This window comes from Enterococcus durans (assembly GCF_002277935.1).
GTDB lineage: Bacteria > Bacillota > Bacilli > Lactobacillales > Enterococcaceae > Enterococcus_B > Enterococcus_B durans.
On sequence record NZ_CP022930.1, the window covers coordinates 1003014 to 1060684 of the forward strand.

53 protein-coding genes, 1 pseudogene and 1 other annotated feature (2 of these 55 cut by a window edge) are annotated in these 57671 nt (G+C 38.7%); of the genes and pseudogenes, 32 read left to right on the forward strand and 22 right to left on the reverse strand.

Translation table 11 applies throughout. The annotated features are described in order from the left end of the window. The 3 genes from CJZ72_RS04840 to serS all read left to right on the forward strand — a co-directional run. Positions 1-582, forward strand: the 3' portion of a protein-coding gene (locus CJZ72_RS04840; RefSeq protein ID WP_005875751.1) for a response regulator transcription factor. Its footprint begins 108 nt before the window's first position; only the last 582 of its 690 coding nucleotides appear in the window; the start codon falls outside the window, past its left edge; the stop codon is at positions 580-582. Then, the gene (locus tag CJZ72_RS04845) at positions 572-1756 is read left to right on the forward strand and encodes a sensor histidine kinase (protein WP_005875753.1); all 1185 of its coding nucleotides are present in this window, start codon (positions 572-574) and stop codon (positions 1754-1756) included. Before CJZ72_RS04840 ends, CJZ72_RS04845 begins: the two co-directional genes overlap by 11 nt. Positions 1757-1813: 57 nt before the next feature. After that, positions 1814-2026 (forward strand) — a binding site (T-box leader). 50 nt (positions 2027-2076) lie between these two features. Next, positions 2077-3348, forward strand: coding sequence for a serine--tRNA ligase (serS, locus tag CJZ72_RS04850; protein ID WP_081133658.1), 1272 nt, complete (start codon positions 2077-2079; stop codon positions 3346-3348). 304 nt (positions 3349-3652) lie between these two features. Here the strand turns inward: serS and guaB are convergent, their stop codons facing one another. From guaB to CJZ72_RS04900, 10 genes are all read right to left on the reverse strand, one after another. Next, positions 3653-5137, reverse strand: coding sequence for an IMP dehydrogenase (gene guaB / locus CJZ72_RS04855; protein ID WP_095443663.1), 1485 nt, complete (start codon positions 5135-5137; stop codon positions 3653-3655). A 232-nt stretch (positions 5138-5369) separates the two neighbouring features. Further along, positions 5370-6065: a DUF1129 domain-containing protein gene (locus CJZ72_RS04860; protein ID WP_005875764.1), complete on the reverse strand. Its 696-nt coding sequence runs from the start codon at positions 6063-6065 to the stop codon at positions 5370-5372. Between the two features lie 85 nt (positions 6066-6150). Further along, positions 6151-7251 (reverse strand): redox-regulated ATPase YchF, encoded by a 1101-nt coding sequence (ychF, locus tag CJZ72_RS04865; protein WP_081133659.1) that lies wholly within the window; start codon positions 7249-7251, stop codon positions 6151-6153. A gap of 8 nt (positions 7252-7259) precedes the next feature. Continuing rightward, a complete protein-coding gene (locus tag CJZ72_RS04870; RefSeq protein ID WP_005875769.1) occupies positions 7260-7451 on the reverse strand; it encodes a DUF951 domain-containing protein in 192 nt (63 codons plus the stop codon). Between the two features lie 120 nt (positions 7452-7571). Continuing rightward, positions 7572-8459 carry a ParB/RepB/Spo0J family partition protein gene (locus CJZ72_RS04875; protein WP_005875770.1) on the reverse strand — a complete coding sequence of 296 codons (888 nt, stop codon included), beginning with the start codon at positions 8457-8459 and terminating at the stop codon, positions 7572-7574. Beyond that, on the reverse strand, positions 8446-9213 hold the full coding sequence (locus tag CJZ72_RS04880; RefSeq protein ID WP_005875771.1) for a ParA family protein: 768 nt from the start codon (positions 9211-9213) through the stop codon (positions 8446-8448). The genes CJZ72_RS04875 and CJZ72_RS04880 overlap by 14 nt, the downstream gene beginning before the upstream one ends. Before the next feature lie 11 nt (positions 9214-9224). Continuing rightward, on the reverse strand, positions 9225-9938 hold the full coding sequence (gene rsmG, locus CJZ72_RS04885; protein ID WP_005875772.1) for a 16S rRNA (guanine(527)-N(7))-methyltransferase RsmG: 714 nt from the start codon (positions 9936-9938) through the stop codon (positions 9225-9227). 354 nt (positions 9939-10292) lie between these two features. After that, on the reverse strand, positions 10293-12197 hold the full coding sequence (gene mnmG / locus CJZ72_RS04890) for a tRNA uridine-5-carboxymethylaminomethyl(34) synthesis enzyme MnmG (protein WP_081133660.1): 1905 nt from the start codon (positions 12195-12197) through the stop codon (positions 10293-10295). Positions 12198-12210: 13 nt separating this feature from the next. Next, positions 12211-13608 (reverse strand): tRNA uridine-5-carboxymethylaminomethyl(34) synthesis GTPase MnmE, encoded by a 1398-nt coding sequence (gene mnmE, locus CJZ72_RS04895; protein WP_081133661.1) that lies wholly within the window; start codon positions 13606-13608, stop codon positions 12211-12213. Positions 13609-13888: 280 nt separating this feature from the next. Further along, positions 13889-14893 (reverse strand): hypothetical protein, encoded by a 1005-nt coding sequence (locus CJZ72_RS04900; protein ID WP_232509784.1) that lies wholly within the window; start codon positions 14891-14893, stop codon positions 13889-13891. 568 nt (positions 14894-15461) lie between these two features. Between CJZ72_RS04900 and CJZ72_RS04905 the strand changes: the two genes are divergently transcribed. Continuing rightward, the gene (locus CJZ72_RS04905) at positions 15462-15800 is read left to right on the forward strand and encodes a heavy metal-binding domain-containing protein (RefSeq protein ID WP_005875781.1); all 339 of its coding nucleotides are present in this window, start codon (positions 15462-15464) and stop codon (positions 15798-15800) included. 187 nt (positions 15801-15987) lie between these two features. Here the strand turns inward: CJZ72_RS04905 and jag are convergent, their stop codons facing one another. From jag to rpmH, 4 genes are all read right to left on the reverse strand, one after another. Continuing rightward, entirely contained in the window at positions 15988-16746 is a 759-nt protein-coding gene (gene jag / locus CJZ72_RS04910; protein ID WP_005875783.1) for an RNA-binding cell elongation regulator Jag/EloR, read from the reverse strand. 14 nt (positions 16747-16760) lie between these two features. Further along, positions 16761-17582: a YidC/Oxa1 family membrane protein insertase gene (locus CJZ72_RS04915; RefSeq protein WP_005875785.1), complete on the reverse strand. Its 822-nt coding sequence runs from the start codon at positions 17580-17582 to the stop codon at positions 16761-16763. After that, positions 17579-17935, reverse strand: a complete 357-nt coding sequence (gene rnpA, locus CJZ72_RS04920) for a ribonuclease P protein component (protein ID WP_005875793.1) — start codon at positions 17933-17935, stop codon at positions 17579-17581. The genes CJZ72_RS04915 and rnpA overlap by 4 nt, the downstream gene beginning before the upstream one ends. 117 nt (positions 17936-18052) lie before the next feature. Beyond that, positions 18053-18187 carry a 50S ribosomal protein L34 gene (gene rpmH / locus CJZ72_RS04925; RefSeq protein ID WP_002293121.1) on the reverse strand — a complete coding sequence of 45 codons (135 nt, stop codon included), beginning with the start codon at positions 18185-18187 and terminating at the stop codon, positions 18053-18055. Between the two features lie 532 nt (positions 18188-18719). On the opposite strand from rpmH, the gene dnaA reads away from it, so the two are divergent. The 14 genes from dnaA to CJZ72_RS05005 all read left to right on the forward strand — a co-directional run bounded on the left by dnaA (position 18720) and on the right by CJZ72_RS05005 (position 36619). After that, a complete protein-coding gene (dnaA, locus tag CJZ72_RS04930) occupies positions 18720-20054 on the forward strand; it encodes a chromosomal replication initiator protein DnaA (RefSeq protein ID WP_005875795.1) in 1335 nt (444 codons plus the stop codon). Between the two features lie 188 nt (positions 20055-20242). Further along, the gene (dnaN, locus tag CJZ72_RS04935; RefSeq protein WP_081133663.1) at positions 20243-21373 is read left to right on the forward strand and encodes a DNA polymerase III subunit beta; all 1131 of its coding nucleotides are present in this window, start codon (positions 20243-20245) and stop codon (positions 21371-21373) included. Positions 21374-21589: 216 nt separating this feature from the next. Next, positions 21590-21832 carry a S4 domain-containing protein YaaA gene (gene yaaA / locus CJZ72_RS04940; protein WP_095443664.1) on the forward strand — a complete coding sequence of 81 codons (243 nt, stop codon included), beginning with the start codon at positions 21590-21592 and terminating at the stop codon, positions 21830-21832. Further along, the gene (recF, locus tag CJZ72_RS04945) at positions 21819-22940 is read left to right on the forward strand and encodes a DNA replication/repair protein RecF (RefSeq protein ID WP_005875801.1); all 1122 of its coding nucleotides are present in this window, start codon (positions 21819-21821) and stop codon (positions 22938-22940) included. Before yaaA ends, recF begins: the two co-directional genes overlap by 14 nt. Further along, positions 22941-24887, forward strand: a complete 1947-nt coding sequence (gene gyrB, locus CJZ72_RS04950) for a DNA topoisomerase (ATP-hydrolyzing) subunit B (RefSeq protein WP_005875803.1) — start codon at positions 22941-22943, stop codon at positions 24885-24887. Positions 24888-24906: 19 nt separating this feature from the next. Then, a complete protein-coding gene (gene gyrA / locus CJZ72_RS04955) occupies positions 24907-27408 on the forward strand; it encodes a DNA gyrase subunit A (protein ID WP_095443665.1) in 2502 nt (833 codons plus the stop codon). 320 nt (positions 27409-27728) lie between these two features. Beyond that, the gene (gene rpsF / locus CJZ72_RS04960) at positions 27729-28028 is read left to right on the forward strand and encodes a 30S ribosomal protein S6 (RefSeq protein WP_005875806.1); all 300 of its coding nucleotides are present in this window, start codon (positions 27729-27731) and stop codon (positions 28026-28028) included. Between the two features lie 49 nt (positions 28029-28077). Further along, positions 28078-28590: a single-stranded DNA-binding protein gene (ssb, locus tag CJZ72_RS04965; protein ID WP_005875808.1), complete on the forward strand. Its 513-nt coding sequence runs from the start codon at positions 28078-28080 to the stop codon at positions 28588-28590. A gap of 25 nt (positions 28591-28615) precedes the next feature. Then, on the forward strand, positions 28616-28852 hold the full coding sequence (rpsR, locus tag CJZ72_RS04970) for a 30S ribosomal protein S18 (protein ID WP_005875810.1): 237 nt from the start codon (positions 28616-28618) through the stop codon (positions 28850-28852). A 248-nt stretch (positions 28853-29100) separates the two neighbouring features. Further along, positions 29101-31074 (forward strand): DHH family phosphoesterase, encoded by a 1974-nt coding sequence (locus CJZ72_RS04975; RefSeq protein ID WP_081133665.1) that lies wholly within the window; start codon positions 29101-29103, stop codon positions 31072-31074. A 5-nt stretch (positions 31075-31079) separates the two neighbouring features. Continuing rightward, positions 31080-31532: a 50S ribosomal protein L9 gene (gene rplI, locus CJZ72_RS04980; RefSeq protein ID WP_005875813.1), complete on the forward strand. Its 453-nt coding sequence runs from the start codon at positions 31080-31082 to the stop codon at positions 31530-31532. 626 nt (positions 31533-32158) lie between these two features. Further along, the gene (dnaB, locus tag CJZ72_RS04995; RefSeq protein ID WP_005875816.1) at positions 32159-33526 is read left to right on the forward strand and encodes a replicative DNA helicase; all 1368 of its coding nucleotides are present in this window, start codon (positions 32159-32161) and stop codon (positions 33524-33526) included. A gap of 653 nt (positions 33527-34179) precedes the next feature. Next, on the forward strand, positions 34180-35472 hold the full coding sequence (locus CJZ72_RS05000; RefSeq protein WP_081133666.1) for an adenylosuccinate synthase: 1293 nt from the start codon (positions 34180-34182) through the stop codon (positions 35470-35472). A gap of 283 nt (positions 35473-35755) precedes the next feature. Beyond that, entirely contained in the window at positions 35756-36619 is an 864-nt protein-coding gene (locus tag CJZ72_RS05005) for a DegV family protein (RefSeq protein ID WP_005877537.1), read from the forward strand. 360 nt (positions 36620-36979) lie between these two features. Here CJZ72_RS05005 and CJZ72_RS05010 read toward each other — a convergent pair whose 3' ends face one another. After that, complete coding sequence (locus tag CJZ72_RS05010; RefSeq protein WP_081133667.1) at positions 36980-38602, reverse strand: ABC-F family ATP-binding cassette domain-containing protein; 1623 nt, start codon at positions 38600-38602, stop codon at positions 36980-36982. A 383-nt stretch (positions 38603-38985) separates the two neighbouring features. On the opposite strand from CJZ72_RS05010, the gene CJZ72_RS05015 reads away from it, so the two are divergent. Continuing rightward, on the forward strand, positions 38986-39507 hold the full coding sequence (locus tag CJZ72_RS05015; protein ID WP_081133668.1) for an HdeD family acid-resistance protein: 522 nt from the start codon (positions 38986-38988) through the stop codon (positions 39505-39507). A 103-nt stretch (positions 39508-39610) separates the two neighbouring features. Here the strand turns inward: CJZ72_RS05015 and spxB are convergent, their stop codons facing one another. Next, entirely contained in the window at positions 39611-41341 is a 1731-nt protein-coding gene (gene spxB, locus CJZ72_RS05020; RefSeq protein ID WP_081133669.1) for a pyruvate oxidase, read from the reverse strand. A 149-nt stretch (positions 41342-41490) separates the two neighbouring features. On the opposite strand from spxB, the gene CJZ72_RS05025 reads away from it, so the two are divergent. Continuing rightward, on the forward strand, positions 41491-42309 hold the full coding sequence (locus CJZ72_RS05025) for a ZIP family metal transporter (protein WP_081133670.1): 819 nt from the start codon (positions 41491-41493) through the stop codon (positions 42307-42309). A 354-nt stretch (positions 42310-42663) separates the two neighbouring features. Here the strand turns inward: CJZ72_RS05025 and CJZ72_RS05030 are convergent, their stop codons facing one another. Next, positions 42664-42861: a hypothetical protein gene (locus CJZ72_RS05030; protein WP_005877528.1), complete on the reverse strand. Its 198-nt coding sequence runs from the start codon at positions 42859-42861 to the stop codon at positions 42664-42666. Positions 42862-43106: 245 nt separating this feature from the next. Between CJZ72_RS05030 and CJZ72_RS05035 the strand changes: the two are divergent. Further along, positions 43107-43693 (forward strand): annotated as a pseudogene (locus CJZ72_RS05035) (TMEM175 family protein). Positions 43694-43784: 91 nt separating this feature from the next. After that, the gene (locus CJZ72_RS14475) at positions 43785-43946 is read left to right on the forward strand and encodes a hypothetical protein (RefSeq protein WP_005877524.1); all 162 of its coding nucleotides are present in this window, start codon (positions 43785-43787) and stop codon (positions 43944-43946) included. A gap of 705 nt (positions 43947-44651) precedes the next feature. On the opposite strand, the gene CJZ72_RS14480 is transcribed toward CJZ72_RS14475, so the two are convergent. Together CJZ72_RS14480 and CJZ72_RS05045 are read right to left on the reverse strand one after the other, a co-directional pair. Beyond that, a complete protein-coding gene (locus tag CJZ72_RS14480) occupies positions 44652-45065 on the reverse strand; it encodes a hypothetical protein (RefSeq protein ID WP_179135123.1) in 414 nt (137 codons plus the stop codon). Positions 45066-45454: 389 nt separating this feature from the next. Further along, complete coding sequence (locus CJZ72_RS05045; protein ID WP_081133671.1) at positions 45455-47236, reverse strand: sensor histidine kinase; 1782 nt, start codon at positions 47234-47236, stop codon at positions 45455-45457. A 57-nt stretch (positions 47237-47293) separates the two neighbouring features. Here CJZ72_RS05045 and CJZ72_RS05050 point away from each other — a divergent pair, with 57 nt between their 5' ends. Beyond that, positions 47294-48028 carry a response regulator transcription factor gene (locus CJZ72_RS05050; protein ID WP_016177146.1) on the forward strand — a complete coding sequence of 245 codons (735 nt, stop codon included), beginning with the start codon at positions 47294-47296 and terminating at the stop codon, positions 48026-48028. On the opposite strand, the gene citG is transcribed toward CJZ72_RS05050, so the two are convergent. The 3 genes from citG to CJZ72_RS05065 form a co-directional block, all read right to left on the reverse strand. Then, positions 47977-48855: a triphosphoribosyl-dephospho-CoA synthase CitG gene (citG, locus tag CJZ72_RS05055; protein WP_081133672.1), complete on the reverse strand. Its 879-nt coding sequence runs from the start codon at positions 48853-48855 to the stop codon at positions 47977-47979. The genes CJZ72_RS05050 and citG overlap by 52 nt on opposite strands. After that, positions 48848-49543: a GntR family transcriptional regulator gene (locus tag CJZ72_RS05060; RefSeq protein ID WP_016177148.1), complete on the reverse strand. Its 696-nt coding sequence runs from the start codon at positions 49541-49543 to the stop codon at positions 48848-48850. Before CJZ72_RS05060 ends, citG begins: the two co-directional genes overlap by 8 nt. Positions 49544-49765: 222 nt before the next feature. Then, positions 49766-51112 (reverse strand): CitMHS family transporter, encoded by a 1347-nt coding sequence (locus CJZ72_RS05065; RefSeq protein WP_081133673.1) that lies wholly within the window; start codon positions 51110-51112, stop codon positions 49766-49768. 412 nt (positions 51113-51524) lie between these two features. On the opposite strand from CJZ72_RS05065, the gene CJZ72_RS05070 reads away from it, so the two are divergent. The 9 genes in view from CJZ72_RS05070 to citX are tightly spaced (at most 26 nt apart) and all read left to right on the forward strand, a layout consistent with a single transcriptional unit that may run on beyond the window. Then, a complete protein-coding gene (locus CJZ72_RS05070) occupies positions 51525-51857 on the forward strand; it encodes a hypothetical protein (RefSeq protein ID WP_081133674.1) in 333 nt (110 codons plus the stop codon). A 13-nt stretch (positions 51858-51870) separates the two neighbouring features. Then, complete coding sequence (locus CJZ72_RS05075) at positions 51871-52263, forward strand: acetyl-CoA carboxylase biotin carboxyl carrier protein subunit (protein ID WP_095443666.1); 393 nt, start codon at positions 51871-51873, stop codon at positions 52261-52263. A gap of 26 nt (positions 52264-52289) precedes the next feature. Further along, the gene (locus CJZ72_RS05080) at positions 52290-53405 is read left to right on the forward strand and encodes a sodium ion-translocating decarboxylase subunit beta (RefSeq protein WP_081133676.1); all 1116 of its coding nucleotides are present in this window, start codon (positions 52290-52292) and stop codon (positions 53403-53405) included. 15 nt (positions 53406-53420) lie between these two features. After that, positions 53421-53546 (forward strand): OadG-related small transporter subunit, encoded by a 126-nt coding sequence (locus CJZ72_RS14920; protein WP_016177153.1) that lies wholly within the window; start codon positions 53421-53423, stop codon positions 53544-53546. Positions 53547-53558: 12 nt separating this feature from the next. Beyond that, positions 53559-54563 carry a [citrate (pro-3S)-lyase] ligase gene (gene citC, locus CJZ72_RS05090; RefSeq protein WP_081133677.1) on the forward strand — a complete coding sequence of 335 codons (1005 nt, stop codon included), beginning with the start codon at positions 53559-53561 and terminating at the stop codon, positions 54561-54563. 5 nt (positions 54564-54568) lie between these two features. After that, positions 54569-54877 (forward strand): citrate lyase acyl carrier protein, encoded by a 309-nt coding sequence (citD, locus tag CJZ72_RS05095; protein WP_081133678.1) that lies wholly within the window; start codon positions 54569-54571, stop codon positions 54875-54877. Further along, the gene (citE, locus tag CJZ72_RS05100) at positions 54865-55752 is read left to right on the forward strand and encodes a citrate (pro-3S)-lyase subunit beta (RefSeq protein WP_095443667.1); all 888 of its coding nucleotides are present in this window, start codon (positions 54865-54867) and stop codon (positions 55750-55752) included. Before citD ends, citE begins: the two co-directional genes overlap by 13 nt. Positions 55753-55754: 2 nt before the next feature. After that, complete coding sequence (gene citF, locus CJZ72_RS05105; RefSeq protein WP_081133680.1) at positions 55755-57287, forward strand: citrate lyase subunit alpha; 1533 nt, start codon at positions 55755-55757, stop codon at positions 57285-57287. After that, positions 57280-57671 carry the 5' portion of a citrate lyase holo-[acyl-carrier protein] synthase gene (citX, locus tag CJZ72_RS05110; RefSeq protein WP_214280501.1) on the forward strand. It continues 187 nt past the right edge of the window, so 392 of the gene's 579 nt are visible here — the first part of the coding sequence; its start codon is at positions 57280-57282; its stop codon lies off the right edge, out of view. Before citF ends, citX begins: the two co-directional genes overlap by 8 nt.

Genomic DNA, 57671 nt, shown 5'->3' on the forward strand with positions numbered 1-57671 from the left:
TTATCAAAAATCCGTACCATTCCCGATATCGAACTGCTTATCTTGGATATCATGATGCCTGAAATGGATGGAATGCAAGTAGTAAAAGAATTGCGTAAAGAATCACAGATCCCGATCATCATGCTTACAGCTAAAACTACAGATATGGATAAAATCAAAGGTCTGGTAGCAGGTGCTGATGATTATGTAACTAAACCATTCAATCCTTTGGAAGTAATGGCTCGTGTAAAATCATTACTTCGTCGGACAAAAATGCAAGTTACCCCTGACCAACCCGATATATTAGAAGTAAATTCTTTGATCATCAATAAAGATTCACATGAAGTAAAAACGATTGATGGTACAGAGATCCAATTAACAGCACTAGAATTTGGGATCCTCTATTTATTAGCAAGTCACCCAAACCGCGTATTCAGCGCAGATGAGATTTTTGAACGTGTGTGGAAACAGGAAAGTATTGTTTCTGCTAAAACAGTCATGGTACACGTAAGTCACTTAAGAGATAAAATTGAAGAAGCAACTGGTGGAGAAAAAGTCATTCAAACCGTTTGGGGAGTGGGCTATAAAATTGATGCACGATAAAACAAGAGGTACAGAAAAGCGTCGGCGGATCAACTTGACTTCTAAAGAAATCAGCGAATTATTAGCAGAAGGAATCATTACAGTTATCTTACTTCTTCTATTGAATGTCGCAATATTGGTTGTTCTTAGTTCAGTAATCAGTAGTTCCCCTTCATTGACAAATGCCATTTGGGATTCAAAAAACATTTTTGCTGAACGTTTGAATAGCGATTTATTTTGGAATGGCCGAAACTTTATCTTTCCTCTCTTCTTTCTTTTAGATATTGGTGTCTTATATTGGCGACTGATTCGTCGGTATCGTCAAATGCAGCTGCGACACATCATCAGTGAACTGCATTATATCGCAAATGGTAACTATGACCACCGAATTCCTTTTGAACTGAGCGGTGACCTTAGTCGGGTAGTCACTAGTATCAATGGTTTAGTAGACAGTACTGTCGCAGCCATTGAGGATGAACGCAAGATCGAAAAATCAAAAGATGAATTGATCACCAACGTCAGTCACGATATACGCACTCCTCTAACATCGATTATTGGTTATCTTGGTCTGATCGAAGACGGGCAATATCAAACAGAAGAAGATATTTTAAAATATACACACACAGCTTACATCAAAGCGAAACAAATGAAATCACTGGTAGACGACCTCTTTGAGTACACAAAGGTTCGGCAACCAGCCGTCCCTATTAATTTTTCTGCTTTTGATTTGATCCAACTAATCGAGCAATTAGCAGCTGATTTTGAATTAGAGGCTTCCAAAAAACATATTCAAATCGTTGTGACAAGCCAAGTGGATTCTCTGATCATGGATGGAGATACTGAAAAATTAGTCCGCGTCTTCAATAATTTACTGACGAACGCTTTAAAATACGGAAAAGGTGCAACAAAAATCGTGATCGAGGTTGAAAAAATCGGTTCAGAAGTAGTTGCAACTGTAAAAAACAATGGGGCGATGATTCCTCAACAAGCGATCGATAACCTTTTTGACCGCTTTTACCGTGTTGAAGAATCACGTTCGCAAGAAACTGGTGGAACAGGATTAGGTCTTGCGATCGCCCAGAGCATCGTTGCTCTACATGGTGGGTACATCTATGCCAAATCAGATGAACATTGGACCTCTTTTATCATGCACTTGCCACTAAGAAAAAATGAAAAGTTACCCATTGAAAGCTAGGAAACCATTGACGAACGCTAAAATATCCGATATTCTTATTACAATCATGGATAATCGATGAAACACAGAACCCAGTACATTTTATTTTTTTCAAGAGAGCTGATGGCTGCTGAAAATCAGTAAAAAATAATTTGGAAGTTCCAGTTCTATGACGTGTACCTTTCGAAATAAGAAAGGTCGGCAAACAGCCGTTATCTGTTAGCAAGAGCAACACTGATCATGTGTTGAACTCGGGTGGTACCGCGAATGTTAGACTGATTCGTCCCAAGAATACATTGGGATGGATCGGTCTTTTTTATTTATACTAAGGAGGAATAGGAATGTTAGATGTAAAAATGATGCGCCAAAATTTTGACTATGTACAAGAAAAACTAATGACTCGTGGCGTGAAAAAAGAAACGTTAGCTGAATTTATGGAACTTGACGAAAATCGTAGAAAATTACTTGTCAAAAGTGAAGAGCTGAAGAAATACCGTAATGATGTTTCTGGTGAAATTGCACAACTAAAAAGAAATAAAGAAGATGCTACCGCTAAAATCAATGAAATGAAAGAAGTTGGGGGAAATATCAAAGCCCTTGACGAAGAAGTCGCACAAGTAGATGAAAAATTAAAAGAAATTGCAACTACTTTGCCAAACTTACCAAATGATTCTGTCCCTATCGGAAAAGATGAAGACGACAACGTCGAAGTGCGTCGTTGGAATGAACCGCGTAACTTTTCTTTTGAACCTAAACCTCATTGGGAAATCGCTGAAAATCTTGGCATCTTAGATTTTGAACGTGGAGCAAAAGTATCAGGTAGCCGTTTTGTTTATTACAAGGGATTGGGCGCTCGTTTAGAACGTGCCGTCTATAACTTTATGCTAGATCAACATATTTATGAACATGGTTATACTGAAATGATCACTCCTTACATGGTAAACAGTCGTGCAATGTTTGGTACAGGACAATTCCCTAAATTCAAAGAGGATGTTTTCCAATTAGAGGATACAGATTTGACACTGATCCCGACTGCAGAAGTTCCGTTAACAAACTATTACAATGACGAAATTTTAGACGGTCAAGACCTACCGATCTATTTCACTGCCCTTAGTCCAGCTTTTCGTTCTGAAGCAGGAAGTGCTGGTCGAGATACTCGTGGATTGATTCGCCTACACCAATTCAATAAAGTTGAAATGGTCAAATTCTCTGATGCAGAACATTCATATGAAGAACTTGAAAAAATGACAGCTGATGCAGAAGATATTCTTAAAAAATTGCATTTACCTTATCGTGTGGTTGCTTTATCAACTGGAGATATGGGCTTCTCAGCTGCCAAAACTTATGACTTAGAAGTTTGGATCCCAGCCCAAGATACGTATCGTGAAATCAGCTCATGTTCAAACTGCGAAGATTTCCAAGCACGTCGCGCAATGATCCGTTACCGTGATGAAGATGGAAAAATCCATTACGCACACACACTAAACGGTTCTGGTTTAGCTGTTGGCCGAACAGTGGCAGCTATTCTTGAAAATTACCAAAATGAAGATGGTTCTGTCACAGTTCCTGAAGCACTTGTTCCTTACATGGGGAATTTGAAAATCATCAAATAAAATTAGCCTTTAAGACAACTATTCAAGCTTGCACGTTCGTGTGCTACGCAAAAACTGATACACACTACGTGATCTCGAAACTACAGACAAAAAACGCCCCGCAAAAATCTAACTTTTGCGGGGCGTTTTAAATTATTTTCGAATGACGCACTTTTTTATTCAATTTAAGCAGTCGAACTGACTCAAGATAACGGTCTCCTACAAGTAGCTTCTCTGAAAACGAAGTCGAGATTTCACAGAAATTCAAGAGCAACGTCTGGGAAATCCTTTCTTATGTCTTGTAGCCAATCTGTTCTGTTACGACTTAAGATTCAACTGAATAGTTCGGTGCTTCTTTTGTGATCTGTACGTCATGTGGATGTGATTCTTTCAATCCGCTACCACTCATTTGGATAAATTGTGCTTCATCACGTAATTGTTTCAAATTACCTGCTCCTACATAACCCATACCAGATTTTAATCCACCGATCATTTGGAAAATGATGTCTGCAACGCTTCCTTTATAAGCTACGCGCCCTTCGATTCCTTCTGGAACCAATTTATTGGCTTCGTTGACACTTCCTTGGAAGTAACGATCTTTCGAACCTTTTTCCATTGCGCCTAATGAACCCATACCACGATAAGTCTTGAAACGACGTCCTTGGAAAATTTCAAATTCACCTGGTGACTCATCTGTACCAGCCAACATGCTTCCTAACATCACCGCATGTCCGCCAGCAGCCAATGCTTTGACGATATCTCCAGAATATTTGATACCACCATCTGCAATAATTGCTTTTCCGTATTGACGAGCCACAGAAGCAGCATCATAAATCGCTGTTAATTGTGGTACACCCACACCAGCTACGACACGTGTCGTACAAATCGAACCAGGTCCGATCCCTACTTTTACAACATCCACACCAGCATCATACAATGCCTTTGTTGCTTCGGCTGTTGCCACATTCCCTGCAATTAGCGTTGCGTCTTTGAAGGTTGAACGGATTTCTTGGATTTTACGAATGACACCAGCACTATGTCCATGTGCTGTATCAATAACGATCGCATCTACACCAGCTTCTAACAATGCGCCGGCACGTTCGAAAGTATCACTTGTGACACCTACAGCAGCAGCAACTAATAAACGTCCATGTTCATCTTTCGCTGCGTTAGGAAATTCAATCACTTTTTCAATATCTTTGATGGTGATCAAACCACTCAAGCGACCTTCGTCGTCAACGATCGGTAATTTTTCGATTTTATGTTTTTGCAGAATTTTTTCTGCATCTTTTAGAGAAGTACCTACTGGGGCTGTTACTAAGTTTTCTTTTGTCATCACATCATTGATTGCTATATGATAGTCAGTCACAAAGCGCATATCACGGTTCGTAATAATACCAACCAATTTTCTGTTTTCTAAAGTTTCAACGATTGGCACTCCGCTAATACGGTATTTGCTCATTACTTCTTCTGCATCTGCTACTAGATGTTGTGGCGTTAAGAAGAAAGGATCAATGATCACACCACTTTCAGAACGTTTTACTTTACGTACTTCATCGGCTTGCTGACTGATCGTCATATTTTTGTGAATAACACCTAATCCGCCTTGTCTTGCCATGGCAATTGCCATTTTACTATCAGTAACAGTATCCATACTTGCACTGATGATCGGAATATTCAACTTAATATTTTTTGTTAATTGTACGCTCATATCCACTTCGTTTGGTAACACGTGACTTTCTGCTGGTATCAATAAGACATCGTCGAAAGTAAACCCTTTTTTCGTGAACTTTGTTTCCCAGTTGGACATTTTTAGTACCACTCCTCTGTTTTAGTTTATCTACTAAAATAATCGATTTTCTTTATTAAGTCAACAGTCTATCCGTAATCCCTAACTTTTCTAAGAAGATATTCATTATAAGCGTTTGCATACCGATAGTTTATTGCTTATCTCTCAGCAGTCGGCTCTAAAAAAAACAGTCAGAATTTTCTATCCTCCCAAAAGAGGATTCAAAAATTCTGACTGATGGAATATTTTTTGTTTATCTTCTAGGTGCTGATAAACTGCCAATAATACCGTATTTCTTCTTCAAGTAGTAACGTAACGCAAGAGCGACCCCACCGATGATCACGATAACTACTGGATCTAGTAGTGGGTTCAGTACTGGTGGAAGCAACGTTGTAGCGGAAAAGGCGATAACCCAGATCAGCGTTGTTCCTCCTAAAATAAGCAATGTTTTACCCATACCTGGTTTTTTACTGCGATCTGCTCCAGGATATTCATACTGATAAATGTATTTATACATCAGATAAAATACCCAACCACCGACTGCAGAACCTAAAATAAGAGTTGAAATGCCATAAGCCGGCGTTGTTCCACGTGAAAACAATCCAGTGATCGCAACCATGATACTCAACAGACCGAGTAGTAATAATGCGTTATCTAGCCACATCAAGACTGGTTTAGCATTTACTTTTACTTCAGCTGGTTTATTGATGATTGCTTCTGTTCGTTCAGAAACAGTACCGAATAGTTGTCTCGCTGTTCTTCCGCCTTTTTGCTCAGAAACTAAAGTCGGAAGGATGTCATGAAGGGCTGTGACTTTTTCCTCTTCGGATAAGTTAGCCGCTTCTAAAGATTTTTTCAAATCAAAAATATATTGTTGGTTTCTTTTCGTCAACTTTTCTTCTAAACTATTGTTTTCTTTTACGATCTCACGTAATTGTTCTGGTTCCATGATCTAATAGTCCTCCTTAGCCGTTACTCTAACGGTTGTCACAAAAGACATTCTAACATACTATACGTACAGTTTGATAGCCCTTTTATACATTAAAACGGAATAACATAACGTCGCCATCTTGGACTACATAATCTTTACCTTCTAGACGAACGCGACCTGCTTCTTTTGCGGCATGCATGTTGCCATAATGATCCAAATCTTCAAAAGAGACTGTTTCTGCACGGATGAAGCCTCGTTCAAAATCTGAGTGGATGATTCCAGCTGCTTGGGGAGCTTTGATTCCTTTTTTGAACGTCCAAGCTCGGACTTCTTGTTCTCCAGCAGTAAAGTAAGTAGCTAATCCCAATAAATCATAGGCTGCACGGATCAATTGATCTAATCCAGATTCTTCGATTCCCAATGCTTCTAAGAATTCAGCCTTATCTTCATCATCTAACTCGGCGATTTCTTCCTCTGCACGCGCGCTAACAACGATGACTTCTGCTTTTTCTTCTGCCGCAAAGTTACGTACTTCTTGAACGTAGTGATTGGATTCTGCTTCTGCTACTTCGTCTTCCGCAACATTTGCTACATATAGGATCGGTTTTGTTGTTAATAAGAACAATGATTTAACGATCTTTTGTTCTTCTTCTGTAAACTCGATCGAACGGGCGGAACGGCCGTCTTCTAAAACAGGTTTGATTTTATCTAGTACTGCTAATTCTGCTACAGCATCTTTATCCTTTGTTTTAGCAACTTTTGCCACTCGTGTATAACGTTTAGTAATTGAGTCAAGGTCAGCTAACACAAGCTCCAAATTGATCGTATCAATATCAGCTAAAGGATCAACTCGTCCTTCCACGTGAGTGATGTTGTCGTCATCAAAACAACGGACGACATGACAGATTGCATCTACTTGGCGGATATGACTCAAAAATTGGTTACCTAAGCCCTCACCTTTACTTGCACCTTTTACGATACCAGCGATATCTGTAAATTCAAAAGTAGTTGGAACAGTTTTCTTTGGATGGACTAATTCCGTCAACCGTTGTAAACGCCAGTCTGGTACTTCTACCATTCCTACATTTGGATCAATCGTTGCAAAAGGATAGTTTGCTGCTTCTGCTCCAGCTTTAGTAATTGCATTAAATAAAGTCGATTTTCCGACATTGGGTAAACCTACGATTCCAGCAGTTAATGCCATAAATTTATTCACTCTTTCTCTGAATTTTTTTCAAGTATTTTTTTTAGTTTTTTTTCAAATTCTCGACGAGTCATCATAACGATATGTCCACAATTCACACATTTGATTTTGATGTCAGCACCCATTCGAATGATCTCCCAACGGTTCGTCTGACACGCATGAGGTTTTTTCATTTCAACGATATCATGTAAGTCGTACATAAAAGTCCCCTCCTTTTTGAAAAAAATATCTGAACGCTTGCTTTATTAATCGAAGCGCAATGATGGATTCTCTATTATTGAAAGTAATAGGACAAAGCCTAAGATTTTTGTTTCTCAGTTTTATTCGTCAAATTGAATATTAAGAATATCCAGGATTCTTGTCAAATCATTTTGTGACAGATATTCAATTTCGATTTTTCCTTTTCCATCTTTTTCTTGGATAGCGACACTTGTGCCGAACTTATCCATTAAACGATCTTCGCTTTCACGGATATAGTAAGGTTTTTCTTTTGCTAAACGTGGAATTTTTTTCTTTTCTTTTCCATCATTTTCATTTAATTGTGACACAATTTGTTCTAATTGACGAACAGTCAGATTCTCCGTTACTGCTCGATTTGCTAATTTTAGTATCAAGCTTTTATTTTTCAAGCCCAAGAGTGTACGCGCTTGTCCCATCGAAAGGCGTTGATCTTGGACCATTTCTTTGACAAGATCGGGTAACGTCAACAAACGCAAGTAATTCGCAATATAAGGCCGACTCTTGCCTAAGCGGTTTGCCACTTCTGCTTGTGTCAATTTGAGATTTTTCATCAGCATATCATACGCTTCTGCCTCTTCTAGCGGATTTAAATCTTCACGCTGCAGATTCTCTAGAACGGCAACTTGCATCATTGCTTCTTCATCAAAGTCTCTAACGATTGCTGGGATGGTTTCTTTTTTAGCTAATTTAGAAGCTCGAAAACGGCGTTCTCCGGCAATGATCTCATAGCCTTTTACTGATGATCGGCGAACAATTATGGGTTGAAAAACACCTGATTGCTCAATTGAATTCGCTAATTCTTGCAAAGAGACCTCTTCAAAAGTTTTCCGTGGTTGATACGGATTGGGACGTAATTCATTCAATGGCAACTGGATCACGGTCTCATCTGTTACATCTACAGTTTCTAAATTTTCTAAGTCTTGGAACAATGCATCGATTCCTCGACCTAATCCTTTATTTTTCTTCACGATTAACCACTTCCTTTGCCAATGCTTGGTAGACTTCAGCTCCTCTAGAACGTGGATCATAATCGATAATAGGCATTCCATGACTTGGCGCTTCTGAAAGACGGATATTTCTTGGAATAATCGTTTCATACACTTTTTCACGGAAATATTTACGAACTTCTGCCACTACTTCATTCCCTAAGTTTGTACGGGCATCGTACATCGTAAGTAGCACTCCTTCGATCTCTAACTCAGGATTGAAATGCTTTTGGACAAGACGAACAGTATTCAATAATTGGCTTAATCCCTCTAGTGCGTAATACTCACATTGAACAGGGATCAAAATCGAATCACTAGCTGTAAATGAATTGATTGTCAGATGTCCTAAAGAAGGTGGACAATCGATCAAGATATAATCATATAAGTCAGTGACTTCCGCTAATGAACCTTTTAGGCGAGATTCTCTGGCCATCATTGAGGTTAACTCGATCTCAGCTCCTGCTAATTGGAGAGTTGCTGGCACAATACTTAGATTTTCGTGTTCCGTGACAAGTGTTGCGTCAGCGATAGGTAACTCGTTGACTAACACATCATAGATATCTTGTGTCACATCAGGTTTGCGGATACCTACGCCACTTGTCGCATTTCCTTGCGCGTCCATATCTACTAATAGAACTTTTTTCCCAAGACTAGCTAGACATGCGCCTAAATTTACCGTTGTCGTTGTTTTACCGACTCCGCCTTTTTGATTTGCAACAGATATTATTTGTGCCATCTCTTCTCCTCCTACTTGATTGGTTGCTTGTTAGGCAATCCAGGTTTTCTTGGATATTTTTTCGGTGTGACCTTCTTTTTCTGAATCATAAGAATGTGCCGTTTATCCGTTACGTTAGGTAATTCAACCGTGTATTCTTTGATGAATTTACCGCCTAAAAGAGCAATTGCCTGTTTTGCTTCCATTAACTCTTCTTCACTTTTAGCTGCTTTTAACGCATAAAAATAGCCTTCTTGTTTTACTAAGGGTAAACACAATTCAGCTAGGACGTTCAATCGAGCTACTGCACGCGCCGTGACGTAATCGAAAGACGCACGAAATTGCGGATTTTGTCCAAATGTTTCAGCTCGATCATGGTAAAGATTTGCGGTAATACCTAACTCTTTCGTTAATTCCGTTAAAAAAGTAATCCGTTTATTCAAAGAGTCAACAATCGTGATCTGCAATTCTGGAAATACGATTTTTAATGGAATACTTGGAAAGCCGGCGCCAGAGCCAACATCACAAAGTGTACCATCTTTTGAAAAGTCCCCATCAAACGCTAGAGTCAATGAATCATAAAAATGTTTCAAATAAACATCTTTCTTTTCTGTGATTGCTGTTAAATTCATTTTTTCGTTCCACTCAACTAATAGTTGATAATAGCGTTCAAATTGAGTCATTTGTTGATCCGTCAACTGGATACCTTTTTCTGCCAAAATCTGATGAAATTCTTCTGGTGTCATAGTTTGTCCTTTCATTGTGAAACAGTTACATTGTTTCACGAAATCTCTTCTTACTTTAACGCAAAATGTCAGGAGTTGCAATCTTTCCAATAGAAATTTAAACAGAAAAAGGGGTAGGGAAAATGATTTTAACTATTCCAAAGGAAAGTCAAAAAAGGAAGGGTAAGTGATATACCAAAAATCTGGTTCCCTTTCATCTTCGGATTACCCTATTCATTGATAATGTACTTAATGGAACATTCTTTTCTATGGTGCAATAAGAGCGCTCAAAAAAAGAGTAAGATAAATAAGTACCTTACAAGGGATAGACTCGTATTCATTTTCTAGAATCAAAAAAAGAAAAAAGGCTTAGTATCAAGCCTTTTCCTCTGTCACTTTCGCAATCTTCCCTTGTTCGATGTAAACCATCAAAATACTTAAATCAGCTGGGTTTACGCCGCTGATTCGACTTGCTTGAGCAATTGTTTCAGGTTGGATTTTTTGTAATTTTTGTTTTGCTTCGGTTGCCAAGCCGTTAATTGCCGCATAATCAATATTTTCTGGTATTTTTTTGGCTTCCATTCGTTTTAATTTTTCTACTTTTTCAAGTGCCTTTTTTATATATCCTTCATATTTGATCTGGATTTCTGCTTGTTCGATTTCTTTGCGTGTCAATGCTTCATTCGCAGGAATAAATTGCAATAGATCTTGGTAGCTGATCTCTGGACGTCTTAAGAAGTCACTTGCTAAAACACCATCTTTTAATGGGGCTGCATTGATTGTTGCTAAGAAAGCTTGAACTTCTTCTGTTGGTTTGATACGAACGCTCATCAAACGTTTGATTTCTTCTTCAACAGCGGCTTTCTTTTTCAAATATGCATTGTATTGGTCTTCTTTGACCAAACCTACTTGGTGGCCCATTTCAGTAAGACGTAGATCCGCGTTATCATGACGTAAGAGCAAACGGTATTCTGCGCGAGAAGTCAATAAACGGTAAGGTTCGTTTGTTCCTTTTGTGACTAGATCATCGATCATCACACCGATATAACCATCGCTTCGTTTGATGACCAACGGCTCTTTTCCTTGCACCTTCAATGCGGCATTGATCCCAGCGATCAAACCTTGCCCAGCAGCTTCTTCGTAGCCGCTTGTTCCATTTGTTTGTCCAGCAGTATAAAGATTTTCAACAACTTTTGTTTCCAGTGTTGGACGCAATTGGTGTGGTTCAACGACATCATATTCGATCGCATAACCTGTACGCATCATCTCCACTTTTTCCAAACCGGCAATCGAGTGTAAAACATCGACTTGCACATCTTCTGGTAATGAGGTGGATAATCCTTGCACATAGACTTCTTCGGTGTGCAGTCCTTCTGGTTCCAAGAATAGTTGATGACGTGGTTTGTCAGCAAAACGAACGATCTTATCTTCGATTGATGGGCAATAGCGTGCGCCCACACCCTCTACGATCCCAGTAAACATCGGCGCGCGATGTAAGTTGTCACGGATGATTTGGTGGGTCGTTTCTCCAGTATAAGTTAGCCAGCAAGATTCTTGGTCTAAATTATATGCACTGTCGGGTGTACTGAAACTAAAATGATTGGGTTCCTTGTCACCTGGTTGTTCTTCTGTGACTGAATAATCGATCGTGCTTGATTTGACACGTGGCGGTGTTCCTGTTTTGAACCGCTCAATGGCAAAACCAATCTCTTTCAAATTATTCGCTAAGCCAACAGAAGGTTGGGAGTTATTAGGACCAGAAGAATATTTCAATTCTCCGATGATGATTTCGCCACGTAGTGCTGTTCCAGCAGTGATGACAACTGCTTTCGCACGATAACTCGCTCCAGTAGAGGTGATCACACCACAGCAAATACCATCTTCAACGATCAATTCTTCGACAATTCCTTGACGCAAAGTCAAATTTGGTTCTTTTTCGATCGTATGTTTCATTTCTGCGGAATAGGCATGTTTGTCTGCTTGTGCACGTAATGCTCTGACAGCTGGGCCTTTCCCAGTATTCAACATACGCATTTGAATATAGGTCTTATCGATATTTTTACCCATTTCTCCGCCTAATGCGTCGATTTCTCGGACAACGACTCCTTTGGCAGGTCCGCCAACGGACGGATTACATGGCATAAAAGCAACCATATCCAAATTGATGGTTAATAGTAATGTTTTTGAGCCCATTCTTGCTGCGGCTAATGCGGCTTCAGACCCCGCATGTCCGGCACCGACAACGATCACGTCATAGGCATCTGCTTGATAATGATTCAAAAGATTTTCCTCCTTATTTTCCTAAACAAAATTGACTAAATAATTGAGTGATCAGTTCATCTTGTACACTGTCTCCGACCACTTCACCTAAGTAATCCCAACAGCGAGTCATGTCGATTTGCACTAAGTCTACAGGCATACCAGCAGTGATGCCCTCGATGACTTCCTCTAATGAAATAGCTGCTTTTTCAAGCAAAGCGATGTGACGCGTATTTGACACGTATGTCGCATCACGTTCTCCTGTTTGACCACCAAAGAATAAATCTGAAATTGCTGTTTCTAAACGATCCAAACCATCATTTTTAGTCACAGAGACAGCAAAGACTGGTTCATTTTCTACCCATTGTTCAAGTTTTTCTGTTTCTAATTTTGGTGGTAGATCTGTTTTATTTAAAAGAATGATTCGCTTCAAGCCCTTCGTGGCCTCTAGCAATTGTTCATCTTCACTCGTTAAAGGTTCACTTTGGTTCAAAACTAATAAAATCAAATCTGATTCAGCGAGTGCTTTGCGGCTTCGTTCTACGCCGATTCGTTCCACGACATCTTCTGTTTCACGGATTCCTGCTGTATCGATCAATTTCAATGGTACCCCGCGGACATTGACGTATTCTTCGATGACGTCTCGCGTCGTTCCTGCGATGTCAGTGACAATTGCTTTTTCTTCACGTAATAAGTGATTCAAGAGACTTGATTTTCCTACATTGGGGCGTCCAATGATTGCTGTGCTCAAACCTTCTCGAAGAACTTTTCCTTGTTTTGAAGTAGCTAGTAACGCTTGGATTCTTTCTTGGATCATTGTAGCTTTTTCTAATAATAATTTTGTTGTCAATTCTTCTACATCATCATATTCAGGATAATCAATATTGACTTCGACTTGTGCTAATGTTTCTAAAATTTCTTGTCGTAACGAACGGATCAATGCAGATAGATTCCCATCCAACTGGTTCAACGCTAAGCCCATTGCCTTGTCGGTTTTCGCACGAATCAGATCCATCACTGCTTCAGCTTGGGATAGATCTACACGTCCATTTAAGAAGGCCCGTTTTGTAAATTCACCAGGTTCTGCCAACCTTGCACCTTCACGCAATAGTAATTGTAAGATTTGGTTTACTACAACGATTCCGCCATGGCAATTGATTTCTACTACATCTTCACGAGTAAATGTTTTGGGTGCTAACATGACAGAAACCATGACTTCATCAACTAACTGTTCATTTTTAGGATCAACGATATGTCCATAATGGATGGTATGACTTGGGACTTCAAGTAAACTTTTCTTTCCACAACTGTATACTTTATCTGCTAACGCTACTGCTTGATCTCCGCTGAGGCGGACAATACTGATGGCGCCTTCTCCAGGTGGAGTCGAAATTGCAGCAATCGTATCAAATTCTAAAGTAATTTCAGCCATTTTCTCACTTCCTCTTTCATTTTACGCACAAAAAAAGCGCCCACTTCACCCTTTGTAATAAATGGTGAACTTAGCACTTTGACTGCTTGTTCTCGATTAAATTCTGGTCATAGGTTATCACATCTAATAGAAGGAATCAAGGGTTTTTAATCGGAGACTGACTTTATCTTTACTAGGACTTTCATGTTTTTGGGCAGACTTTACCTGATTTATCTTAGCTGATTCTTTTCATTTTTTTCGCAACGTGGAAGTGGGCTATTTCTTGAGTCGTTCTCTTTTATTACCGAGATTGCTTTATCTTTAAATCTTGTGACCTTAGTGTTTTTTGTAGCCACGCATGGTGCGTCTCTTTTCCTTTTTTTAGTTTATAAGAAATTTTTTCTTGCTGAGATACATCGGTACGTTTACCTTTTTCATCTAGGTATGTCACTAGTGCCTGTTGCAGTATTTTTAATGTTTTACTAGAAGCTCCACTGTTTTTCAAATGAACTATCGCTAACTGAGTCAATTCTTTTTTGAAATCTCCATTAGATAAATTAGGAATACTTGATTTATAAAATATTTGATTTTTTATTTTGACCTGTTTCTTGACCCCTAAAATATATTTCATTGCACCATTTAAATTATTGACCATACAATTGTCTTGGACATATTGTGAGGTTGCCAGATCATTGGAATAATATTCTTTCTTTGCACAACGACTGAACAAATGAAGCGGACGATATTCTTCAAATGGTCCTTTTATTAATTCGTTTCGTTCAAACCAATTCAGATGCAGCCGTCCTATACGCAATGCCTGAGTGATTGCCTTGACTTTTTGTGGTGAATTTTTGATTTTATAGATATAAATCGGTGTAATCTGTTTCTTTTGGTCATCTATGTAAACAGCTGCCCTTAATTTTTTTTGAATGGATTGGCTATCGGGACTAATGATGCGTATCTGTGCTTTGTCATAAGTAGCAACTTCAAAATCTCCCCTGACCTTTCTGATAATCACATCCATTCCATGATACCCATCTTCTCCATTTTGCAGTTTCATACAGACATTTATCGGGAGAAGCAAAAAGCTGTCAGGATGATCTTCTTTCAAATCATTTAGATAAAAAGGTAATAATTTTGTCTCAACGGAGCTATACAGGCTTTTTTGAAAGGATTCTTTTAATAGTGGGATGTTTCTATCTGGAAACTTATCTGAGTGGAGATCAAGCATTTGTTGATAGATTGGCATCAATTCAATCACGGCATTAGGTACTTTTTTCATTTTTTCCTGGATCGGATTTCCCATTAGATTTAAATTCTGAATAATTGTGCTGCACATGTTTTTCACGTACTCTTCGCTGTTTAGATACCTTTGACGTTTTCGCATAACTAATCGTACAAGTTTCGCCTGCTTTCTTTCTCTAAATAAATCGTAAATACTCAATGATCATCACCTCGATCCAGTGTTTTAGAGTGTGGGACAAATCTAAAAATCAGCTTTGCTACAAGACCTACGAATAAACAGTGGGAGCAGAAGCAACTCCTTCTTAAATAAGCCGAAATTCACAAAAATTTGAAAAGTAATTTTCGTTCATTTCTTCTTATTTCTCGGAGTTAAACACTTCTGTCCCAACCTCTCTCAAATAAACGGCGTCCAAAAGTCAGGCTTTTCGGAAATCTCAAACCTAAACGACTTTTGTCTCGACCTCTTCTCAAGTGTAGCAGTATTATTTTTAGTTTAAAATCTGTCTTTTCCCTAACTAGAAATAATCGTTGCTCTTTCTTACATACTTCTTTATCTTTCTTTAAAAAAAAGGTACACTAAAATGGTAGCGCTATCTACATACACTTTGTTTTATCGAAAGGAGAAACTTATGGGCCAGTTTAATCCTGTTTCATTTGACGGTGAAGACGACCCGCGCATCAATGATGTCGTGTTGTCTACGGGAAATATCAACCAAAAATATATTGTACGTGATATTGTTTTTGTGGTGGAATGCTTTGAAGCTGATTTGTTTGACCCAAATTTTAATACCGAGGATCTGTTTTTAACAACGAAACGAAAGTTAAAAAAGAAAGTGCTGGAATACGGAGCAAACGCAGTGATCAATTGTCATTTTGACTATCAGCAGCGTTCACGTGGCGAAAAACAGTGCTTGGAATTATTTGCCTACGGAACGGTCATCCAGTTTGTCCAAACTACGATTGGCTGATTACCTGATACAATTAGTACATCTTAATGAAAAAAAAGCACATGAAGCGAGGCTTCATGTGCTTTTTCTATCAAAGTAAGACTACTTGAACATCGTATACTCCGATAAGAATGATTTCTAATAAAATATACTTGGTTTAAAAAAGTTTGTCAACGAGTATTCATTATTTCTAGAAATCATCCTTCTGTTACAAGCGTTTTTTCACTGGCTCAACGACCAAATAACGATAAGGTTCATCACCTTCTGAATGAGTTTGGACAGCTTCATTTTTACTCAATACCGCATGGATCTGCTTTCGTTCAAAAGCAGGCATTGGTTCTAAAAATACCGGTTGTCCCGTACGACTGACTTTATCCGCTGTACGTTCTGCAAGTCGTTGGATGATTTCTTGGCGTTTCTCCCGATAATTGCCTACATTCACTACCACAGAAAGCTTATTTTCAGCTACACGATGAATAAATACTTGGGCTAAATATTGTAAGGCATTCAGCGTTTTTCCATGTTTCCCGATCAATAGCCCTTGTTTTTGAGTATCCAATTGAAAAACGATCATGTTTGCTTCTCGTTTGATTTTTACTACAGCTGGTGCATCCAATTGTTTCGTAATTTCAGTGAGATAAACTGCTAATTCCGTTAAAGCTGCTTCATCACCTAATTCACTTAGTTCTTTTTTAGGCACTTCTGCTTGAGATTCTTCTTCGTAAACAATTTCTGTTATTTCAGGTTTTTCTTCTAAAACTTCTTCCACTGTTTCTTCGATCGTCTCTGAAACAGTTTCACTGATTGAAGGCTTGATCATCAAACGGGCATTCTTTTTTCCTAGACCTAAGAATCCTTTTTTACCTTCATCAAGTATCTCGATCTCTACGTTGTCTTTTGATAGACCCAAATCATCCAGTCCGAGTTGGACCGCTTCATCTATTGTCGCAGCTTCATAAATTGGCATTAGCATTACCTCCCTTATTTTCTACGTTTTTTCTTAGGATTCATTGCTTTCTTCATTGCTCGTTCTTTTTCACGAATACGTTGTGCTTCTTCTTCACGTTCTTTTCTGATTTTAAATGGATTGTTGATCAATAGCGTTTGTAGTACTTGGAACGCATTTGAGACTACCCAGTATAATGAAAGACCACTGGCTAAATTGACACCCATCACTAAAATCATCACAGGCATCACGAAGTTCATGATCTTCATTGACGCATTCGACTCAAGTTGGCTCATACTACTTAAATAAGTACTTGCGAACGTAAAGATAGCCGCTAGAATCGGCAAAATAAATGTTGGATCAGCAGTTCCTAGGTTCAACCATAAAAAGTGTCCTTGTTTTAATTCTGGTACACGTGAAATGGATTGCCACAACGCCATCAATATTGGCATTTGTACTAATAATGGTAAACAACCTGCATATGGGTTCACATTATTCTCTGCATATAGACGTTGTTGCTCTTCACGTAATTTTCTTTGTGTATCTGGATCTTTTGCACTATATTCTTGTTGTAATGCTTTTAGTTTAGGTTGAAGCTCTTGCGTTTTACGCATGCTCTTTGTCTGAAAATGCATCAAAGGCATCAATATCACACGGATGATCAAGGTGAATAAAATGATCCCGATCCCCACGTTACCAAATGACAATGCCTTGATCGCTTCTGCAAAATAATAAACGATGTAGCGATCCCAAATTCCTGTGCTTTGCGCACTCACTTCTCCAGTTCCACAACCGGATAAGACGACGGCAAGACCTACGATACCTGCCATCAAAAGTAAACGTTTGTATTTCTTCACTTACTCTTTTCCTCTCTATCGATTATTTTTGCAAGTTTTAAGACATGGACTAGATTGGAACGAATCTCATCGTAAGTCAACCCTTTGACACTTGGTCTGGCAATCACAATAAAATCCAATTCCGGGTCGATCTCTTCTTTTAAAGAATAAATCGCTGCACGGAGCTTGCGCTTTACATCATTGCGACATACGGCATTACCTACTTTTTTACCTACGGAAAGCCCCACACGAAAATGTGGTTGGTCCTTTTTCTCTAAGCGGTAGATGACAAATTTACGATTAGCAAATGATGCTCCTGTTTGGAACACAGCTTGAAATTCTCGTTCTTTTTTAACACGATACGCTTTTTTCATTCGTTTTCTTTCCTTTTCTATCTCTCACTTACGTCAATAATCATACCATATTTCATGTCACTCTTTTACCCTTTCGCAAAAAAAGGGCATAAAAAAAACCACTGAAACCCCAGTGGCTTAAGCTGAAAGAACTTTTCTTCCTTTACGACGACGGCTTGCTAAAACACGACGACCATTTTTAGTACTCATACGTTTACGGAATCCGTGAACTTTTTGACGTTTACGTTTATTTGGTTGGTATGTTCTTTTCATGTATTCCACCTCCAAAATTTCTTATCTACTGATTAAACACAGACATACTTTGATAGTATAACGACAACTAAGGTATTTTGTCAATATAAAATAGAACGATTCTTGTTAAAATGCGTGATCTATTTTTCCACAGAACTATTTTTTGCAATGTGTTTTATATGTGGGAAAAGTTATGCACACGAATTATCCACAGCATTTTCTATGCCCTTTTTACACAGAATAAACACCTGTAAAAAAAGTAATCCACAGTTAAGGCAAAACTTGTGAATTGATTGCTGAACAAATTGATAAATATAGATTTATTATCCACAGATACTTCTGGAGAATTTCTCCAAAACACCACTTATCCACCTGTTGATTACTCATGTGGATAACTATTTTTCCCACTTGTGTTTTTTTCTTCTCATTCACCTCTTGATTTTGTGGATAAACGTAAAATAAAAATTTTTTCTTTTCTTTCTGTGGAAAACTTCAGCGAAAAATGATAAATTAGTACTAGTTATTCACTTTTTAATGAAGGAGGAGGCCTTATATGGTATCCCTCGATGCTTTATGGAACGAATTAAAAACCACTTACCAAAAAGATTTATCGCCTGCAAGTTATAATACTTGGATCGAAACCGCGCAACCAAGATCGTTGGATCAAAGCCAGCTAGTTGTAGAGGTTCCTAGTAAAATTCATAAAGAATATTGGGAAAAAAACCTAGCGACAAAGATCGTCGAAGTCGGTTATATGCTGACAGGTAAAGAGATCATCCCGCGTTTTGTTACCGGGGAAGAAGCAGAACAAGAAATCATTGAAGAAGTCCAAAGTCCAAAAATACCTGTAGCAAATCCCATAAAAAAAGCGATGTTGAATCCCAAATATACCTTTGACACGTTTGTTATTGGGAAAGGAAACCAAATGGCGCATGCTGCGGCATTAGTCGTTGCAGAAGATCCGGGCTCTATTTACAACCCGTTATTCTTTTATGGAGGCGTTGGTCTTGGTAAGACCCATTTGATGCATGCAATTGGTCATCAGATGCTGTTGAGCCAACCTGATGCGAAGGTCAAATATGTTAGTAGTGAAACATTTGCGAATGATTTCATCAACTCGATCCAGAACAAAACAGCAGAAGAGTTTCGTCAAGAATACCGAAACGTTGATCTTTTATTAGTTGATGACATTCAATTCTTTGCAGAAAAAGAAGCTACACAGGAAGAATTTTTCCATACATTCAATGCACTTTACAATGAAGGAAAGCAGATCGTTCTAACAAGTGATCGCTTGCCAAACGAGATACCAAAACTGCAAGAACGTTTAGTATCACGCTTTGCATGGGGGCTTTCCGTTGACATCACGCCACCTGATCTAGAAACACGAACAGCGATTTTGAGAAAGAAAGCCGCTGCTGAGCGGTTAGAGATCCCCGACGATACGTTAAGTTATATCGCGGGCCAAATCGATTCGAATATCCGTGAATTAGAAGGAGCTTTGGTACGTGTCCAAGCATTTGCTGCGATGAATAGTGAAGATATTTCAACAAGTCTAGCTGCTGATGCACTGAAAACACTGAAATCTGGCAAAGGACACCCGCAACTTTCGATCCTACAGATCCAAGAAGAGGTTGCAAAGTATTACCATATTCAATTAAAGGATCTAAAAGGGAAAAAACGAGTGAAATCGATCGTTGTCCCACGTCAAATCGCAATGTATCTAGCAAGAGAGTTGACTGACAGTTCGTTGCCAAAAATCGGAGCCGAATTTGGCGGAAAAGATCACACCACAGTCATCCATGCGCATGAAAAAATCCAACACTTAGTTGATTCAAGCGTAAGCATGCAGAATGAAGTATCGGAAATCAAAAATTTTCTTTTAAATTAATCAAACCAAAGGAAAAAACGCTTTGTGGATAAAAGTGAAAAAAACAAAAAAGTTATGCACACCTTTTCCACAGCTGTTTTTTCTTTTCTTTCTTGCATTTTTTTAGTTTTCCACAGAATCAACAGTACCTAATACTTTTATTATTTTATATTAACTAATAATAAATACATGTCTAAAGGAGAAACATCATGAAAGTTACCTTAAATCGAGCAAGTTTTATGCAAGAGTTGCAAACTGTTCAACGAGCTATATCAAGTAAAACAACTATTCCCATTTTGACAGGGGTCAAAATCACTCTGACACAAGAAGGATTGACGTTAACTGGTAGCAATGCAGATATTTCAATCGAAACACTTTTATCGGTCGAAAATGAAAAAGCACAAATGCAAATTGAATCTACTGGATCAATTGTTTTACAAGCTCGTTTCTTTAGTGAGATTATTCGCCGTTTACCAGAAGAGACATTCACTTTAGAAGTTTTAGAAAATAAACAAGTGGCGATCACTTCAGGTAAAGCCAACTTTTTAGTGAATGGGCTAGATGCAGACAATTACCCACATCTACCGGTAGTAGAAAGTCATAACCAAATGAAATTACCTGTGCATGTCTTGACGAAACTGATCAACGAAACAGTTTTTGCTGTCTCACAACACGAGAGCCGTCCAATTCTTACTGGAGTCCACTTTGTTTTAAAAGACAATTCTTTACTAGCTGTCGCAACAGACTCACATCGGTTGAGTCAACGAGTGATCCCAGTTGAACAAGCAGTAGATCAATTCGATATTGTCATTCCTGGTAAAAGTTTGACGGAACTTTCTCGTTCACTAACAAATGAAGAGGAAATCGTTGAAATCAGCATCATGGAAAATCAAGTATTGTTCAAAACAGAAAATATGTACTTTTATTCACGCTTGTTAGAAGGGAACTACCCTGATACGAATCGTTTGATCCCTTCAAGTTTCAATACAGAAGTTGAATTTTCAGTGCCTAGTTTCTTAGCAGCAATCGAACGTGCTTCTTTATTGTCACATGAAGGACGTAACAACATCGTTCGTCTATCTATCACTTCAGATTCTGTTGTTCTTTACGGAAATTCTCCTGAAATTGGTAAAGTCGAAGAAAGTTTGAACTATGTGACAAGTAGTGGCGATCCTTTAGAGATCTCTTTCAACCCTGATTACATGAAAGCTGCATTGCGTGCTTTTGGCGATATGAGTATCAAAGTGAAATTTATTTCTTCTATTCGTCCATTTACGTTAGAACCAACAGAAGACGGTGTTCAATTTATCCAATTGATCACACCTGTACGTACAAATTAAGCAAATTTCTTGATAGATTGAAAAATTAGATGAAAAGAAATAGAAAAGAAGCAAAAAGCCCTAAAATCAATTTTAAGGCTTTTTGTTTCTTTTTGTTTAAAACACCTTTTTTTGCTTAAATCGTCTTATATGGAAAAATATATGGATAAATTTGTTTTATTGATTAAAAAAAGGTATAATAGAGTATACATTTATAATGAAAATGAGGGATGAAGAGTGAAACAACAAGTCATATTAAAAACAGAATTTATGACGTTGTGTCAAATGCTAAAAGAAGTCACGGTGATCAGCAGTGGTGGACAAGCAAAATGGTATTTAGCTGAGAACACTGTCTTAGTAGATGGCGAACCTGAGAATCGCCGCGGACGAAAACTTTATCCCGGTATGATGGTTGAAGTTCCAGAAGTAGGAACTTTTTTTATGGTAAAAAAAGGGAAAAAAGATAATGAGGCTGAATAAGCTCTATTTAAAAAATTATCGTAACTATCAGGAATTACAAATAGAGTTTTCGAAAAATCTTGTCATTTTCTTAGGTGAAAATGCGCAAGGAAAGACGAATCTTTTGGAAAGTATTTATGTCTTAGCTATGACTAGAAGTCATCGTACAAGTAGTGAACAAGAATTGATCGGTTGGAATGATGACCAAGCATTGATTCAAGGAGAAATCACGAAAGGTACATCTAAAATCCCTCTAGAAATCTTACTTTCAAAAAAAGGGCGCAAAACAAAAATCAATCATATCGAGCAAAAGAAGTTAAGCAGTTATGTTGGACAATTGAACGTCATCTTATTTGCACCGGAAGACCTTTCTCTAGTCAAAGGTAGTCCTCAGATAAGACGAAAATTTCTTGATATGGAATTAGGCCAAATCAATCCGATCTATCTTTATGATCTGGTTCAATATCAAGGAATCTTAAAACAAAGAAACCAATATTTAAAACAATTGAACGAAAAAAAGCAAACAGATCTACTTTACTTAGATATTTTATCTGAGCAGTTAGCCGAATTTGGCAGTAAAATCTTGAAAGCTCGTGCGCAATTTGTTCAGCGATTAGAGTTTTGGGCAAACACTTTGCATCAACAAATCACCCATCAAAAAGAACAATTAGAGATTGAATACGTAACAGCGATTTCTTCTTTGCATTCACAAACACAAGAAGAGATCCAAACACAGTTTTTGGCATTGCTAGATCAGAATAAAAAGAAAGATTTGTTTCGAGGGACAACAACGATAGGGCCCCATCGTGATGACCTTTCTTTTTTCGTCAATCAAAAAAACGTGCAGAATTATGGGTCTCAAGGACAACAGCGAACCACAGCTTTGAGCGTCAAATTAGCTGAAATCGACTTGATCAAAGAAGAAACAGGGGAATATCCAATTCTCTTGCTTGATGATGTGATGAGTGAATTAGATGATAATCGCCAACTGCACTTGCTAGAAACGATTGAAGGTAAAGTCCAGACTTTCTTGACAACAACCACACTTGATCATGTAAAAAATAAAATGACCGTTGAACCTGAGATTTTTTATGTTCAGCAAGGAAAAATAGAAGGAGAAGAAAGTTAAATGACAGATGAGAGAAGTTTAATTGAACGCGCTAAAGAATATGATGCCAGTCAGATTCAAGTCCTTGAAGGATTAGAAGCCGTTCGAAAACGTCCAGGCATGTACATCGGATCTACTAGCTCTGAAGGATTACATCACTTGGTATGGGAAATCGTCGATAATTCGATCGATGAAGTATTGGCAGGATTTGCTACTAAGATCCAAGTCGTAATTGAAGAAGATAACAGCATCACTGTAGTCGATGATGGCCGTGGGATTCCCGTAGATATCCAAGCAAAAACTGGTCGTCCAGCTGTAGAAACTGTTTTTACCGTGCTTCATGCAGGGGGAAAATTCGGCGGAGGCGGATATAAAGTATCTGGTGGACTGCATGGTGTTGGTTCATCCGTCGTTAATGCGTTATCGTCACAATTAGATGTAAAAGTTTATAAAGACGGCAATGTTTATTACCAACAATATCGTCGCGGTGCTGTCGTTGATGATTTAAAAATCATTGAACAAAGTGACCGCCACGGAACAACTGTCCATTTTATTCCAGATCCAGAAATTTTTACAGAGACAACCGTTTTTGATTTCAATAAATTAGCGACTCGTATTCGTGAATTGGCTTTCTTGAATCGCGGCATGCACATCTCGATCGAGGACAGACGCGAAGAAAAAACAGTAGTAAAAGAATACCATTATGACGGCGGGATCAAGAGCTATGTCGAGTATTTAAATGCAAACAAGGCAGTGCTTTTCCCAGAGCCAGTTTATTTAGAAGGCGAACAGCAAGATATCGCGGTCGAAGTTTCGATGCAATATACTGATGGTTACCATTCAAACATCATGAGTTTTGCGAACAACATCCACACATATGAAGGTGGGACACATGAGTCTGGATTCAAAACAGCATTGACTCGTGTCATCAATGATTATGCGCGTAAACAAAAGCTGATGAAAGAAAACGATGATAATTTGACAGGGGAAGATGTAAGAGAAGGCTTGACAGCAGTTATTTCTATCAAGCATCCCGATCCTCAATTTGAAGGACAAACCAAAACAAAACTGGGAAATTCAGAAGTTCGTACTGTAACTGACCGTTTATTCAGCGAGCACTTCATGAAGTTCTTGTTAGAAAATCCAAGTGTCGGACGCCAAATCATCGAAAAAGGATTATTGGCTTCTAAAGCCCGCTTAGCTGCTAAACGTGCAAGAGAAGTGACAAGACGAAAAGGTGCGTTGGAAATCAGTAATCTACCAGGTAAATTGGCTGATTGCTCAAGTAATGATCCTGAAAAATGTGAATTATTCATCGTCGAAGGAGATTCTGCCGGTGGTTCTGCAAAACAAGGACGAAATCGTGAATTCCAAGCGATTTTACCGATCCGCGGGAAAATCCTAAATGTTGAAAAAGCCAGCATGGACAAAATTTTAGCGAATGAAGAAATCCGTTCTTTATTTACAGCGATGGGTACCGGTTTTGGGGAAGATTTTGATGTTTCTAAAGCCCGTTACCATAAATTAGTTATCATGACGGATGCCGATGTCGATGGCGCACATATTCGGACATTACTGTTGACACTATTTTATCGTTATATGCGACCTATCGTGGAAGCAGGATATGTTTATATTGCGCAACCACCATTGTATGGCGTAAAACAAGGGAAAAAAATCACGTACGTTCAGCCAGGTAAAACTGCTGAAGAAGATTTGAAAGAAGTTGTTGCTTCTTTACCAGCGACACCAAAACCTAGCGTACAGCGTTACAAAGGGTTGGGAGAAATGGACGATCATCAATTATGGGAAACAACGATGGATCCTAGCAATCGGATGATGGCTCGCGTCAGCGTGGATGATGCAATTGCAGCCGATCAGATTTTCGAAATGCTGATGGGTGATCGTGTTGAACCACGCCGTGCATTCATTGAAGAAAATGCCCATTACGTGAAAAACTTAGATATTTAATCATGAAGGAGGAATAAAGATGAGTGAAGAAATCAGAGAGAACATCCATGATGTCAATCTAACTAGCGAAATGAAAGACTCCTTCATCGATTATGCGATGAGTGTTATTGTAGCTCGTGCACTACCGGATGTTCGAGATGGCTTGAAGCCTGTTCACCGCCGTATCTTATACGGAATGAATGAACTAGGTGTGACGCCAGATAAAGCACATAAAAAATCAGCCAGAATCGTTGGGGATGTCATGGGTAAATACCATCCCCACGGTGATAGTGCGATCTATGAATCCATGGTACGTATGGCACAGCCATTTAGTTACCGCTACATGTTGGTAGACGGTCACGGAAACTTTGGTTCAGTCGATGGAGATGGGGCTGCTGCGATGCGTTATACCGAAGCACGTATGAGCAAAATCGCCACAGAGATGCTCCGTGATATCAATAAAAATACAGTCGATTTCCAAAGCAACTATGATGATACAGAAAAAGAACCTGTTGTGTTACCAGCCCGTTTCCCTAACCTTTTAGTGAACGGTACAACTGGTATTGCTGTAGGGATGGCAACAAATATTCCACCTCATAACTTGTCAGAGGTCGTTGCGGCTATTGACCTGTTGATGGAAAATCCAGATGTAACAACGAATGAATTGATGGAAGTACTTCCTGGACCAGATTTCCCAACAGGCGGTTTAGTTATGGGTAAATCAGGGATCCGTCGTGCCTACGAAACAGGTAAAGGATCAATTACAGTTCGTGCGAAAGTGGAAATCACAGAGATGCCAAACGGTAAAGAACGTATCCTCGTGACGGAACTACCATATATGGTCAATAAAGCCAAATTGATCGAACGTATCTCTGAATTACACAGAGATAAACGGATCGAAGGAATCACTGATTTGCGTGATGAATCTTCTCGTGAAGGCATGCGGATCGTCATCGATGTTCGTCGTGATGCAAGTGCATCAGTTATTCTAAATAATTTGTATAAATTGACTTCTTTACAAAATTCATTTGGTTTCAATATGTTAGCCATCGAAAAAGGTGTTCCTAAAGTATTAAGCTTGAAACAAATCCTTGAAAACTATGTTGAACATCAACGTGAAGTGATTACACGTCGTACGATTTTCGAAAAAGAAAAAGCCGAAGCACGTGCCCACATTCTAGAAGGCTTGCGTATTGCTTTAGACCATATTGACGAAATCATTGCGATCATCCGTGGCTCTAAATCAGATGATGAAGCAAAAACGACGATGATCGAACGATTCAAACTTTCAGATCGCCAAGCACAAGCGATTTTAGACATGCGTTTACGTCGCTTGACCGGTTTGGAACGTGAAAAAATCGAAAATGAATACCAAGAATTGTTAAAACTGATTACTGATTTAACAGATATTCTTGCTCGTCCAGAACGAGTAACTGATATCATCAAAACAGAATTGGCAGACTTGAACCAACGTTTTGGTGACAAACGCCGTACGGAATTATTGGTAGGCGAAGTATTGAGTCTGGAAGACGAAGACTTGATCGAAGAAGAAGAAATCGTGATCACACTAACGAATAATGGGTATATCAAACGATTAGCAAATAACGAATTCCGAGCACAACGTCGTGGCGGTCGCGGTGTCCAAGGGATGGGTGTCCACAATGACGACTTCGTCAAGAATCTGGTTTCTTGTTCGACCCATGATACGTTGCTTTTCTTCACAAACAACGGAAAAGTATATCGTGCAAAAGGCTATGAAATCCCAGAATATGGCCGTACAGCCAAAGGGATTCCGATCATCAATCTATTGGGAATCGATTCAAGCGAAAAGATCCAAGCAATCATCGCTGTAACTGGGCAAGCAGAAGAAGGACATTATCTATTCTTTACAACGCGCCAAGGAACGGTAAAACGAACCACTGTGACGGCATTCGCTAATATCAGAAGCAATGGCTTGATTGCGATCGGTTTGAAAGAAGACGATGAATTAGTCAATGTTCTACTAACGGATGGTCGATCCAATATCATCATTGGTACACATAACGGGTATTCTGTCACATTCTCTGAAGAAGCCGTTCGCGATATGGGACGTACAGCTTCAGGTGTGAGAGGGATTCGTTTACGTGAAGAAGATTATGTAGTCGGTGCAGCATTGATGAATGATGATCACGAAGTACTGATCATCACAGAAAAAGGGTACGGCAAACGAACAAAAGTTTCTGAGTATCCAGTAAAAGGCCGTGGTGGTAAAGGAATCAAAACAGCCAATATCACAGAAAAAAATGGTCCACTAGCTGGTCTAGCGACTGTTGTTGGAGATGAAGACATCATGTTGATCACTGATAAAGGGGTCATCATTCGTTTCAACGTAGCAACCGTTTCTCAAACAGGACGTGCAACTTTAGGGGTACGCTTGATCAAGATGGAAGCTGATACGAAAGTAGTAACGATGGCGACTGTCGAACCTGAAAGTCCAGAAGAGGCTACAAGTGAAGAAGTAGATGCATCAATGGAAATAATGGATGATCAATCGGAGGAATAATCACCGAGATGAAAAAGAGGTTGGGACAGAAGTGTTTAACTCCGAGAAATAAGAAGAAATTAACGGAAATTGCTTTTCAAATTTTTGTGAATTTCGGCTTATTTAAGAAGGAGTTGCTTCTGCTCCCACCGTTTATTCGTTTTTAGAGAATGAGACAAAAGTGTTTCTTACTTTTGTCCCACGCTCTTTTTCTTTTTGTCCTCTTGCTTTAACTGTTTATTTCGTGTATAATCAAGGATTGTGAGTAGTCTAATTTATTAGAAAACTCTCCTTGCTCTTGGGAACCTAAGAGCCGAAAGTCCATAGGGAGGTGAATATCAATGGAAAATACGAAATATGAAATCATGTATATTATTCGTCCAAACATTGATGAAGAAGCAAAAACTGCTTTAATCGAACGTTTCGATACAATCTTAAAAGATAACGGAGCTGAAGTTATCGAATCTAAAGATTGGGAAAAACGCCGTTTAGCGTATGAAATGAACGGTTACCGTGAAGGTATCTATCACATCGTTAAAGTAACTTCTCCATCATCAGCAGCTGCTGTCAATGAATTTGACCGTCTTGCTAAAATCAACGACGATATTATTCGTCACATGATTGTTAAAGAAGAAGCTTAATCATTGTTTCATGTGGAACAATGGAAAACGATGAGAGGAGATGACAATTTTGATTAATAATGTTGTACTAGTTGGACGTCTAACGAAAGATCCAGATTTACGATATACATCAAGTGGCACTGCAGTTGCAACGTTCACTTTAGCTGTCAATCGTAATTTTACTAGCCAAAACGGCAATCGTGAGGCTGACTTTATCAACTGTGTGATTTGGCGTAAATCAGCAGAAACATTAGCAAACTATGCTCGCAAAGGTACCCTTTTAGGTGTTACCGGACGTATCCAAACTCGTTCTTATGATAATCAACAAGGACAACGTGTATATGTAACAGAAGTAGTTGCTGAAAATTTCCAATTATTGGAAAGTCGTTCTGCATCTGAAAATCGTCAACAAAGCGGCGGTTCTCAAAGTTCTGGTCAATCGGCAAATAATTTTGGCGGAAGTAATAACTATAATCAAACATCTCAATCATCCAACGGTATGCCTGATTTTGATCGTGACAATTCTGATCCATTTGGCTCAAGTTCAACGATCGACATTTCAGACGATGATTTACCATTCTAAACGAATTTGATAGGAGGGAAATAGAATGGCACAACAAAGAAGAGGCGGACGTAAACGTCGTAAAGTAGACTATATCGCTGCTAACCATATTGAATATATCGATTATAAAGATATTGAATTACTAAAAAGATTTATCTCAGAACGCGGTAAAATTTTGCCACGTCGTGTAACAGGTACTGGCGCTAAGAACCAACGTAAAATTACGATTGCTATCAAACGCGCACGTATCATGGGCTTACTACCTTTCGTAAGCGAAGACTAAGAATAAAAATCAGACGACAGTCGCTAAGACTGTTGTCTTTTTTTACCCCTGAAATTTTAGTAAAGAGCCTCGATTCAACTACAAAGGATCGATTTTCTGTAAAATTTTTTCCCTTAAAGGACAAGGGACATAAAAATCAGATCGTTTAAACATACTAAAATTAGAAAAAAATCCTTACCCATTTGTTTAATCGCTTGAATGACGAAAGTTATGGTAAAATTAAACTAATCAAGTATGGGAGGAAGACGATGGAAAAAGAAAATACAAACTTAACCCCTAGACCTCTCTTCATTATTTTATTTATATTAATCGAAGTACTGGTTATCTTATTTATGCCATTTCGGTTTGTTAGCGCTTTGGTTGTTTTAGTTTTGAATATCTTGTGGCTTCGCTACTGGCTGAAGGTGAAACGCTGGCTGACACTGCGAAATCGTGAAAAGATCCAACAAGCTTCAACGGTTGCCGAAACACACTTAGCTTATGTTTCAGAGATCATGCCAGTCGGGATCATTTCTTACCAGCCGATGACTCAAAAAATCGATTGGATGAATCCTTTTGCATTAGGGATCAAGGATCAAAGTGCGTTATCAGAAGATGAACTACTGGATGCGTTTTTTGCTGCAAAAGAAAAGAAAAAGAATCAGCTGTACTTAGCGGATAAAACATTTCAATTCGATCTAGATACTGTTAAGGGCGTAGTCTATTTTAGTGATGTCACGCAAACACAATTACTGAAACTGCACCAAACCAACAGCCAACCGGTAATCGGCATACTATCGATCGACAACTACGCCGATGCGATCGATAAACTGGACGACAAAGAAATTTCTTACCTGAATTCTTTTGTGACAACGTTGGTTTCAGATTGGATGAATGAGTACCATGTTTTCTTCAAACGAATCAATTCAGAACGTTTTTTCTTTTTCACTCAATTGAATGTGCTAAAGAAAATGATGGATAAGAAATTTGATTTGCTGGATCGCTTACGTGAAGAAGCGGAGAAACAAAATCTGCCGATCACTCTTAGTATGGGGATTGCGTATGGTCAAGATCCACTCGATGAAATTGGTGCAGAAGCACAAAACAATTTGGATGTAGCGCTAGTTAGAGGGGGCGACCAAGTTGTCGTCAAAGAGATGCGTGAAGGAGCGAAACCGGTCTATTACGGTGGAAAATCAGCAAAAACAGTGAAGCGGACACGGGTGAGATCCAGAGCAATGAGTACGGCTTTACGAAGAATTTTTGATGAAACAGGCGATGTATTTATCATGGGTCATAAGTTTCCAGATATGGATGCGATTGGCTCAGCATTTGGCGTAAGTTGTTTAGCACGCTTTAATCAGAAAAAAGCGTATGTGGTCATAGATGAAACAGAGATTATTCCAGACGTTGAACGTTGTTTGGAAGAAATCCATAAACATCCAGATTTGGAAGCACAATTGATCTCGCCTAAACGAGCGATGGAGCTGAAAAAAGACGAGGACTTACTTGTGATGGTCGACTACCATAAACCTTCACTATCGATCTCTCAGAGCCTTTATGAGCAGTTTGATAAGATCGTGATCATCGATCATCATCGACGTGGGGAAGAATTCCCAAGTAAACCATTATTGACGTACATTGAATCCTCAGCTTCTTCAGCTTCAGAATTAGTCACAGAGCTAATTCAGTATCAAAGCAGTCGAGCCAATCGTTTAGATCGGTTTGAGGCTACATTGTTGCTTGCTGGGATGACGGTCGATACGAATAGTTTCAATGTTCGGACGACCGCTCGAACTTTTGATGTAGCAAGCTATTTAAAGGCTTGTGGAGCTGACGCTTCCCTAGTACAATATTTATTGAGTTCAGATTTAGAAACTTACTTGGAGATCAGTGATTTGATCGCCCAAAGTGAGTACGTGACATCAGATATTGTGGTAGCGACAGGGACAGATGAAAAAGAGTATAATAGTGTCATAGCCGCAAAAACAGCGGACACACTCTTATCAATGATCAATATCAATGGTGCATTCGTCATTACGAAACGAACGGATGGATTAGTCGGTATCAGTGCACGCAGTACGGGCACGATCAACGTGCAATTGATCATGGAGTCGCTAGGTGGCGGTGGACATTTCACGAATGCTGCTACGCAATTGGAAAATGTCACAGTTGAAGAAACCAAACAGCGTTTATTAGCTGTAATCAACGAGAACATGAATCAACTATATGATAAGGAGTAATTGCTATGAAAGTCATTTTCTTACAAGATGTAAAAGGTAAAGGAAAAAAAGGTGATGTAAAAGAAGTTCCGACAGGATATGCTCAAAATTACCTATTAAAAAACAATCTAGCAAAAGAAGCAACAAAAAGCAGCATCAGCCAATTAGCTGGTCAGAAAAAAGCACAAGAAAAATATGAAGCAGAAATTTTAGAAGAAGCAAAAAAACTGAAAGAGTTTTTAGAAAAAGAAGATACGGTTGTTGAATTAAAAGCAAAAGCCGGAGAAGACAGCCGCTTATTCGGCTCAATTCCTTCTAAACAAATCGCAGAAGGATTGAACAAACAGTACAAAGTGAAACTAGATAAACGTAAGATCGAACTAGAAAATCCAATCCGTACATTAGGTTACACGAATGTACCAGTCAAATTGCATCATGAAGTGACAGCAACGATCAAAGTACACGTCGTACAAGAATAAGTTAGTAAGATCAATTATGAGAGAGTTCGAAACAAAAGTCGTTTAGGTTTGAGAAATTGGAGAAAAAAACGAGGTTGGGACAGAAGTGTTTAACTCCGAGAAATAAGAAGAAATTCACGAAAATTGCTTTTCAAATTTTTGTGAATTTCGGCTTATTTAAGAAGGAGTTGCTTCTGCTCCCACCGTTTATTCGTTTTTAAAGAATGGGACAAAAGTGTTTCTTACTTTTGTCCCATGCTCGTTTTTTTTGAAATTTCCGAAAAACCTGGCTTTTGGACGCCGTTTATTCAGAATTAGAGTCTGTAGCAAAACTGATTGTTAGATTTGTCCCACATTCTCTAAACATGGATAAACAAGAAGTAGTATCTTCAAAAATAATCTGAAATCACAAAAATTTGAAAAAACATTTCCATAAATCTCTAGTTATTTCCCGGAGTGAAAGACTTCTGTACTAAACTTTTATATTTGGATAGGGAAAAAGGCAATGTTTTTGAACGATAGAGCCAACGTACAAATACAATGGAATGATTTTCTGCGTTCAGACACAATGACTTTTCCACTTTTTAGGATGACTTTTTGACTATTTTCTTGTAAAATGAAGCAATTGAAGACAAGGAGCGATATGTATGAATGAAGTGTGGCAGGATCGAATTCCACCGCAAAATATTGAAGCCGAACAAGCGGTTTTAGGGTCAGTTTTTTTAGATGCTGAAACGATCATTGATGCCATGGAGTACATAGAACCGAAAGACTTTTATCGTCGGGGACATCAAATCATTTTTGAAACAATGATCGAATTGAATGATCGCAGTGAAGCAATCGATGTGGTCACTGTCAAAGATCGTTTGGAACAAGGAAATCTATTAGAAGATGCTGGGGGCTTGAGCTATCTTTCCGATTTAGCATTAGCTGTTCCTACAGCGGCGAACATCGTTTATTATGCAAAGATCGTAGAAGAAAAATCGTTGTTGCGTAATTTGATCCAAACAGCGACAGGAATTGTTACTCGTGGATTTGAACAAGGAGAAGAAGTCCAATCGATATTAGATGATGCAGAACGTAGCATCCTTGAAGTATCCGAAAAAAGAAACCGGAGCGGATTTTTATCGATCGCAGAAGTCTTGAATTCAACGATCGAAAATATTGACCAGTTAGCACAAAACAACGAAGAAATCACAGGACTTCCTACTGGCTATCAAGGATTAGATAAGATGACAGCAGGTTTCCAACCAGAAGAATTGATCATCTTAGCAGCTCGACCAGCTGTCGGGAAGACGGCTTTTGCATTGAATATCGCACAAAATGTCGGTACCAAAACGGATCGTTCCGTAGCTATCTTCAGTTTGGAAATGGGGGCAGAATCCCTGGTTAATCGGATGCTTTGTGCGGAAGGATCGATTGAAGCGAGCCATTTGCGTACAGGTCAGCTTTCTGAAGAAGAATGGTCCAATCTGATCGTTGCGATGGGGAGCTTGTCACGGGCAAATATCTTTATTGACGATACCCCTGGGATCAAAATCTCTGAAATACGCGCAAAGTGCCGTAAACTCGCACAAGAAAAAGGCAATCTCGGCTTGATCTTGATCGACTATCTCCAACTGATTGAAGGGAACGGCAGAGAAAATCGCCAACAAGAAGTTTCTGATATTTCCCGTCAGTTAAAGAAACTGGCGAAAGAATTGAAAGTGCCTGTTATCGCATTATCACAGCTTTCTCGTGGTGTTGAACAGCGGCAAGATAAACGTCCTGTTTTAAGTGATATCAGGGAATCAGGGTCTATCGAACAAGATGCAGATATCGTTGCGTTCTTGTATCGTGATGATTATTATGAAAGAGAAGGCGGCGAAGACAATGACGGCGCTGAACCGCAAAATGACAACGTGATCGAAGTCATCATCGAAAAAAACCGTAGTGGTGCCCGAGGAACTGTTGAATTACTGTTTATCAAAGAATACAACAAGTTTTCGTCGTTATCACCAAGAGAAGAATACTAGAAGAGACGGAAGTATTTTACTCTGAGAATAAGCAGTTATAGCAGATGATGTTCATCTTGATCCTATCTCCAGCCAATGAGCATCATTTATGAAGAGAATGATCTATGATGAAGCAGTCTGCGATGTCAGTAGTTTCTGCAAAATAGCGAAATAAATCAGACAAAATGAGGTCGAGACAAAAGTCGTTAAGGTTTGAAAAATTAGAGAGAAAAAAGAACAATACGTTTTTTGTATTGTTCTTTTTTTTTTGAAATTTCCGAAAAGCCTGACTTGTGGACACCGTTTATTTGAGAGAGGCTGGGACAGAAGTGTTTAACTCCGAGAAATAAGAAGAAATTCACGAAAATTGCTTTTCAAATTTTTGTGAATTTCGGCTTATTTCCGAAGGAGTTGCTTTTTGCTCCCGCCGTTTATTCGAGAGTCTGTAGCAAAACCGATTTTTAAATTTGTCCCACATTCTTTGTTCATCTTCTAAGTCAAGCCTTTGTTATTCCCTATACTCTTTTGAGGGAATAATTTTTCAAACACGTTTATTGTTCGTTTTTTAAGCGTTTTTATAAAATAAATAAAAGTATCATTCGATTTTAGTTGAATAAATAGCGAGTTATTGATACAATAATTCAGGATTAAATAATATAAAACGAGGTGTTCAGATGTCATCTGTAGTAGTAGTAGGTACACAATGGGGCGACGAAGGGAAAGGAAAGATTACTGACTTTCTTAGTGAAAATGCTGAGGTGATCGCACGGTACCAAGGTGGCGACAATGCAGGACACACAATCAAATTCAATGGTGTTACTTATAAACTGCATTTGATTCCTTCTGGGATTTTTTATAAAGATAAAATCAGTGTGATCGGAAATGGCGTAGTGGTGAATCCTAAATCATTAGTGACGGAATTAGTGTATTTGCACGAAAAAGGTGTAGAAACAGATAATTTACGTATTTCAGATCGTGCGCATGTCATTTTGCCTTACCATATCAAATTGGATCAATTACAAGAAGATTCAAAAGGTGAAAACAAGATCGGTACAACGATCAAAGGGATCGGACCAGCATACATGGATAAAGCTGCTCGTGTCGGCATCCGTATTGCAGATTTATTAGATAAAGAGATTTTTGAAGAACGTTTGCGTTTGAACTTAGAAGATAAAAATCGTCAATTTGTGAAGATGTTCGATTCTGAACCATTGGTATTTGAGGATATTTTCGAAGAATACTATGAATATGGCCAACAAATCAAACAATATGTCACTGATACATCAGTCATCTTAAATGATGCTCTAGATGCAGGAAAACGTGTCTTGTTTGAAGGTGCCCAAGGCGTGATGTTGGATATCGATCAAGGAACGTATCCATTTGTGACTTCTTCTAATCCGGTAGCTGGTGGTGTAACGATCGGTAGTGGCGTTGGCCCTTCAAAGATCAATAAAGTCGTTGGTGTATGTAAAGCTTATACTTCTCGTGTAGGAGATGGACCTTTCCCAACAGAACTATTTGACGAAACAGGTCAACAAATCCGTGAAGTCGGTCGTGAATATGGTACGACAACAGGTCGACCTCGTCGTGTCGGTTGGTTTGATACAGTCGTGATGCGCCATTCAAAACGTGTATCAGGAATCACTAACCTATCATTGAATTCAATCGATGTATTAAGCGGACTAGAAACAGTAAAAATCTGTACAGCGTATGAATTAGATGGAGAAATGATCTACCATTATCCAGCAAGCCTGAAAGAATTGAAACGTTGCAAACCAGTATACGAAGAACTTCCTGGTTGGTCTGAAGATATTACAGCATGTAAAACACTTGCTGAACTACCAGAAAACGCCCGTAACTATGTTAGACGTATCTCAGAGCTTGTAGGAGTCCGTATTTCAACATTCTCAGTTGGACCTGACCGAACACAAACAAACATCTTAGAAAGCGTCTGGGCGCAAATCTAAGTCATTTTAGTAACATTCGTTGAGACAGGACATTCTTGTGCCTTAAAGAGTGAACGAATGTGCTAGAGAGTCGAACACCATGAAAGCAGGAAAGAACCTGTTGTCCTTTTGTGGTGTTCGACTTTTTTTTGCCGTTTTCTTCACTGTGAATACCGGTAGATAGCCAAAAAGAGTGGGTGAATATTAATTATTTTCTTTTTAGATAGCTAAAGATATTTTGAACGCAAGAGATTTGCTATAATAGGGGTTAAGGGTAAAATGAATGGTGAAGGAGTTGAAGTAGGTGTATCAAATAGTAACAGACTCATGTTGTGATCTTCCTTATCAAGTACTCGCAGCGGCGAATGTAGACTTTTTGTCAATGAAGATCCAGTTAGATGAACAAGAATTAGTGGATGATCTGGGGAAAACATTTAACTATGACAAATATATGGAACAATTGAGAAACGGAGCAACGCCAACCACCTCACAGATCAATGTGGGACAATACCTTGAATTCTTCCGTACGTATGCTGAAAGAAAAATCCCAGTTTTATACGTTGCTTTTTCAAGTGCATTGAGTGGCTCTTATAGTAGTGCATTGCAAGCTGTCGAATTACTAAAAGAAGAGTATCCTGATCCTCAAATACATGTATTCGACACGAAAGCTGCTAGTGTGGGTGAAGGCGTGTTGGTATTAGAAGCTGTGCGATTGAAAGATGAAGGAAAAACATTAGAAGAAACGTTAGAGTGGTTAAAAAATAATTATTTAAAAGTACACTCTTGGGTAACCGTCGATGATTTGAAACATCTTGAACGTGGCGGACGTATTTCAAAGGCTAGCGCTACACTAGGAAGTATTCTGAGTGTCAAACCAATTATTACAGTAGATGAAGAAGGGCGTCTGACGAATGTCGATAAAGTGCGTGGCAGAAATAAATCGATCCAAAAAGTCGTAGAAGAAACGATTAAAACGATCGTCGCGCCTTTAGAACAAATCGTCTATATTGCCTATGCAGGGGACTTAGAAAGTGCCGAAAAAGCGAAACGCCTGCTAGAAGAGAACATCAAGATGAAAGAAGTGAAACTTTATCCGTTGGGTCCTACGATCGCTAGTCATACTGGCTATGGCTGTATCGCCATTTTTTCAATGGGGATCAAACGATAGAAGTCTACCATCACTAATCGAATAGAAAAAATAGGTCGCAACAGAAGTATTTCATTCTGAGAAAGAACCAGAGAATCATGGAAATTGTTTTGCAAATCCTGCGAATTTCGGCTTATCTCAAGGAGTTGTTTCTGTTCCGACGTTGTGTTTAGAAGAGGTCGAGACAAAAGTCGTTTCGTTTTTAAAGCATGAGACAAAAGTGTTTCTTACTTTTGTCCCATGCTTCTTTGTTGAGGAATTTCAGAATTATGGGTTTTGTATGTGCCCAGAGAATATAAAAAGGTGCTGTTCGTTAGAAATGTCTAACGAACAGCACCAGTAGGATTCAACGATCAATCAGTCACGAAACAATTGATCCGTTTACTTCCATAACTCATTTAATTGTTTTTGGATATCTTTGTTTTCTAAAAACTCATCATACGTTGTGTCTGCGCGATCGATGACCCCTTTATCAGAAACAGCAATGATGCGATTTGCAAGAGTTTGGATAAACTGATGATCGTGTGAAGCAAAGAGAATAGAACCTGTGAAGGTCATTAGCCCATCATTCAATGCAGTGATTGACTCTAGGTCTAAATGGTTCGTTGGATCGTCTAAAACTAAGACATTTGCTTTAGAAAGCATCATTTTAGAAAGCATACAACGGACTTTTTCGCCCCCAGATAGGACATTTACAGGCTTCAAGACGTCTTCACCAGAAAATAGCATTCTACCTAAGAAGCTGCGTAAGAAAGTATTGTCGTCTTCTTCTTTACCTGCATATTGTCTTAACCAGTCTAAAATCGTTAGATCCGTATCAAATTCTTTCGTTGTATCCTTTGGTAAATAAGCATTGCTTGTTGTGACACCCCAGCGCACTGTACCTGTATCTGGTGTGATCTCACCCATGATTACTTTGAATAGTGTCGTAGTTGTAATATCATTTTCAGCAACGAAAGCTACCTTGTCTTCTTTACTTAAATTAAATGATATATCATTTAAGATTTTCTTACCATCTATAGTAACACTCACGTTTTCGACTTGTAAAAGGTCGTTGCCGATTTCACGTTCTGGTTTGAAACCAACGAATGGATAGCGACGAGAAGATGGCTGGATGTCATCTAACGTGATTTTTTCTAACATTTTTTTACGTGAAGTCGCTTGTTTTGATTTTGAAGCATTCGCGCTGAAACGAGCGATAAAATCTTGTAATTCTTTGATTTGTTCTTCTTTTTTTGCATTTGCATTTGCTTGCAATTTTGTAGCTAGTTGACTAGATTCTAACCAAAAATCATAGTTACCTACATATAATTTGATTTTTCCAAAGTCTAGATCCGCCATATGTGTACATACTTTATTCAAGAAATGGCGGTCATGGGAAACGACGATAACTGTATTTTCAAATTCGATCAAGAATTCTTCTAACCAATTGATTGATTGGATATCCAATCCGTTTGTTGGTTCATCTAATAGCAATACATCTGGTTTACCAAATAGTGTTTGGGCTAAAAGGACTTTGATTTTTTGACCACCCGTAAGTTCACTCATTTGTTGGTGATGTAATTCTTCAGGGATATTCAATCCTTGTAATAATACTGCTGCTTCTGGTTCAGCTTCCCAACCATTTAGCTCAGCAAATTCGCCTTCTAATTCAGCTGCTCGGATACCGTCTTCATCTGTAAAGTCTTCTTTCATGTAGATGGCATCTTTTTCTTTCATTACTTCGTACAATCGTTTGTGTCCCATAATAACTGTTTCTAAGACTGTATATTCTTCATAGTCGAAGTGATTTTGTTTCAAGACGGCCATACGTTCATCTGGGCCCAAGGAGACAGTACCTGTAGAAGGTTGTAGCTCTCCGGATAATACTTTAAGGAACGTTGATTTACCTGCACCATTTGCACCTATTAAGCCATAGCAATTTCCGGGAGTAAATTTAATATTAACATCATCAAATAGTTTGCGGTCTGAAAAGTGCAAACTTACATCATTTACAGTAATCAATTTTTTTCCTCACTTTATCTTTTAATTGTTTTTGACAAGTCTTCTAGAATTATATAGGGGAAAAGTAAAAGTTTCAAGGTAATCAGCTATTCTTTGTGTTTCACGTGGAACAACGTAACAAAAAAGTAAGAAACAGTTGATGGATAGAAGATAGAAATCTGTATGTATTCCTGTATTTTATAAAAACACAATGATCTTGGATAGAAAAAGTGGATAAGAAATAAATAGTCTTTTTATATGTAAATTGTTTACACTCAGATGTATCAAAAAGTTCGCAATACAATATCAACAGAGCGATCAATCGCCTTTCAGCATATGTTTTGACGTTATTTAAAGAGAAGGGTAGTATGGATAGTAGATCAAAATGAAAGTAGGTTTGAAAAATGAATGAAAGAAAAACGGTAGATTGGGGTTCTTTGATCTTAGGAATATTATTTGTGATTGTTTCTCTAATGTCTTTCCAAGATCCAGTAGGTAATCTTGTGGCGATCGTGGTCGTATTTGCTATTTTTGCCTTTTTAAAAGGAATTTTTGAATTATTTGTTCGCAATCGCATGAAGGAATTGACTGGCTACAAAGGGAAGACACCATTAGTTGTAGGGATCATCGATATCTTAGTAGGAATCTTTTTCTTATTCAATATTGGAGCCGGTGTAGTGGCATTGCCATTCGTATTTGCAGTGTGGTTCATCGCGGATTCCGTATTTGCTTTATTGGCTGCTGATTTGGCTAAAGGGGTAAGTAATGGCTATTATTGGTTCACTGTTATCGTAAATATCTTAGGTATCATTTTGGGGATCATGCTATTATTTAATCCTATCTCATCAGCATTGACCCTAAGTTTCTTAGTTGGATTCTATTTTATGCTATTTGGTATTACTCATATCGTGTACGCATTTAGATAAATATTCGATAGTAGTTTATATAAAAAAGAGGCAGGACATTATTATGTCCTGCCTCTTTTTTTATGAGCTTATTCATTTTTTTATAGTGTGCTTTTAGGATAACTTAGTCACGTTTTTCATATAGCTCATTTAATACAGGCATATCATGTACTTCATATTTTTCTTTGAAGGCATTGATTTCATCTGCGGAATATTTTCGAGGATCTAAATGCAAGTCTTCTACAGGTAATGGTCGTTTATTTTCGATTTTGACATCAATGACTACAGGGCGTGTTGACTTTTGAGCTGCATCAAAGGCTGGTCGTAGTTGATGGTAATCAGTAATCGTGAAACTGTCTGCACCTAATGCTTCACTGGCCTTACCAAAATCTGCATCTTCCAAAAAGACACCGAATTTCTTTTGTTCTGTATCTTCTTGTTCTGCTTCGATAAAACCAAAGGAATCATTTGAGAATACGACGTTGATGATTGGTAATTGATATTTGACTTGTGTGATGATATCTTGCATGACCATCGCAAATCCGCCGTCGCCACTTAGAGTGAACACTTGCTTTTCTGGAAAGCTTAATTGAGCAGCAATTCCTCCAGGAACACCATTCCCCATCGTTGCGAACCAACCAGAAGTAGTATGCTTTTGGTTGCCGTTCATATCTAAAAGACGAATCGAGTGGATCGTGGTATTGCCGACATCCGTGACAAAGATTGCATCGTCTTTCGCAATACGATTGATTTCTTTATAAACTGCTTCTGGGCGGATAGGTTGCTCTTCACGATCTTCAAATGATTTCAACCAGTTGACCCAGTTCTCTTTGTTTTCTTGGTTTGCTAGATACCAACGATCTTCAGGTCGAGGTTGGCCAAGTTCTGCTAATCTTTCTAAAGTGGTGTTGGCATCTCCTAGGATTGAAAGAGAAACGGCATGTCTGCGGCCAAATTTTGATGCATCGATATCTACTTGAATAAAGGCAGCATCAGGATTGAAGAAAGCTCGACCAAATGGAAAGTCACTTCCCACGAATAAAATCAAATCAGCTTCAGCAAGTGCTTCGTTTGCAGGTTTCGTCGCAACTCGTCCAGCAAACCCAAGAAAATTTTTATAACTATCAGGAACGATTCCCTTGGCTAGAACGGAAGCAACGACAGGAACTGAAAAGTGTTCTGAAAAGTGTTTGATCTGTTCGAAGCCATTACGCGTGCCTTGCCCAACATACAATACAGGTTTCTTTGCTTTTTCAATGTAAGGAAGTGCAGCCAACAAATCTTTTTTGTCAGGTAAGATATAGCCGGTTTTGTGTGTAGCTGCAGTCGTGAAATCTTGTTCTTCGATTTCAGCAAAACCTAAATCTACAGGAATCGTCACGATTGCAACACCTTTATGTTCGTAAGCAGCTTTGATTGCTTCATCGACTACATGTGGCAAACTTTGTGGCGTCATCACTGTTCGGTTATAGACGCTAACATCTGCAAAAATAGGATTTTCATTTAATTCTTGGAAAGAATTATAATTCATCGCTGCAGAAGCCACTTGTCCTAATAGCGCTACGAGAGGGACATGATCCATTTGGGCATCATATAGTCCATTGATCAAATGGGTCGCGCCAGGACCAGCAGAACCAAACACAGCGCCGACTTTGCCCGTTAGTTTTGCATCGGCAGCTGCGGCTAATGCACCGACTTCTTCATGACGAACTTGGATATATTTGATTTTTTCTTTTTCATGATATAAAGCATCCATGATGGAATTGAATGAACCACCAGGAATTCCGTAAATATGATCGACTCCCCAACTTTCAAGAACTTTTACCATAGCGACACCAGCATTGATTGTTGACATAACTTTCCACTCCCTTAGTGATAAAATTTACTAACTAAAGTATAGTGCTTTGTCAGAAAAACCCCAACTAATACGTCTTTTCGTAAAATAGTAGTCATGCTTTTTTCTATATGCTAGAGTAGTAAGTAAAGGATTGAAAGGAGAAAAATATGGCTGAATGGCTATTAAGATTAGAACCATGGCAACAGGCATTGGTAGGGACTGGCTTTACCTATTTCATGACTGCACTGGGAGCTGCATTAGTCTTTTTCTTTAAAGAGATCAAGAAAGACGTTTTGAACTTGATGCTTGGTTTTGCTTCGGGAGTGATGATCGCTGCAAGTTTTTGGTCGTTGCTAGATCCCGCGATCACGAAAGCAGAAGAAAATGGCGACATTGCTTGGTTAGTGGTAAGTATTGGCTTTGGACTAGGTGGACTTTTCCTTTATATTGCGGATAAGACATTGCCCCACATGCATTTTGGGCCACAACATGAAACAGAGGGCTTACCCACCCACTTGAAGCGGACGATTTTATTGGTGTTTTCGATTACACTGCATAATATCCCAGAAGGTCTAGCTGTTGGGGTAGCCTTTGGAGCAGCAACTACCGCAGATAACCCTACAACGGCTGTTTTAGCAGCAATTTCTGTTGCACTAGGAATAGGTATTCAAAACTTTCCAGAAGGAGCTGCCGTTTCTATTCCCTTACGGCAAGAAGGATTGAGCCGTACGAAGGCGTTTATGTATGGACAAGCATCCGGTATCGTTGAACCGATTGCTGGTATCGTTGGTGCGATCTTAGTGACGAAGGTATCGATCTTGTTGCCTTACGCGTTGGCATTTGCAGCTGGAGCAATGATCTATGTCGTTGTCGAAGAACTGATCCCTGAAGCACAGCAAACATTATCAAGCAAGCGGCATTTTGCTGTATTTGGTGTGATGTTAGGATTCATCATCATGATGATTCTTGATGTTGCTTTGGGTTGATAAAATGATATATCATTTGATAGTGGATAGAAAAACACTAAAATGTGTGAAATCATGCCACAAATCATAAGATGTTATTGAAGAACATTTAAAAAAGAGGTCGAGACAAAAGTCGTTTAGGTTTGAGAAATTGGATAGAAAAACCTGACTTTTGGACGCCGTTTATTCGAGAGTGTTTAGCAAACCTGATTTTTAGATTTGTCCCGCACTCTTTTTTTGGGAAGTGTTTCTAGAAGCAGACCTCTTAGCTTTGGATAAAAACAGGAACAGAAAAGCAACCTCTGAAGGTTGTCTAATCTGTTCCTGTTTTTTTTGTAGTAAATGTCCGAGTAATCAACTCATTCGAGTATTCGATTAATAATATTTGCGGTTTCGATTAGCCCCACTAATGGCACGAATCAGCCAAATAATGATAGCTATAGGAATTAGCAATTTGATAGCAAACCATAAGATGCTGCTCAATACACCAACAAAAAGACTGATGGCAAAACCAGCAACAACCAATACCATGATCAACATGAAGATATTTAAGAAACTATTTCTACGTTGCATAACAACCCCTCTTTTCTTATTTGCATCGACTAGCGGTTACGTTGATGTCCTTTACTACAGCAATTGAATTGACCCGGTGCTCGATGAACAAATATGGTAACTTCTTATTGAAAAAAGTATAACAGAATGAATGAACAGCCACATCCATCGTTAGTCTGATTTTTTATTTGGTATTTAGATGTATAAAACAGTTGCTTTTTTTCGTTCTTTTCTACTAAAATAAGGCAAATAAGGAGGCGGAACTTATGTCGAAAAATCGTTTAGAAGCTTTTACCGATGCCGTGATTGCGATTATCATGACAATTCTCGTTTTAGAGTTACATGAACCAAGTTCAGATACTTGGCTTGGCAAGCTTTGTCAGCTTTAGGCTCTCGTTTTTTGATCTACATTATCAGTTTTTTTACTTTAGTTATCTATTGGAACAATCATCATCACATGTTCCAAGTCGTCCATAAAGTAAATGGGAAGGTATTATGGGCAAATAGCTTTTTTCTCTTTGCTTTGTCACTATTTCCATTTGCGACTTCTTGGATCAGCGAATACACATTTAGTTTAGTTCCTGCAATCACATATGGAGGCGTATCTTTAGGTGCCAATATCGCTTATTATTTCCTCGCAAGGGAATTGGTCAATTCTGATACAGCCCATAAGAAAGCGATCAAGGAACTATTAGGCAACTATAAAAAATCCTATTTGACCATCTCATTGAATATCATCGGAATCGTTCTAGGTTATCTAGTGACGCCCCTCGCTGTCTTGATCACTAATGGAATCATGTTATTCGGCTGGTTGATGCCAAGTAAAAAAATCGAATCCCATTACGTTGACTAAATAACAATAAGAAAAATTAAGATAAATATAAACAAAAGATAAAAAAATGATCGAATCTATAGAAGAGAATAGTATCCGAAGAGGGATGCTTATGATAGACAGGAAAAAATTAACGATTGGGTTGATTACTAGCATGGTAACGATCCTCATTTATCTGGATCAACAGAAATGTGGCTCAGTAGTCATCATTTTATCTTTGCTGCTCACGTTTTTTGTTTCACTGAAAACCAAAGACCAAAGAAAAAACAAATGATCATTTCTGAAAAGAGGTCGAGACAAAAGTCGTTTAGGTTTGAGAAATTGAAGAGAAAATAGGCTGGGACAGAAGTGTTTCTTACTTTTGTCCCAGGCTTTTTTTTGATATTTCCGAAAAAACTGACCTTTGGATGCTCGTGTGGAAAACTTTTGGATTGGAAAATTGTTTTCCACATAAAGAGGGAAGGAGGTTAAAGGCATAGCCATAAGGGCAAAATCGATTTATACATAGATAATGTATAAATATTAATAGATTGTATGAGCTAAGAAAAAGCAAATAAAAAAATAACTTGTAGCAATGAAAATAAACGTTATTTTATAAATTTAAAATAACGAATCAAAGAAAATCGTAAAGACGTTTGTAGGAGCTAGAAGTAAATGGAGTAAAATGTGGAGAAGGATACATCAATGAGTGGGTAGAACAGATCAGTCCGGAAACTTCAAAAATGGGAAGTAAACAAAAGGTTAGAAGTGTTTCATTTTGAGAAAGAAGAAGGCTATATGAAAATTGCTTTAAAAATTTTTGGTGAATACTGATTTTTTGAAGGAAATACTTCTGCTCCCACCGTTTATTTGCGGTTGAAGTGGGAGGGCAAAAGAGTCCTTACTTTTGCCTTATGTCCTCTATGTATTACGTGAAATACCATAAGGGGGTATATTGATTGGAGGATTTCTCAATAGTGTTGCACTCATGAGGGGGATGCTATTCTTTGTAAGCAAAATAGCGAGTATCTTTTTTTGCTAAACCAAAGGTATCTGATACATGTAGATTCTGTGGTGCGAATTGGATAGCTGGGATAATGAATGTCTTTTTATCTTTGTCTAAAATAGTGATCGTAAAGCTGATATCATCGTGTTCTTCATTGCGCAAAGTGATATAAGGGTGATCATCAAAATTTATCTCAACAACTTCATAACTGCCTAATAGACGAAGCTGAGGGCCTTCATTTTTGACTAGTTCGTTTTCAGTAGGCACATAGTCCATCTTTGATGTTTGTGTTGGCTGCATCTGTGCTTTTGAAGAGATATCTTTTATAGGAGAGGTCAAGAAATCAACAATAAAAAATATAGCGACTATTATTAAAATACTACTAACGAGAATAATTGTTTTTTTCATCTTCCACACTCCTATATGGTGATTATGCTATAAAAACAGTTGATCATATTATAAAAAATCTTTGTGAGTGATGCTGTTAGTAATAATAAAAGCTACATTTTTAAAATGCGTTATTAATAAACTACCACAATCAAAGTATAAGTGTATTTACAGAAAAAATAAAGTATAAATTTTATTATTTTATAGTTTATTTTATTGAGGGTTAAATGAAAAATAACTAATAGAACTGTTGATGATAATTATTCTTGTTTTCATTTTTGTTAGCGTTTTCGTGATAAGATATAAAAAAGCTTCAAGAAAATTCGTATTGCTTCTCTCATTCAGTAGCGAATAAAATTACAAGTAGCGAATTTTCTTGAAAATTTTTAACAAGGTCTATTTTTTGAAACTTAGTTTAACGGAATACCTAAATAAAAGGTAGTGCCTTGTGACTGGCTGACGAGTTGGATCGACCATCCATTTTTTTTGATGATGGATGAAACGATGAATAACCCTAGGCCGGTTCCGCCGACTTCTTTTTTTGTTGTAAAGAAGGGAGTAAAAATTTTTTCTCTGATCTCTAACGGAATACCAGGTCCGTTATCAGAAATTTCGATAATTGCGAATTGACTAGGTACATTTGTCTTTTTCTTCGTCTTAGGAAGTAGCGATTGATCAAAATATGCAGATGGATCATCAGCAAAGAGTGTAATTGAAACATGTGCATCTTGTTTGGCTTGGTAAGCATTCGTGATCAAGTTGTAGATGATGATTTGCAGATCTTCTTTTTCAAAGACAGTTTTTCCTATATCTGGCAAATCCGTAGTTAAAGTAAAGCTTTTTGGCACGAGTAAAGAAAGATGATCGATGGCTTCTTGTATTACTTGCGAAAGTGCATAATTACTTTTAGGTGCTGTTTCCACTTTTGAAAAACGTAGAACATTCTTTGAAAGGTTCTGTCCTTTGATCGCAGATTGGTAAACTTCATTAAGGTCATCCACTAATAGTTCGTCTTCATGATGTTCTTCCATCAGCAACTGCAAATTACCAATGATGGGCGTTAAAAAGTTATTCATGTCATGGACGATCGTAGTGGTCAGTAACCCAATTGTTTCGAGCTTCGATTCTTGAAGAATTTGTTTTTCAAGGGCATGCTTCTCTTGGAGCAACTGTTGATGTTTCTTTAATTGTAAATTTTCAGCATAAGTTTGGTTGCGCTTATGATAATATTTAATTGATAGACCTAATAACACGATGACAACCAATAAGATCATGAGTAAACCGATAATGATCAATCCATCTTGCAGCAACAATCCGTTTCTTTCGTAGTAGTCTTCATTGCTGGCAAAAATGAGACGGCTATTTCCAATAGTAGTCCATTCGAATGACGTGATTTTCAATACTCTTTTTATTTTTGGTTTAGGCCACCAATAAGAGTAATAGACAGCATCCCCTCTAGATTGTGTCAATTGCTTTTTTTCTAATTTTTTTAGATCAGATAAATCAAGTGTGGGGTATTTTTCTTCTCGCCCATTTACAATAGAAAGACCTACTTGCTCACTTGAAGGATGCATGACGACTTTCATTTCTTGATTTTTGACCATCGTGTAACCAGCTTGATCATCTGTATCCAATAATTCAGAATGGTAGAGGGTCTGCAGATCAGCGAGCAATACGAGTAAGGCATGCTGGTTATTGTTTAAAGGCACGGTTTGATAGATATTTATGTAGGAGTGGTTATCATTGAAATAAACGGCACCATTCTGCTTGATACCACCTGATAAAGTTTGAGAAAAGTCGGGATCTTTGGCAACAAGTTTAGCTAAGCCTGCAGTCGGTTGTGCGGTGTGCAAAGGTTGGCTATTTATTAAGGTTCCATCCTGCGAAAAAAGGAAAAGACCAACGAGCGCTTCTTCATTTTTTAAATTGGAAAGATTCTTTGGTTCCTCAATGAACTGTTCGTTTGTCATTTCTGGTTGGAGCAGGTTCAATGTTTGCTGATAAGAACGAAACTTTGTTTTCACTACGTTTATTGCGGAATGATTGAGGGTCGAGAGCTGATTTTCTGCTAGATCAACCGCATGCTTTTGCAACTGGTAATAGCTAGAGCAGGTAAAAATCATGCCGAGAATCGTCAGTAATGTAACGACTAGGATGAGACTATAAAGTTTCTTGTAAGTTAGCTTTTTCATCATGATCTTCCTTTTTACCGTTTCCATTATTATATAATAAAGCGAGGAGAGTTTCTTTTGCGAAATGAAAAAATATTAATCATAGACGATGAACCAAGTGTACGTCGTTTGATTTGGAAAGCACTTCAGTCAACAGGGATTCTAGTGTATCAAAGTGATTCAGTAGAAAAAGCGCTAGATATCATCACTCGAGTCGAGTTTGATCTATTTTTGTTGGATATCTGTTTGGAGCATGAAAATGATGGGTATCATCTTGCTCAAATGATCCGAGAAGCGAATCCATTTACGCCTATTTTCTTTTTAAGCGGTAAAACAAGTGAGCAAGAAATCATCAATGGCCTTGAAGTTGGCGCAGATCAATATTTGACAAAGCCTTTTTCGTTGGATCTTTTACGTGCTCAAGTTGTTGCGGCGTTGGATCGTAACAAAGTGATCCGGAATCATCATTCGACAGCTGAAAAAAAAGAAATCATTGTTGGCGATTTTCGTTTTGATCAAAATCGCTACCAACTTTATAAAAATGGACAGCCTATCAAACTTTCTTCCAAGGAAATCCAATTGATGCGTTTCTTTATGCTGAATCCGGACCAGGTTTTTTCGAAAGAACAGATCTATAGCAGCGTCTGGGAAGACGGTGAATTTGACGCAAACACGATCATGGTGTTTGTGAATCATCTAAGAAATAAAATTGAAACCGACCCCAAAAACGCGCAGTATATCAAAACGGTTTGGGGGATCGGCTATACCTTTTTACCAGAAGGGGAAAACAACTTTTCTAAAAATGAAAAATAGATCCCTAATGAGAGTAGATCTGCTGAACCACCTGGACTGAGATAGCGGGTGGTCAGTTGCTGATCATATTCTTTTAATTTTTTGACTAGTTGCACATAAGAAAGTCTAGATTTCTGTAAATCTAAGCTTTCTTTTTTTATCTCTTTTAAAGCATCTCGCCCCCCACGATGGAGGATATTGCTGTCTTCCACCTCACTCATTAAATACAGTAATGCACGTAAAAGTAATTCCTCTTGCCTGAGTTCTTGGTGTTTGCGCAAAAAACACATCAATTTTTGCAGTGCCGGATATCCGCTTGCCGCTTCCCCACGAATACCAGATATTTGGTACTTCAAATACAATTCTTCCCCATAAGACAAGTGTTGCTTGGTTGTTAATTGTTGAAAATCTTTGGTGACTACGTCTTGCGTGATATCTTGTGAAAGTGACAGGATCTTTTGAGTATCTTTAGCAGTAAAAGGGAGGTGTGGATTCGACTGCAGATGAAGTCCTGTAGCCCCTAGTAAAACAGCAAAAGAAAAGTTAGCTCCTTTATGTGTATTGATTCCTTTTGTTGCTTTTAGCATAGCTGTTTCCGCCATTTTTCCAGTTTCACGCAAAGAGTCGAATAATGAAGAAGGCTGACCGCGATGTGTCAAACCTAAATAGAGATATTCCTTGAAGAATGGGCGCAGGCTTTGGATGCTCGCCAGAAACGTTTGAAAATCCATGTCACGGTGGGCCCCGTTTGAAAAGCGATCTACGAGCCCAGGTTTTGGCGACAATGCAACTTCTTCGTATAAAGCCGTTTCCGCATAGCTACTGATTGTAAGTAATTGTTCATCCAATTTTTTGTCGCTCCATTTCCGCTAGTATGAATTGCAATGAATGATCTAAATGTTCCTGCGTGATCATCTTTATCTGTGCAATATTGTTTGTTTTCATCCCTCGATAGATCAACCAATGTTCGGCTAAAGCAACACTGCGTCGTTCAGAAGAACGGATCGAGATATCACGAAAATAAAGTAGATAAGAGCGTAATTCCATCACGATTCCTTTTAAACGTAACATCTGACTTTTTTCATAAATGAAGGTATTGAAATCTGAAAAATTGGCTAACAATTCATCAACACGGTCTTCTTCGTTCAATTTGTCTCCATATGTCAGTAATTCTTTTAATTCCAGAAAATCTTTCTCATCCATTTTTTCCATTGCTTTGATCGTTGCCAGTGTATCAAGAGATTTGCGTATATCAAAAATTTCATATGCATCTTTTTTACTGATTCCTTTGACTACGATCCCGATTTTAGGTACATGTTCGACCAACTGTTCATCAACTAATTGCCTTAACGCATAACGGATGGGTGTTCGACTGATATTCAAGGTATCTGAGAACTCTTTTTCATTGATTCTAGAGCCTGCAGGGATTTGACCTAAAATAATCGTTTTGCGAAATGCTTCATACACAAGAACTTTTAAAGGCTTGTTCTGCGAGAAGTCTAAGTTTTGTCTGACGTTTTCAATCATTGCATTCATTTGTCAACTCCTACTCTGATTCGTTCAAATAAACGGCATTTATTGTAAGGCACCTTTCGTCAATCAAGAAGAGATCAGTTACTCAACTTTTTATTGAACAGGAACTTCGTAATAAACGCCGTCTATCTTATCTACTTATAAGGAACTAATCGGTTCATTATCGGAATCATAACGAAAAACACAACTAAATTCAATCCTAAATTTTCTACTGGCTATTTTTGTTTATTGTGGAATATAAAGTGGCATATGGCCTAAAAGTACGATCGTCACTACAAAGATGATGAAGATACCTAAGGCATATTTTGCAGATTCTTTCTGCCATTGTCCCATATCTAAGCCAGTCAAGCGTAAAAGCAAGTAAATAAATGCGACAAGTGGGCTTAATAAGTGGAAGGCTTGTCCCATAAGTGAAGCAAGAGCCATCTCCATATTGGTAAATCCATAGGCTCTTCCTGCTTCAGCTAAGACTGGCAAGACCCCAAAGTAGAAACCGTCATTTGAAATAAAGAATGTGCCTGGAGCAGAAATCAAGGCGATGACTAATCCCCAGAAGCCTGCCAGTTGTTCTGGAATGATCGTAGTGAAACTATTCGCTAAAGCAGTTGCCATCCCTGAACCTTGGAACAAGCCCATGAAGACACCGGCTGCGAAGACTAAGATAACTACTTGAACAGCGTCCCCACCATTTGCGCCAATACGTGCAGATTGATCTTTTAATATTGGATAGTTGATCATCAACGCGATACATGTACCCACTAAAAACAGCAAAATCGGCGGTAATGCGATCGCATCGATAAACGAACTTGCTACAAGCCAAGCAATCAAAAGGATCGTTAACAATCCATTGAAAATAAAGTTGTGTGGACAACGAATTTTTAATGTATCAGGATCAGTGATCGTGGTCATCTCTTCGATTTCTTCAGTAGTGAGTTCTGTGATCCCTAAACGTGCCCGTTCTTGTTTTCCCATTCTCCGAGCAACAAAGAAGGTAACATAAAGCAGAGAAAGAACCATACCAGGCAGAAGATAAGTCAAAATATCAGCATCTACTTCTAATACTGCCATCGCACGTGCTGTCGGACCACCCCAAGGCAAAAGATTCATGATCGTGTTTTGTAGGATGATCAAAACACCTAGATTCATCATCTTCATATTCAACTTCTTATAAATCGGAATAAATGCAGAACAGCAAATCAACGTGGTGGTTGTTCCATCGCCATTCAATGAAACGGCTGCTGCAACGACTGCTGTAGCCATCAATACTTTCATCGGATCGCCTTTAGCAAAATAAATCATTTTTTTAGTGATGGGGTCAAATAGACCTGCATCAAGCATGATTGAAAAATATAAAATAGCAAAAAGCAACATGATCCCCGTGTTAGCGGTAGTAGAAATCCCTTCTAAAACAAAATCACCAATCGAACCTTTCTCAGCGACACCTGATACCATCGCAACAAGTGTAAAAATCAACGGGATAAGGACTAAAGAAGTAAAAGGAGACATCTTCTTTTTCATAATAACGAACATAAAAACAATGATCATAGCATAAGATAAAACAGTAAGTAACATGGTGTTCCTTCCTCTCTAACTAAAATAAAGTACTGTAAGCGTTAACAAATAATCGTAAAAAAAATAAGTTCTTATTTGTGATGATATAAACAAATTTGAAACCTCTCCTTTCTTTTTCCTTTCTTTGATGTGGTTAAGAATAGTCAAAATTTTGAGAGAAGAAAAGAGGTTCCTAGAAAAAGAACAGGAAAAAAACAATCCAGAGAAACAAATCTTATCGCTTGCTTAAAAAGTTCTTAATGAAATATTAACGCTATAAAAAACGCTTCATATCAACGTTTTAACTAGTTTTTAGAAAAAATGAATAAAAAGAAACAATGAAAAAACAATTTATCCTATAATTCACACTAGCCGTATCTCGAGTAATTTTTATAATTAAGAGTAAGTCAGAAAAATAGAAAGGAGAGGAGAAATGGGGATCTTCGAAAGATTGTTCAAAAAAACACAAAAAGAAGAGAAAATTGACCAACCGAGCAATCAACAAGAAAAACAGCGTGTGTTGACCGATGAATGGGAAGCGGTTCCAGAATATATACCGGTTCCCCCAGAGGATTATGACTTAGTTAGTGTGATTGCTACGGCGATCGCCGCGGGTGATCGACCAGATAGTCAATTTATTATCAAAAGTATCAAGCAAAAGAATCCTGAAGTTATCCTTACTTCCGTGATTGCGGCAAGTATTATGGCAGGGGAATCTCAGCAATCACAATTCATTGTCAAAAATATAAAGAAAAGATCAAAATAATGGAGGAAATAACATGTTGCGAAAATTTAAAATCACAGTAAATGGAACAGAATATTTAGTAGAGATGGAAGAAATCGTCGCACCACAAGTTGCTAGTGTACCGCAACCAACAGCACCAGTTCCGGCAGCAAATCCAGAACCAGTAGTTGAACCAACAGCACCTGCAGCACCAGTTCAAACCAGTGCTGCCACAGCAGATGCGATGACTGCACCAATGCCTGGTACGATTCTTAAAATCTTAGTTAATCCCGGAGAATCCGTTCAAGAAAACCAACCATTGATGATCTTAGAGGCAATGAAGATGGAAAATGAAATCGTTGCTGGAAAATCAGGAGTTGTTGCTGGCATCCATGTTTCAACGGGGGATATGGTCAATCCAGGAGATGCGCTGATTACAATCAATTAATTTAAAGAAAAGAGGAAGTGACGTTTATGGAGACTTTGTTAGAAGGTGTGATGGGGATCGGGGCTGAACCTGGTCGCTTGGTCATGATGATCATCGGTGGCGTGCTGATGTATCTGGGAATCAAAAAAGAATATGAGCCAACTTTATTAGTACCGATGGGCTTAGGAACGATCTTAGTCAATTTTCCGAACTCAGGAGTATTGAGTGCCGGAGGAGAGGCGGGGCCATTCCAAGTACTCTTTGATATGGGGATCAATACAGAACTATTTCCATTGCTATTATTTATCGGGATCGGTGCAATGATCGACTTTGGTCCATTGTTGCAAAATCCATTCCTATTGTTATTTGGAGCCGCTGCTCAGTTTGGGATATTCTTTACGATCATTATGGCGGTGTTGCTAGGATTTGATTTAAATGATGCTGCATCTATCGGGATCATTGGTGCAGCCGATGGACCTACTTCTATTTTTGTAGCGAACACACTGAACTCAAAATACATGGGAGCGATCATGGTTGCCGCTTACTCCTACATGGCGTTAGTGCCAATCATCCAGCCTATAGCCATCAAAGCAGTAACGACTAAAAATGAACGTCGGATCAGAATGAACTATCGTGCAGGTGAAGTCTCACAAACAGCGAAGATTCTTTTTCCAATTGTGATCTCGATCGTTGCTGGGTTGATTGCACCAGTATCGCTACCACTTGTAGGTTTCTTGATGTTTGGGAATCTGTTAAGAGAATGTGGCGTATTAGACCGACTTTCTATTACTGCGCAAAATGAATTGGTCAACATTATCAGTATTCTTTTAGGGTTATCGATCTCAGTGAAAATGCAATATGAAGAATTCCTGCAAATCGATACGTTGATGGTCATTGCACTAGGATTAGTGGCGTTCATCATGGATTCGATCGGTGGGGTATTGTTTGCGAAGTTATTGAACCTTTTCCGTAAAGAAAAAGTCAATCCAATGATTGGTGCAGCAGGTATCTCTGCATTTCCAATGTCTAGTCGAGTGATTCAAAAAATGGCAACAGATGAAGATCCGCAAAACTTTATTTTGATGCATGCAGCAGGCGCGAATGTTTCGGGACAGATCGCATCTGTTATCGCTGGTGGGCTGTTATTAGCCTTATTAACTTAAGAAGGAGGAAGACAGATGACACATGATTTGTGGGTATCATTAGAACTATTACTTTTCGGTTGGGGCGGTGTTTTTGCAGTTATCTTGATCATCTACTTAGCCTCATTAACTTTAGCAAAGCTTTTCCCAGTAAAAAAATAAAGAAGGGGTCAAATGGAGAATCCAAAACGTTTGTGGTTAGCTCAAGATAAAAAAGCATGGCAACAATGGCGCGCGCTGTTAGAAAAAACAGGATTGCACACAGATGAACCAGTGGAATACACGGTGGGCATTTATGAACAAGGCCAACTGATTGCTACAGGTTCTTATCAAGGGAAAATCATCAAATGTCTCGCTGTTTGTAAGAACTATCAATCTGAGAATCTTTTAACAAGTATCATCACACATTTAGTGGAACGATTAAGAGCGATGGACCAAAACCATCTGTTTGTATATACAAAACCAGAGAATCAAGCGATTTTTCATTCTTTGGGTTTTCAAGAAATCTTAACGACTCAAACGATCAGTTTCATGGAACTCGGAGCGCCTTCCTTCAACCAATATGAAGCATATTTGCGAAGTAGAAAAAAAGAAGGGCAAAACCAAAGTGCAATCGTGATGAATGCCAATCCTTTTACCAAAGGGCATCAATATTTGATTGAGACAGCAGCAGCTGAAAGTGAACAAGTCTATGTTTTTGTTCTATCAGAAGAGCGCTCTGAATTTTCTGCAAGAGATCGATTGGAAATGGTGAAAATGGGGGTTGCACATTTAAAAAATGTGGTGGTGTTGACGACCAACGAATATCTCGTATCGTCTGCCGTATTTCCTGCTTATTTTCTAAAAGAGCGTGCGCCATTAGAACTTGCTCAGCTACAGGCTACCTTTGATGCACAATTGTTCAAGCAAAAGATTGCACCAATCTTAATGATCAAAAGGCGCTATGTCGGTGAAGAACCATTTTCGCCAGTAACGAATAAGTATAACGAAGCAATGAAAGCTGTCTTTTATCCAGAAATAACTTTGACGATCATTCCTCGCTTACAGGTTGATGATTCGATCATCAGTGCGACAAAAGTTCGTGAAGCCATTCAAAAAAATGACTTGCCTCTTTTAAAAAAATTTCTGCCAGAGACGACTTACATGTATTTGCATAAATTGAAAATAATCAAGGAGTGAAACGAATGGAAATCAAAAAAATCGCTTCTGCCGGTACAGTAGAATCAAGTGATATTTTAATTACTATTGCACCCAATGAACAGGAGCAAATCGAACTTTCATTAGAAAGCAGCGTGGAAAAACAATTTGGAAAACAGATTCGTCAGATGATGACCGCTACCTTACAACAATTGGGGATTACACGAGCAAAAGTAACAGCAGTGGACAAAGGTGCCTTAGATTGTACGATCGTTGCTCGTTTGATTACTGCTGTCCATCGCGCAGCGGAAGAAGAAAGTTATGACTGGAAGGAGATCGACTCATGGAACGTTTAAGAAGAACGATGATGTTTGTTCCAGGTGCAAATGCGGCAATGCTTCGCGATGCGCTACTATATGGAGCAGATTCCATCATGTTTGATCTAGAAGATGCGGTTTCATTAAAAGAAAAAGATGCAGCACGGACACTTGTCCATTTTGCTTTAAAGACCTTTGATTATTCAGCGGTTGAAACAGTTGTGCGAATCAATGGATTAGATACTGTCGGAAAACAAGATATTGAAGCAGTCGTTTTAGCAGGTGTCAATGTCATTCGATTACCTAAAACAGAGACAGCCCAAGATATCATTGATGTGGATGAAGCAATTACACTAGTGGAAGAAAGCAATCAGATCCCAGTTGGTACAACAAAAATGATGGCAGCGATCGAATCTGCAGAAGGTGTGTTGAATGCACGAGAAATCGCGCAAGCATCTACTCGACTGATTGGGATTGCTTTGGGCGCAGAAGATTATGTGACGAATATGAAAACAAAACGATATCCAGATGGGCAAGAACTGTTTTTTGCACGAAATATGATTTTACATGCGGCACGAGCAGCAGGAATCGCAGCAATCGATACCGTTTATTCTGATGTAGACAATGTCGAAGGCTTCCAAACAGAAACAAACTTGATCAAACAGCTAGGTTTCGATGGGAAATCCGTGATCAATCCTCGACAGATCCCATTAGTCAATGCCATCTATGCACCAACGGAAAAAGAGATCCAACATGCAAAAGAAGTGATTTGGGCAATCAACGAAGCGGAAGCAAAAGGTTCTGGTGTCATTTCACTCAACGGAAAAATGATCGACAAACCAATCGTAGAACGGGCGCAACGAGTGATTGCACTTGCAAAAGCAGCCAAATTAATCTCAGAGGAGGGGATGTAAAGATGGTTAGAAACAAAGCGGGAAAAGAGATCCCTCAAGAAATCGCTGAACATTACGATATTTTCGAAGGAGAATTGGCGCATATCACACCATATGATGAAGCCAGTCGCAGGATCGTGCCAAGAAAACCACGAGAAACAAAATTAGTAGGCAGTCTACGTGAAGCAATCGAAAAAACAGGGTTAAAAGACGGCATGACGATTTCCTTCCATCATCATTTTCGTGAAGGTGATCGAGTGATGAACCAAGTATTGGCAGAAATCGCGCACATGGGCATCAAAAATCTGACGATTGCGCCAAGTTCCATTGCAAATGTACATGAGCCCTTGATTGAGCATATCAAAAACGGAGTAGTCACAAACATTACTTCCAGCGGTCTAAGAGATAAAGTCGGGGCAGCTATCTCTGAAGGAATCATGGAGAATCCAGTGATTATTCGTTCACATGGTGGACGGGCTCGCGCGATTGCCACTGGGGATATCCATATCGATGTGGCATTTCTAGGAGCGCCTAGTTCAGATGCTTATGGAAATGCGAATGGTACGGTAGGGAAGGCCACTTGCGGCTCTCTGGGCTATGCAATGGTTGATGCGAAATATGCAGATCAGGTAGTCATCATCACAGACACGCTTGTTCCTTTCCCGAACACCCCGATCAGCATTCCACAAACGGATGTTGATTTTGTAGTGGAGATTGATGAAATCGGTGATCCAGAAGGAATTGCTAAAGGTGCCACTCGATTTACAAAAAATCCCAAAGAATTATTGATTGCTGAATATGCAGCGAAAGTAATCACGAATTCGCCTTATTACCGTGAAGGTTTCTCCTTCCAAACAGGGACAGGAGGTGCAGCATTAGCTGTTTCACGCTTTTTGCGAGAAGCAATGATCGAAGATGGGATTACTGCAAGTTTTGCTCTTGGCGGAATCACGAATGCCATGGTCGAATTATTAGAAGAAGGCTTAGTTGGAAAAATCATCGATGTCCAAGATTTTGATCATTCTTCTGCATTGTCGTTAGGGAAAAATGACCAGCATTATGAGATTGATGCCAATATGTATGCTTCACCTTTAAGTAAAGGTTCAGTGATCAATCAGCTAGATACGGCTATCTTATCTGCTTTGGAGATCGATACGGATTATAACGTCAACGTGATCACTGGGTCCGATGGGGTGATCCGTGGAGCTTCTGGCGGGCATTCAGATACGAGTATGGCATGTAAAATGAGCCTAGTTATCGCTCCGTTAGTTCGTGGAAGAATCCCTACGATCGTGGATCAAGTCAATACAGTGGTCACACCAGGCTCAAGTATCGACGTCGTAGTCACAGAAGTAGGTATTGCGATCAATCCAAACCGCTCAGACTTATTGGCTCATTTTAATACCGTAGATATCCCACAATTCACGCTGGAAGAACTAAAAGAAAAAGCCTATCAAATCGTTGGCACGCCCGAGTCAATCGAATATGGGGAAAAAGTAGTCGCTTTGATCGAGTACCGTGATGGCACGATCATCGATGTGGTCAAAAATGTCTAACGAATTATTTAAAGGGCGCACGATTACTTTAGAGCAAATGCTAACTGCGCGATCCAACAGAGCGGAAAGACAGAAAAAGTTATTAGGGCAAGAAAAAAATCAAAGTCTGGTTTGTTTGACCCTGAATATTCCTGGGCCAATCAAAAATTCATATGAATGGCAGAACGTCTTTCTCGTCTTGGTGAAAGAAATCGAACAGGCTTTTTCAGAAGAAGAAATGGGCGCAAAAGTACTCCATCATGAATGGACAGGTTCAGAGTATTATTTAAAACTCAATGTAACACAAAAAGAAGCGAAACAAAAAATGGTCGTGATCGAAGAGGAACATCCATTTGGTCGATTGGCAGATATCGACGTACTCGCATTTACAGAAAACATTCAACC

What these genes read in the sequence shown, in the direction of transcription:
- CJZ72_RS04845 (WP_005875753.1), top strand. Translation starts at nt 572, where the DNA reads ATGCACGATAAAACAAGAGGTACAGAAAAGCGTCGGCGGATCAACTTG.
- serS (WP_081133658.1), top strand. Translation starts at nt 2,077, where the DNA reads ATGTTAGATGTAAAAATGATGCGCCAAAATTTTGACTATGTACAAGAA.
- guaB (WP_095443663.1), bottom strand. Translation starts at nt 5,137, where the DNA reads ATGTCCAACTGGGAAACAAAGTTCACGAAAAAAGGGTTTACTTTCGAC.
- CJZ72_RS04860 (WP_005875764.1), bottom strand. Translation starts at nt 6,065, where the DNA reads ATGGAACCAGAACAATTACGTGAGATCGTAAAAGAAAACAATAGTTTA.
- ychF (WP_081133659.1), bottom strand. Translation starts at nt 7,251, where the DNA reads ATGGCATTAACTGCTGGAATCGTAGGTTTACCCAATGTCGGAAAATCG.
- CJZ72_RS04870 (WP_005875769.1), bottom strand. Translation starts at nt 7,451, where the DNA reads ATGTACGACTTACATGATATCGTTGAAATGAAAAAACCTCATGCGTGT.
- CJZ72_RS04880 (WP_005875771.1), bottom strand. Translation starts at nt 9,213, where the DNA reads ATGGCACAAATAATATCTGTTGCAAATCAAAAAGGCGGAGTCGGTAAA.
- rsmG (WP_005875772.1), bottom strand. Translation starts at nt 9,938, where the DNA reads ATGACACCAGAAGAATTTCATCAGATTTTGGCAGAAAAAGGTATCCAG.
- mnmE (WP_081133661.1), bottom strand. Translation starts at nt 13,608, where the DNA reads ATGGCTGAAATTACTTTAGAATTTGATACGATTGCTGCAATTTCGACT.
- CJZ72_RS04900 (WP_232509784.1), bottom strand. Translation starts at nt 14,893, where the DNA reads ATGGGAAATCCGATCCAGGAAAAAATGAAAAAAGTACCTAATGCCGTG.
- CJZ72_RS04905 (WP_005875781.1), top strand. Translation starts at nt 15,462, where the DNA reads ATGGGCCAGTTTAATCCTGTTTCATTTGACGGTGAAGACGACCCGCGC.
- jag (WP_005875783.1), bottom strand. Translation starts at nt 16,746, where the DNA reads ATGCCAATTTATGAAGCTGCGACAATAGATGAAGCGGTCCAACTCGGA.
- rnpA (WP_005875793.1), bottom strand. Translation starts at nt 17,935, where the DNA reads ATGAAAAAAGCGTATCGTGTTAAAAAAGAACGAGAATTTCAAGCTGTG.
- rpmH (WP_002293121.1), bottom strand. Translation starts at nt 18,187, where the DNA reads ATGAAAAGAACATACCAACCAAATAAACGTAAACGTCAAAAAGTTCAC.
- dnaA (WP_005875795.1), top strand. Translation starts at nt 18,720, where the DNA reads ATGGTATCCCTCGATGCTTTATGGAACGAATTAAAAACCACTTACCAA.
- dnaN (WP_081133663.1), top strand. Translation starts at nt 20,243, where the DNA reads ATGAAAGTTACCTTAAATCGAGCAAGTTTTATGCAAGAGTTGCAAACT.
- recF (WP_005875801.1), top strand. Translation starts at nt 21,819, where the DNA reads ATGAGGCTGAATAAGCTCTATTTAAAAAATTATCGTAACTATCAGGAA.
- gyrB (WP_005875803.1), top strand. Translation starts at nt 22,941, where the DNA reads ATGACAGATGAGAGAAGTTTAATTGAACGCGCTAAAGAATATGATGCC.
- gyrA (WP_095443665.1), top strand. Translation starts at nt 24,907, where the DNA reads ATGAGTGAAGAAATCAGAGAGAACATCCATGATGTCAATCTAACTAGC.
- rpsF (WP_005875806.1), top strand. Translation starts at nt 27,729, where the DNA reads ATGGAAAATACGAAATATGAAATCATGTATATTATTCGTCCAAACATT.
- rpsR (WP_005875810.1), top strand. Translation starts at nt 28,616, where the DNA reads ATGGCACAACAAAGAAGAGGCGGACGTAAACGTCGTAAAGTAGACTAT.
- CJZ72_RS04975 (WP_081133665.1), top strand. Translation starts at nt 29,101, where the DNA reads ATGGAAAAAGAAAATACAAACTTAACCCCTAGACCTCTCTTCATTATT.
- rplI (WP_005875813.1), top strand. Translation starts at nt 31,080, where the DNA reads ATGAAAGTCATTTTCTTACAAGATGTAAAAGGTAAAGGAAAAAAAGGT.
- dnaB (WP_005875816.1), top strand. Translation starts at nt 32,159, where the DNA reads ATGAATGAAGTGTGGCAGGATCGAATTCCACCGCAAAATATTGAAGCC.
- CJZ72_RS05000 (WP_081133666.1), top strand. Translation starts at nt 34,180, where the DNA reads ATGTCATCTGTAGTAGTAGTAGGTACACAATGGGGCGACGAAGGGAAA.
- CJZ72_RS05015 (WP_081133668.1), top strand. Translation starts at nt 38,986, where the DNA reads ATGAATGAAAGAAAAACGGTAGATTGGGGTTCTTTGATCTTAGGAATA.
- spxB (WP_081133669.1), bottom strand. Translation starts at nt 41,341, where the DNA reads ATGTCAACAATCAATGCTGGTGTCGCTATGGTAAAAGTTCTTGAAAGT.
- CJZ72_RS05025 (WP_081133670.1), top strand. Translation starts at nt 41,491, where the DNA reads ATGGCTGAATGGCTATTAAGATTAGAACCATGGCAACAGGCATTGGTA.
- CJZ72_RS05030 (WP_005877528.1), bottom strand. Translation starts at nt 42,861, where the DNA reads ATGCAACGTAGAAATAGTTTCTTAAATATCTTCATGTTGATCATGGTA.
- CJZ72_RS14475 (WP_005877524.1), top strand. Translation starts at nt 43,785, where the DNA reads ATGATAGACAGGAAAAAATTAACGATTGGGTTGATTACTAGCATGGTA.
- CJZ72_RS14480 (WP_179135123.1), bottom strand. Translation starts at nt 45,065, where the DNA reads ATGAAAAAAACAATTATTCTCGTTAGTAGTATTTTAATAATAGTCGCT.
- CJZ72_RS05045 (WP_081133671.1), bottom strand. Translation starts at nt 47,236, where the DNA reads ATGAAAAAGCTAACTTACAAGAAACTTTATAGTCTCATCCTAGTCGTT.
- CJZ72_RS05060 (WP_016177148.1), bottom strand. Translation starts at nt 49,543, where the DNA reads ATGAATGCAATGATTGAAAACGTCAGACAAAACTTAGACTTCTCGCAG.
- CJZ72_RS05065 (WP_081133673.1), bottom strand. Translation starts at nt 51,112, where the DNA reads ATGTTACTTACTGTTTTATCTTATGCTATGATCATTGTTTTTATGTTC.
- CJZ72_RS05070 (WP_081133674.1), top strand. Translation starts at nt 51,525, where the DNA reads ATGGGGATCTTCGAAAGATTGTTCAAAAAAACACAAAAAGAAGAGAAA.
- CJZ72_RS05075 (WP_095443666.1), top strand. Translation starts at nt 51,871, where the DNA reads ATGTTGCGAAAATTTAAAATCACAGTAAATGGAACAGAATATTTAGTA.
- CJZ72_RS05080 (WP_081133676.1), top strand. Translation starts at nt 52,290, where the DNA reads ATGGAGACTTTGTTAGAAGGTGTGATGGGGATCGGGGCTGAACCTGGT.
- CJZ72_RS14920 (WP_016177153.1), top strand. Translation starts at nt 53,421, where the DNA reads ATGACACATGATTTGTGGGTATCATTAGAACTATTACTTTTCGGTTGG.
- citC (WP_081133677.1), top strand. Translation starts at nt 53,559, where the DNA reads ATGGAGAATCCAAAACGTTTGTGGTTAGCTCAAGATAAAAAAGCATGG.
- citD (WP_081133678.1), top strand. Translation starts at nt 54,569, where the DNA reads ATGGAAATCAAAAAAATCGCTTCTGCCGGTACAGTAGAATCAAGTGAT.
- citE (WP_095443667.1), top strand. Translation starts at nt 54,865, where the DNA reads ATGGAACGTTTAAGAAGAACGATGATGTTTGTTCCAGGTGCAAATGCG.
- citF (WP_081133680.1), top strand. Translation starts at nt 55,755, where the DNA reads ATGGTTAGAAACAAAGCGGGAAAAGAGATCCCTCAAGAAATCGCTGAA.